This window comes from Paenibacillus sp. FSL K6-2859 (assembly GCF_038008265.1).
In the GTDB taxonomy this organism is placed as follows: domain Bacteria; phylum Bacillota; class Bacilli; order Paenibacillales; family Paenibacillaceae; genus Paenibacillus_AQ; species Paenibacillus_AQ nitricinens.
This window is the reverse complement of the sequence record NZ_JBBOYU010000001.1, coordinates 4,090,061-4,147,731: the sequence shown is the minus strand read 5'-3', so window position 1 is coordinate 4,147,731 and position 57,671 is coordinate 4,090,061. Positions and strand designations below refer to the sequence as shown.

55 protein-coding genes and 4 pseudogenes (2 of these 59 running past the window's edge) are annotated in these 57,671 nt (G+C 41.7%); 49 read left to right on the top strand and 10 right to left on the bottom strand.

Annotated elements, in window-relative coordinates; genetic code table 11:
- The 5 genes and pseudogenes from MHB64_RS18505 to MHB64_RS18485 all read left to right on the top strand — a co-directional run.
- On the top strand, positions 1-539 hold the 3' portion of the coding sequence (locus MHB64_RS18505; RefSeq protein ID WP_341135116.1) for an AraC family transcriptional regulator. Its footprint begins 334 nt before the window's first position; the window shows 539 of its 873 coding nt (coding positions 335-873); its start codon lies off the left edge, out of view; it ends in the stop codon at positions 537-539.
- A 262-nt stretch (positions 540-801) separates the two neighbouring features.
- On the top strand, positions 802-3,876 hold the full coding sequence (locus MHB64_RS18500; protein WP_341135115.1) for a BTAD domain-containing putative transcriptional regulator: 3,075 nt from the start codon (positions 802-804) through the stop codon (positions 3,874-3,876).
- A 171-nt stretch (positions 3,877-4,047) separates the two neighbouring features.
- Complete coding sequence (locus MHB64_RS18495; protein ID WP_341135114.1) at positions 4,048-9,282, top strand: InlB B-repeat-containing protein; 5,235 nt, start codon at positions 4,048-4,050, stop codon at positions 9,280-9,282.
- Positions 9,283-9,531: 249 nt separating this feature from the next.
- Positions 9,532-9,888 carry an NIPSNAP family protein gene (locus MHB64_RS18490; RefSeq protein ID WP_094873028.1) on the top strand — a complete coding sequence of 119 codons (357 nt, stop codon included), beginning with the start codon at positions 9,532-9,534 and terminating at the stop codon, positions 9,886-9,888.
- 249 nt (positions 9,889-10,137) lie between these two features.
- Positions 10,138-10,511 (top strand): annotated as a pseudogene (locus MHB64_RS18485) (peptide-methionine (S)-S-oxide reductase).
- An 85-nt stretch (positions 10,512-10,596) separates the two neighbouring features.
- Here the strand turns inward: MHB64_RS18485 and MHB64_RS18480 are convergent.
- Positions 10,597-10,920: a hypothetical protein gene (locus tag MHB64_RS18480; protein ID WP_341135113.1), complete on the bottom strand. Its 324-nt coding sequence runs from the start codon at positions 10,918-10,920 to the stop codon at positions 10,597-10,599.
- 288 nt (positions 10,921-11,208) lie between these two features.
- Here MHB64_RS18480 and MHB64_RS18475 point away from each other — a divergent pair, with 288 nt between their 5' ends.
- The 6 genes from MHB64_RS18475 to MHB64_RS18450 all read left to right on the top strand — a co-directional run bounded on the left by MHB64_RS18475 (position 11,209) and on the right by MHB64_RS18450 (position 15,731).
- Positions 11,209-11,745 (top strand): hypothetical protein, encoded by a 537-nt coding sequence (locus MHB64_RS18475; RefSeq protein ID WP_341135112.1) that lies wholly within the window; start codon positions 11,209-11,211, stop codon positions 11,743-11,745.
- 238 nt (positions 11,746-11,983) lie between these two features.
- Positions 11,984-12,439 carry a GNAT family N-acetyltransferase gene (locus tag MHB64_RS18470; protein ID WP_094873032.1) on the top strand — a complete coding sequence of 152 codons (456 nt, stop codon included), beginning with the start codon at positions 11,984-11,986 and terminating at the stop codon, positions 12,437-12,439.
- 249 nt (positions 12,440-12,688) lie between these two features.
- Entirely contained in the window at positions 12,689-13,138 is a 450-nt protein-coding gene (locus tag MHB64_RS18465; protein ID WP_341135111.1) for a DUF1569 domain-containing protein, read from the top strand.
- A gap of 217 nt (positions 13,139-13,355) precedes the next feature.
- Positions 13,356-13,877: a phosphotransferase-like protein gene (locus MHB64_RS18460; protein WP_341135110.1), complete on the top strand. Its 522-nt coding sequence runs from the start codon at positions 13,356-13,358 to the stop codon at positions 13,875-13,877.
- Positions 13,878-14,001: 124 nt separating this feature from the next.
- A complete protein-coding gene (locus MHB64_RS18455) occupies positions 14,002-14,859 on the top strand; it encodes a GNAT family N-acetyltransferase (RefSeq protein WP_341135109.1) in 858 nt (285 codons plus the stop codon).
- A gap of 71 nt (positions 14,860-14,930) precedes the next feature.
- A complete protein-coding gene (locus MHB64_RS18450; protein ID WP_280786363.1) occupies positions 14,931-15,731 on the top strand; it encodes an aminoglycoside 6-adenylyltransferase in 801 nt (266 codons plus the stop codon).
- A 679-nt stretch (positions 15,732-16,410) separates the two neighbouring features.
- On the opposite strand, the gene MHB64_RS18445 is transcribed toward MHB64_RS18450, so the two are convergent.
- The 3 genes and pseudogenes from MHB64_RS18445 to MHB64_RS33915 all read right to left on the bottom strand — a co-directional run.
- Positions 16,411-17,427 carry an aminoglycoside phosphotransferase family protein gene (locus tag MHB64_RS18445; RefSeq protein WP_341135108.1) on the bottom strand — a complete coding sequence of 339 codons (1,017 nt, stop codon included), beginning with the start codon at positions 17,425-17,427 and terminating at the stop codon, positions 16,411-16,413.
- Positions 17,424-18,497, bottom strand: coding sequence for a ribosome small subunit-dependent GTPase A (gene rsgA, locus MHB64_RS18440; RefSeq protein ID WP_341135107.1), 1,074 nt, complete (start codon positions 18,495-18,497; stop codon positions 17,424-17,426). The genes MHB64_RS18445 and rsgA overlap by 4 nt, the downstream gene beginning before the upstream one ends.
- Positions 18,498-19,147: 650 nt before the next feature.
- A pseudogene (locus tag MHB64_RS33915) lies at positions 19,148-19,900 on the bottom strand (IS110 family transposase); the annotation flags it as partial.
- A gap of 582 nt (positions 19,901-20,482) precedes the next feature.
- Here MHB64_RS33915 and MHB64_RS18430 point away from each other — a divergent pair.
- The 5 genes from MHB64_RS18430 (at position 20,483) to MHB64_RS18410 (ending at position 23,220) form a co-directional block, all read left to right on the top strand.
- Positions 20,483-20,740, top strand: a complete 258-nt coding sequence (locus MHB64_RS18430; protein ID WP_094878855.1) for a hypothetical protein — start codon at positions 20,483-20,485, stop codon at positions 20,738-20,740.
- A 67-nt stretch (positions 20,741-20,807) separates the two neighbouring features.
- Positions 20,808-21,161 (top strand): hypothetical protein, encoded by a 354-nt coding sequence (locus MHB64_RS18425; RefSeq protein ID WP_341135105.1) that lies wholly within the window; start codon positions 20,808-20,810, stop codon positions 21,159-21,161.
- 74 nt (positions 21,162-21,235) lie between these two features.
- Positions 21,236-21,598: a pentapeptide repeat-containing protein gene (locus MHB64_RS18420; RefSeq protein WP_341135104.1), complete on the top strand. Its 363-nt coding sequence runs from the start codon at positions 21,236-21,238 to the stop codon at positions 21,596-21,598.
- 164 nt (positions 21,599-21,762) lie between these two features.
- Entirely contained in the window at positions 21,763-22,212 is a 450-nt protein-coding gene (locus MHB64_RS18415; protein ID WP_094874695.1) for a hypothetical protein, read from the top strand.
- A gap of 93 nt (positions 22,213-22,305) precedes the next feature.
- A complete protein-coding gene (locus MHB64_RS18410; RefSeq protein WP_341135103.1) occupies positions 22,306-23,220 on the top strand; it encodes a phosphotransferase in 915 nt (304 codons plus the stop codon).
- A gap of 400 nt (positions 23,221-23,620) precedes the next feature.
- Here the strand turns inward: MHB64_RS18410 and MHB64_RS18405 are convergent, their stop codons facing one another.
- Positions 23,621-23,977, bottom strand: a complete 357-nt coding sequence (locus tag MHB64_RS18405) for a DUF3889 domain-containing protein (protein ID WP_341135102.1) — start codon at positions 23,975-23,977, stop codon at positions 23,621-23,623.
- Between the two features lie 195 nt (positions 23,978-24,172).
- Between MHB64_RS18405 and MHB64_RS18400 the strand changes: the two genes are divergently transcribed.
- The 3 genes from MHB64_RS18400 to MHB64_RS18390 all read left to right on the top strand — a co-directional run bounded on the left by MHB64_RS18400 (position 24,173) and on the right by MHB64_RS18390 (position 26,208).
- Positions 24,173-24,940: a nucleotidyltransferase domain-containing protein gene (locus tag MHB64_RS18400; RefSeq protein WP_094874698.1), complete on the top strand. Its 768-nt coding sequence runs from the start codon at positions 24,173-24,175 to the stop codon at positions 24,938-24,940.
- 257 nt (positions 24,941-25,197) lie between these two features.
- A complete protein-coding gene (locus MHB64_RS18395) occupies positions 25,198-25,599 on the top strand; it encodes a hypothetical protein (protein WP_341135101.1) in 402 nt (133 codons plus the stop codon).
- A gap of 354 nt (positions 25,600-25,953) precedes the next feature.
- Positions 25,954-26,208 (top strand): cold shock domain-containing protein, encoded by a 255-nt coding sequence (locus tag MHB64_RS18390; RefSeq protein WP_341135100.1) that lies wholly within the window; start codon positions 25,954-25,956, stop codon positions 26,206-26,208.
- A 157-nt stretch (positions 26,209-26,365) separates the two neighbouring features.
- On the opposite strand, the gene MHB64_RS18385 is transcribed toward MHB64_RS18390, so the two are convergent.
- A complete protein-coding gene (locus tag MHB64_RS18385; protein ID WP_094878851.1) occupies positions 26,366-27,178 on the bottom strand; it encodes a class I SAM-dependent methyltransferase in 813 nt (270 codons plus the stop codon).
- Positions 27,179-27,487: 309 nt separating this feature from the next.
- Here MHB64_RS18385 and MHB64_RS18380 point away from each other — a divergent pair, with 309 nt between their 5' ends.
- The 10 genes from MHB64_RS18380 to MHB64_RS18335 all read left to right on the top strand — a co-directional run bounded on the left by MHB64_RS18380 (position 27,488) and on the right by MHB64_RS18335 (position 34,791).
- Complete coding sequence (locus MHB64_RS18380; RefSeq protein ID WP_280786615.1) at positions 27,488-27,832, top strand: VOC family protein; 345 nt, start codon at positions 27,488-27,490, stop codon at positions 27,830-27,832.
- A 93-nt stretch (positions 27,833-27,925) separates the two neighbouring features.
- Positions 27,926-28,492, top strand: a complete 567-nt coding sequence (locus tag MHB64_RS18375; RefSeq protein WP_094878850.1) for a MarR family winged helix-turn-helix transcriptional regulator — start codon at positions 27,926-27,928, stop codon at positions 28,490-28,492.
- 108 nt (positions 28,493-28,600) lie between these two features.
- Positions 28,601-29,110: a hypothetical protein gene (locus MHB64_RS18370; RefSeq protein WP_341135099.1), complete on the top strand. Its 510-nt coding sequence runs from the start codon at positions 28,601-28,603 to the stop codon at positions 29,108-29,110.
- Positions 29,107-29,973, top strand: a complete 867-nt coding sequence (locus MHB64_RS18365) for an SDR family oxidoreductase (RefSeq protein WP_341135098.1) — start codon at positions 29,107-29,109, stop codon at positions 29,971-29,973. The genes MHB64_RS18370 and MHB64_RS18365 overlap by 4 nt, the downstream gene beginning before the upstream one ends.
- Positions 29,974-30,573: 600 nt before the next feature.
- Entirely contained in the window at positions 30,574-30,978 is a 405-nt protein-coding gene (locus MHB64_RS18360; RefSeq protein ID WP_094874801.1) for a GNAT family N-acetyltransferase, read from the top strand.
- A 62-nt stretch (positions 30,979-31,040) separates the two neighbouring features.
- The gene (locus MHB64_RS18355) at positions 31,041-31,223 is read left to right on the top strand and encodes a hypothetical protein (protein WP_341135097.1); all 183 of its coding nucleotides are present in this window, start codon (positions 31,041-31,043) and stop codon (positions 31,221-31,223) included.
- A 215-nt stretch (positions 31,224-31,438) separates the two neighbouring features.
- Entirely contained in the window at positions 31,439-32,101 is a 663-nt protein-coding gene (locus MHB64_RS18350) for a hypothetical protein (RefSeq protein ID WP_341135096.1), read from the top strand.
- A gap of 77 nt (positions 32,102-32,178) precedes the next feature.
- Positions 32,179-33,156: a phosphotransferase enzyme family protein gene (locus tag MHB64_RS18345; RefSeq protein ID WP_341135095.1), complete on the top strand. Its 978-nt coding sequence runs from the start codon at positions 32,179-32,181 to the stop codon at positions 33,154-33,156.
- A gap of 313 nt (positions 33,157-33,469) precedes the next feature.
- Positions 33,470-34,063 carry a phosphotransferase-like protein gene (locus tag MHB64_RS18340; RefSeq protein WP_341135094.1) on the top strand — a complete coding sequence of 198 codons (594 nt, stop codon included), beginning with the start codon at positions 33,470-33,472 and terminating at the stop codon, positions 34,061-34,063.
- Between the two features lie 221 nt (positions 34,064-34,284).
- Complete coding sequence (locus MHB64_RS18335) at positions 34,285-34,791, top strand: hypothetical protein (protein ID WP_341135093.1); 507 nt, start codon at positions 34,285-34,287, stop codon at positions 34,789-34,791.
- Between the two features lie 68 nt (positions 34,792-34,859).
- Here the strand turns inward: MHB64_RS18335 and MHB64_RS18330 are convergent.
- Positions 34,860-35,228 (bottom strand): annotated as a pseudogene (locus MHB64_RS18330) (transposase); the annotation flags it as partial.
- A gap of 749 nt (positions 35,229-35,977) precedes the next feature.
- Here MHB64_RS18330 and yidC point away from each other — a divergent pair.
- The 7 genes from yidC to MHB64_RS18295 all read left to right on the top strand — a co-directional run bounded on the left by yidC (position 35,978) and on the right by MHB64_RS18295 (position 41,508).
- The gene (gene yidC / locus MHB64_RS18325; RefSeq protein ID WP_341135092.1) at positions 35,978-36,820 is read left to right on the top strand and encodes a membrane protein insertase YidC; all 843 of its coding nucleotides are present in this window, start codon (positions 35,978-35,980) and stop codon (positions 36,818-36,820) included.
- A gap of 392 nt (positions 36,821-37,212) precedes the next feature.
- Positions 37,213-37,425 carry a hypothetical protein gene (locus tag MHB64_RS18320; RefSeq protein WP_341135091.1) on the top strand — a complete coding sequence of 71 codons (213 nt, stop codon included), beginning with the start codon at positions 37,213-37,215 and terminating at the stop codon, positions 37,423-37,425.
- A 223-nt stretch (positions 37,426-37,648) separates the two neighbouring features.
- Positions 37,649-38,395: a class I SAM-dependent DNA methyltransferase gene (locus MHB64_RS18315; protein WP_341135090.1), complete on the top strand. Its 747-nt coding sequence runs from the start codon at positions 37,649-37,651 to the stop codon at positions 38,393-38,395.
- 367 nt (positions 38,396-38,762) lie between these two features.
- Entirely contained in the window at positions 38,763-39,104 is a 342-nt protein-coding gene (locus MHB64_RS18310) for a GNAT family N-acetyltransferase (RefSeq protein WP_341135089.1), read from the top strand.
- Between the two features lie 2 nt (positions 39,105-39,106).
- Positions 39,107-40,174 carry a CHAP domain-containing protein gene (locus tag MHB64_RS18305; RefSeq protein ID WP_341135088.1) on the top strand — a complete coding sequence of 356 codons (1,068 nt, stop codon included), beginning with the start codon at positions 39,107-39,109 and terminating at the stop codon, positions 40,172-40,174.
- 120 nt (positions 40,175-40,294) lie between these two features.
- Positions 40,295-40,723, top strand: coding sequence for a 3-hydroxyacyl-ACP dehydratase FabZ (gene fabZ / locus MHB64_RS18300; RefSeq protein ID WP_094878948.1), 429 nt, complete (start codon positions 40,295-40,297; stop codon positions 40,721-40,723).
- Between the two features lie 488 nt (positions 40,724-41,211).
- The gene (locus MHB64_RS18295) at positions 41,212-41,508 is read left to right on the top strand and encodes a hypothetical protein (RefSeq protein WP_256990037.1); all 297 of its coding nucleotides are present in this window, start codon (positions 41,212-41,214) and stop codon (positions 41,506-41,508) included.
- A 219-nt stretch (positions 41,509-41,727) separates the two neighbouring features.
- Here the strand turns inward: MHB64_RS18295 and MHB64_RS18290 are convergent, their stop codons facing one another.
- Together MHB64_RS18290 and MHB64_RS18285 are read right to left on the bottom strand one after the other, a co-directional pair.
- On the bottom strand, positions 41,728-42,129 hold the full coding sequence (locus tag MHB64_RS18290) for a VOC family protein (protein ID WP_094874246.1): 402 nt from the start codon (positions 42,127-42,129) through the stop codon (positions 41,728-41,730).
- 143 nt (positions 42,130-42,272) lie between these two features.
- Positions 42,273-43,139, bottom strand: a complete 867-nt coding sequence (locus tag MHB64_RS18285) for a LysR family transcriptional regulator (RefSeq protein ID WP_280789023.1) — start codon at positions 43,137-43,139, stop codon at positions 42,273-42,275.
- A 181-nt stretch (positions 43,140-43,320) separates the two neighbouring features.
- Between MHB64_RS18285 and MHB64_RS18280 the strand changes: the two genes are divergently transcribed.
- The 7 genes and pseudogenes from MHB64_RS18280 to MHB64_RS18250 all read left to right on the top strand — a co-directional run bounded on the left by MHB64_RS18280 (position 43,321) and on the right by MHB64_RS18250 (position 48,092).
- Positions 43,321-44,508 carry an MFS transporter gene (locus MHB64_RS18280; protein ID WP_341135087.1) on the top strand — a complete coding sequence of 396 codons (1,188 nt, stop codon included), beginning with the start codon at positions 43,321-43,323 and terminating at the stop codon, positions 44,506-44,508.
- 76 nt (positions 44,509-44,584) lie between these two features.
- Positions 44,585-44,698 (top strand): annotated as a pseudogene (locus MHB64_RS18275) (glutathione peroxidase); the annotation flags it as partial.
- A 95-nt stretch (positions 44,699-44,793) separates the two neighbouring features.
- Positions 44,794-45,387 (top strand): chloramphenicol phosphotransferase CPT family protein, encoded by a 594-nt coding sequence (locus MHB64_RS18270; protein ID WP_341136098.1) that lies wholly within the window; start codon positions 44,794-44,796, stop codon positions 45,385-45,387.
- A gap of 119 nt (positions 45,388-45,506) precedes the next feature.
- A complete protein-coding gene (locus MHB64_RS18265; RefSeq protein WP_341135086.1) occupies positions 45,507-46,718 on the top strand; it encodes a WG repeat-containing protein in 1,212 nt (403 codons plus the stop codon).
- 414 nt (positions 46,719-47,132) lie between these two features.
- Complete coding sequence (locus tag MHB64_RS18260; protein WP_341136097.1) at positions 47,133-47,534, top strand: carbohydrate ABC transporter permease; 402 nt, start codon at positions 47,133-47,135, stop codon at positions 47,532-47,534.
- 1 nt (position 47,535) lies between these two features.
- Positions 47,536-47,736 (top strand): hypothetical protein, encoded by a 201-nt coding sequence (locus MHB64_RS18255; protein WP_280789026.1) that lies wholly within the window; start codon positions 47,536-47,538, stop codon positions 47,734-47,736.
- Positions 47,697-48,092: a hypothetical protein gene (locus MHB64_RS18250; protein WP_341135085.1), complete on the top strand. Its 396-nt coding sequence runs from the start codon at positions 47,697-47,699 to the stop codon at positions 48,090-48,092. The genes MHB64_RS18255 and MHB64_RS18250 overlap by 40 nt, the downstream gene beginning before the upstream one ends.
- A gap of 75 nt (positions 48,093-48,167) precedes the next feature.
- On the opposite strand, the gene MHB64_RS18245 is transcribed toward MHB64_RS18250, so the two are convergent.
- Entirely contained in the window at positions 48,168-49,082 is a 915-nt protein-coding gene (locus tag MHB64_RS18245) for an AraC family transcriptional regulator (RefSeq protein ID WP_094874252.1), read from the bottom strand.
- Positions 49,083-49,255: 173 nt separating this feature from the next.
- Here MHB64_RS18245 and MHB64_RS18240 point away from each other — a divergent pair, with 173 nt between their 5' ends.
- The 6 genes from MHB64_RS18240 to MHB64_RS18215 all read left to right on the top strand — a co-directional run.
- A complete protein-coding gene (locus MHB64_RS18240) occupies positions 49,256-51,367 on the top strand; it encodes a glycoside hydrolase family 52 protein (protein WP_341135084.1) in 2,112 nt (703 codons plus the stop codon).
- Between the two features lie 186 nt (positions 51,368-51,553).
- Positions 51,554-53,311 (top strand): methyl-accepting chemotaxis protein, encoded by a 1,758-nt coding sequence (locus tag MHB64_RS18235; protein ID WP_341135083.1) that lies wholly within the window; start codon positions 51,554-51,556, stop codon positions 53,309-53,311.
- A 186-nt stretch (positions 53,312-53,497) separates the two neighbouring features.
- Positions 53,498-54,352, top strand: a complete 855-nt coding sequence (locus tag MHB64_RS18230; RefSeq protein WP_179281755.1) for an AraC family transcriptional regulator — start codon at positions 53,498-53,500, stop codon at positions 54,350-54,352.
- A 137-nt stretch (positions 54,353-54,489) separates the two neighbouring features.
- Positions 54,490-55,380: a DUF6923 family protein gene (locus MHB64_RS18225; RefSeq protein ID WP_094874256.1), complete on the top strand. Its 891-nt coding sequence runs from the start codon at positions 54,490-54,492 to the stop codon at positions 55,378-55,380.
- Between the two features lie 33 nt (positions 55,381-55,413).
- A complete protein-coding gene (locus MHB64_RS18220) occupies positions 55,414-56,793 on the top strand; it encodes an ABC transporter substrate-binding protein (protein WP_341135082.1) in 1,380 nt (459 codons plus the stop codon).
- 85 nt (positions 56,794-56,878) lie between these two features.
- Positions 56,879-57,671, top strand: partial view of a carbohydrate ABC transporter permease gene (locus MHB64_RS18215; protein ID WP_445671615.1) — the 5' portion only. 116 nt of this gene lie beyond the right edge of the window; 793 of the gene's 909 nt are visible here — the first part of the coding sequence; its start codon is at positions 56,879-56,881; its stop codon lies off the right edge, out of view.

The window sequence follows — 57,671 nt, the reverse complement described above, 5'->3', positions numbered from 1 at the left end:
CCTATCCTCGAATGACCTTCCAATTAACTATTCAGGGAGGATGCGAAATGAATTATCGTATCGTTGAGAAAGAATCGTTCCGTATTGTAGGTATTATGAAAAAGGTGCCTATCCAATTTAATGGCGTGAGTTCAGAAATTGCATCGATGTGGAAAGGCTTAACCAGCCTAGACATCGACCAATTGAAAAAGCTCTCTAATGTTGAACCACAGGGGTTGATTTCAGCATCGACAAATTTTTCTGAAGGGCGAATGGAGGAGAAGGGAGAGCTTGACCTTTATATAGGTGCAGCTACATCCGAGGAGTGTCCTGAAAATTTTGCGAAATTAGAGGTTCCCGCATTGACCTGGGCCGTTTTCGAAGCTGTCGGACCGTTTCCCGATACTTTACAAAATGTCTGGGGGCGCATCTATTCGGAATGGTTCCCTTCCGCAAGTTATGAGGTAGCAAGGGGACCGGAAATATTATGGTATGAAGGCAAGGATGTATCTTCCCCCAATTTCAGGAGCGAGATTTGGATACCGGTTACGAAAAAATAGTATAGAGACTATGTTCATAAAATTAAGGACATACCGCAAAGGATGGCCTTAAAACTTGCCGGTACTGACAGAGCGGTGAACCGTATCACAAGTAGGGCGAATTATAACGGTCATTAATAACGAGTCAACCTTCTTCCCAATTGTCATCCCACGCAAATTCGGCTATGGGGCATGTGTTGTACAGCCGAAAGCACAGGAATTTACGACTTGAATGTCGAAGTTACTCCTAATTACTCATTTTTTGTCTTATGGAGGGCTTTCGATGATTACCGCAACTAAAATGCACATCCCTTATGTACGGCACACCTTGGTTGCTCGTACGGATCTGCTTCGTCTGCTTGATGAGGGTATGGACGCGAAGCTTATGCTCTTATTCGCTCCATCTGGTTATGGGAAAACGACGGCGCTAAGCGAATGGGCCAAACAAAGTGGCAAGCTTGTTGCATGGGTGTCACTGAGCAAGCAGGACGATGATTGGAGTACCTTCTGGAACATGGTCATCGTTTCGATCCAGAATCATATCGAGGACTTTGGCCTGACCATTTTGCCTTTGCTGGTGGAGGGGTCCTCTGCATCTTCCACATCGATGGAGTCGGCGATGAACGTGCTACTAAACGAGTTGAATCAACTGCCGGGTGAGCTGGTCGTCATGGTTGACGATTATCATCTGGCGACGATGCCAGCAATCCAGAATTCGATGAGCTATTTGCTTGAACACCTTCCAAACCACATTCATTTATATATCGCAAGTCGCAACGACCTCCCATTTCCGACAGCAAGATTATTTGCAAAAGGCGAGATGCGGCGGATTACGATCGAGCAATTGAGGTTCCGACCAGAAGAAGTAAACGATTTCTTCCGAGAGACGACGGAGTTGAAGCTGTCGACTGAGCAGCTCAATATGCTGTATGACCAAACCGAGGGTTGGATTTGCGGCTTGCGACTTGCGGCCATCTCACTGAAACGAAGCGGCAATGTGACTGAATCGATCCGTCAATTCAGCGGCCATCAGCAGCACATATCCGATTACTTGCTCGAGGAAGTCATTCGCGATCTGCCAGAGGCGATGCGCGATTTTTTGTTGCAAACTTCCGTGTTAAGCCAAATGAATTATGCATTGTGCGAGGCGGTGACCGGTCAAGCGAGAGGTCAGCAGCAGTTGGAACAACTGGAACAGCTTCAGCTATTCATCATTCCTATGGACGATCAACGCAACTGGTATCGCTATCACCATCTGCTGTCTGATTTCCTGCAGTCGATGCTTGCTCGAACATGGCCTGAGCTATGGATTCAGGCGAATGCGCGTGCCGCGCAATGGCACGAACATAACGGGTTTATTGTAGAAGCGGCGGAACATTATTTGGCGGGACGGCAGTATGAAGATGTAGCTCGCCTGATTGAAGCGCATCTGTACGAACTTCTTGGAGGCAAGAACACCGTCGTTGCTCGTTGGGTGATGCAAGTGCCTGAGCAATATGTAGCGAGCCGACCGCTTGTTGAACTTTTTTATTTGCTCGTGATGGTCGGCGTTCGGCAGTTTCATAACATTCCGGATCGAGCGGAACGGCTTCGTGTTCGTTACCAAGCTTTGAAGGATCATATAGATGCTGACGTATGGCGCATGACCATGGGGGACATCTATTATCTCTGCGGTACTGCTGCCTATGTGAAGAAAGACCTTCTGAGCACTGCTGACTATTTTATCCGTGGAGATACGTTTGCACTCGAACAAAGCTTATTTATTCAAGGAGGCAACAATAAGCATTATTCGGTCGAAGAGTTTGAAGACCATCTGGGCTACATTAACGATTACCATGGTGCAGCACAATTTTTCATTCGGATGATAGAGTATTGGAGAGATCGTGTTAACCATCCGTATGCGACACCGATGTATGCTTCCTATGCCAAGGTATTGTACGAGTGGAATCGGCTGGAGGAAGCGGAGGACTGGCTAAACCGCATTATGCATGTAGACGGATTCGCGCCGGTGTCTCGCAATCGGTATCAGCTCTTTGTGGCAGCTTCTAGAATTCAGCAAGCAAAGGGGAACTCACTAGAAGCAGCGACACTGCTAGAACAACTTAAGCTGATGATCGATTCACCCGATTATGAGATATTCATACGCAAAATCGAAGCGGAACAGGTGAGCTTAGCGGTGCGTCAAGGAGACATTGCGTCTGCTCAGCGATGGTTGGAGCACTGCGGGATGTCGCACTCGGACGAAGCAACGCTGGACCAAGTTTCCGAACAATTGGTGCTCGTTCGCGTGCTGGCTGCATGCGGACAATTCGAATCAGCGCTATCTCTCGCAGCAAGATTGTATCATCTGTTGACGAAGGAAGACCGTCTGCGGGACCGCATTCACATTCTGAATTTACAAAGCATGATGTTATATGGCGACAATCAAATGGAGCCAGCACTTGCGAAGCTGGCTGAAGCTTTGCGTCTCGCCAAACCTCAAGGGTTTATTCGCAGTTTCGTGGACGAAGGCTCGGCGATGGCAGAGCTGTTGTCTATTTATGTGCAGTCGTATGGAGACAAAGGTGCGGGATCGAAGGATGCATTAAGTTATGCGCGTCTCGTGCTGCAAGCGTTCCATGTTTATGACGCACATCCACGAGTTAATATCCGATGTTTCGGACGGTTGCGCGTAGAGACAGAGAATGGCTCTGTGGTCAAATGGCGGACTTCCAAAACTGAGGAATTGATGGCATTCCTCATTTACCATCGCGGCGAGGCAGTAAGTAGAGATCAAATTCTCGATCGTTTGTGGGGAGAGGTGGAGGTAGACCGGGCAGGGGCCCAGTTTAATACAACGACTCACTATTTGCGAAAAGCTTTAAGTCAAATCGGAATTGACGGTATCGTCCAGCATGTGGAAGGCGGTTATCGAATCGATATAAGCCAGTTGTACTGTGATCTCGATGAGTGGGATCGTTTGCTGGCCGCACAGGCGCAAATCGACGACTTAAAGCTGCGTGACTATGCCGGTGAGCTTGTCCAATTATACGGAGAGGGCTTTATGGCTGGCACTTCGTACGAATGGGCAGAGCCGACGCGAGTTCGCCTGGAAAGCGAGTACGTCGCAACCTTGCTTCGCCTTCATGAACGTGAGGAGAAGAAGGGGCAATATGATGCGGCTGCGGAACTGCTGCGGAAGGCGCTTGTACATGATCCGCTAAATGAGTCCATTCATGAACGGCTCATTCGCGTGCTGGTTATGGCGGATGACCGCATCTCGGCGATCAAGCAGTACGAGGTATTAAGAATGCTGCTTCTGACGGAGTTCGGGATTAAGCCGAAGGAAACGGTCAGGAGATTGCTGGATATAAATTGACGCATATTCCTCCATAAAGGGAGTGTCCCAAGGTTATGAAAAATAACGGAGGGATGCTCCCTTTTCACTAGCATTTGTTTAGGATTTGTTTAGACTGACTGTGATATGGTGAAGCAGAAATCGACATTATTCTGCGGAAAGTTTAGACAAATTGCGGGAGGGGAAACACGCTTGTATAAACGTATTATAAATTTATCGCTTTTGATTTGTATGCTCGTATCCTTAGTATCACCAGGGTTCGCGGCCGCTGAACGGAGTACTGACGCACCTGCAGCAGTACAAGAGCAAGGATCTCTAAACTCATCGAGTGCTCCGATAAATTCATTTCAAGATGTTAAAACGACGGACTGGTTCTATAATGCTGTGACGTATGTGAAACAAAACGGAATATTCGGCGGTACGGATAATGACAGCTTCTCGCCCAAAGGCACAATGACTCGTGCCATGTATGTAACTGCACTTGGGCGAATGGCAGGAGTGGACATCAGCCAATATTCAATTTCCTCCTTCTCAGATGTACAAGCAGGCACTTGGTATGCACCTTATGTGCAATGGGCAATTGAAAAAGGCATTACAAGCGGTATAGGTGACCATAATTTTTCGCCGAACGCTGCTATATCAAGAGAACAGATGGCAACGCTGACTTTGAGGTATTTTGAAAGCTATAAAATACCTTATCAGACGAACGCCAGCCTGACCTCTAAACCTAACGACATAGCCGATATTTCGCCTTGGGCGGTGGATGCGGTCGTAAAGCTTTGGCGGGCAGGCTTGCTTCATGGAGATGCAAGCGGTAATTCCAATCCAAAGTCAAATGCATCTCGCGCGGAAGCGGCTGTTTTCTTCATGCGAAACAACGAAGTTGTGAAGACATGGACTACCCAGAATCGAGTAGTTCCAACACCAACACCAACACCATCAACACCATCAACACCAACACCATCAACATCAACTCCCGACTCTGGCAGCGGTAATGGCGCTAACCCAGGCGACACGAACGCAGGTCCATATATTATTACTTTTGAAACAAACGGCGGTTCGGCCATTAACAGCCTTTCTCTCAAGCAAGGAGCGACGCTGAATAATCTTCCGGATCCAATGAAGTCAGGCTCTATTTTCGTTGGCTGGTATAAAGATAGCGCTTTGTCGGAGCCAGTATATACAGATGCTATCGTCAACAGAAATATGACGTTATACGCAAGATATGAAGAACCATTCGAAACTCAAACTATTCCTAGTGTAACCATGTTGGATCAGGACAAAAGCTTTACGATTGAAGTAATCGATGGTACAGGAAGCATGACAGCAGATAGAGTTAAAGCTGAAATGACCTTTGAAGCGCTAACTCATCCTGATTTTGCAACTCATGTGGGTATTCGAGTAAAGGGCTCCAATGGCGAATTTACAATAGGTGCAAATGGTGGTGCATTTGAAGAAGGCGGCACCTATCAGCTCAAGCTGAATAACGCCAATCTTTCTTTTACAGGCCAAGATAAATCCACTAGAACATACGTATTTACCATTGCTAAACAAGAAGTTCAGCATGTGACTCTGAATCCTGACTTGATTTATATTCCTTCTTCGGAAGTCACGAATATGACCCAGAATGGTAAGGCTGTTACCCCTGGTGCGATTCCTGTTATAGACTTGAATACCGGCGATGACGGAGTCGTTCAATCGGTGGGTAACGCTACAGAGGGTACATTCCAATATAATGGGAAACAGAATATACAAGTCGGCAATACCGTTGCTATTTATAACGGAGTTGCACCGAATCAGCGTAATCTGGCAACAAGCGTCGACGATGACGGTGAAGTGGTTTATGTAACGATTCGGGCGATCGACGGCAGCACATATACATACGAAACGGCAGACGCCAAAAAAGTTCTCTTTACGCCAGACGTCTTGCCGGTCAGCGATACAGCAGATATGGATGGGGATTTAAGCAATCACTCCATCACGGTAAGCGAGAATACGATGAACTATAGCGACAGCAAATATGCACAATTGGGTCTTACTGCAAGCACCGTTGTACAAGCAGGTGACTTCATCGCCTTCTACACAGGTGTATTCGGTGATGCTTCGTCCCAGCTTGCCGGCTATGCTCAAATTACCGGAGTCAGTTCTTCGGGAACTAACGAAGTCATTACTTATACAGATGTAACGCTAGAGCAAATAACGGCTTCGATGGATTACTATACACAGCAAAATATAGAAGGAAATCAGTTGCTGCAGAACACCGATGTAGCGGCTATGGAAGCTCAAATCGAGGAGCAAGCTCTGGAAAGCGGATTTGTGAATAAAGCTACGCAGTATTTAGCAGCTTTGGCAATCGATACGGATAGCTTCAAAGAACTAGATAGCGAATTCGATATGAAAAATTACTCTATTACGTATGCCAATGGCTCATCTGTTTCCGATCACAATGTTATGCGGTTGAACGGAAATAGAGTGCAAGTAGAAAATGTGAGTGTTAAAGCCGATATAGGTACAGAACTGCAACATTTTGCTGATATGTCCGGTTTAAGCGCTTCTCTTCAAGTGAGTTGCGATATTGTAGTTGAAGCAGGCGGCCAGCGCAACATTGTGATTCATTTGACCGGCACCTTCGAGCAAGAAGTACGAGTTTCGCTTTCTGCCGATGCCAATACCGATTGGGGACTATTTCTGGGGTTCATCCCTTATTTGAGAGAATACGAGGTTTCCCCAACCGTAGATGCCTATACCTATACAGCGATTAATTTCGACGCTGAAATCGGCACATTTGAGAAGGATGAAGAATGGAATTGGAATGATAAAAGCAAAGTACAGAACATCGCCAAACAAATAAAAGCTCTAATGGACGCAAAGGATGCTTTGGATGAAACTCTCAGTGGCGTAGATTCATTAGACAGCTCATTGCCGGCCTTATATCAGAATATGCTGAGTAACGAGACGGACTGGGTTGACCTCTTTGATGTAAATCTTGTTGATATCAAAATGCGTCTTTTGATGGGTGTCATTCAAGTAGAGTTTAAAGGGGATTTTGTTGTAAGCGCAAATGCGAATCTCTCTATCGGTAGTACGTTCAGTTATGAGAATGGGAAGAGATATATATTCAATGTGAAACTTTTTGCTAGAGAAGCGACGAACAAGACCGTAAGTCTGCTAGATGAGAAGTATCAATTTACATTCTACATCATGGGCACTTTGGGCTTTCGGGCAGGTCTTCGGCTGGAGTTGGCAGTAGGTCTATTCTCTACTGAGGCGAATAGCGTAGGTGTGCAAGCGGACGTTGGCGCTTACGCGAAGTTGTGGGGCTACTTCTATTACCAGCTGACCTATCTATCTTCTCAGGGCAAGACCTCCCATTATGCCGGAGCCATAGATCTGGAAGTCGGCGTGTACACGGAAGTCAAATTCAAGGCACAGCTGTTTAAGGGTACCTTCTCGTACGAGCCAACCCTGTATGAGGATGAATGGCCACTCTATACGGTAGGTTCCCGGCAGAACATTCTTGATTTTGCCTATTCACAGGGTGATGCGCCTAGAGTTAATCTGCACGGTCAGTCAACAAAATCGGCCATTTTACCGTATAGCATCTTTGATATGAGCACGATGGATCTGCAGACAGGCGAGGTTACGGAACAATCTTATGACAGATCCAAGGATTTCACGGTAAGCATATCCAACAAAAATTTCATATACGATGCTAAGACCAACCAAGTACTCTTACAGAACTATAATTACGATCCGACTGGCATGGATGCCACCATGACGATCACTTGGAGAAGGGCACCTTTAACTTTCGGTTCTGCTCCGATTGCGCGTACGATTCCATTACACTGGGACGATCTCAAGGATAGTTATAGTCTCTACTTGTACTCGCATGAAACGAATGATGGAAAGCTTACGCTATTAAAGACAATTAGCGGGAAGTACAATGATCCGATTCCGGTAGAGCCCGTTCCTACAAGAAAAGGATATAAATTCGATAATTGGTATAAGAATGATTCCGATGCTGGGCCAACTGTCCTACCGGGTAGAATGCCGTCTTACGACAGCATGTGGGTTGCAAGATGGACTCCGAAGACGGACACCCCTTATAAGGTGGAAGTTTACTTGCAAAATGTCTCCAATGATTCCTACACGCTTAGCGGCGAATTCACCTATAAGGGCACAACAGATTGGCCTGCAACCGCGCGGCCCCCTGCCTATGCAGGTTTTGCTACACCTGCCGAACAGTTCACTGCGGTTAAAGGCGACGGGAGCACTGTCGTAAAGTATTATTACGCTCGCAATGTGTACAAACTGACCTTTGATCCAGGCCATGGCAGAACGCCAATCACATCTTCGCTTAAGTTTGGTGCCCCTATTACTGCACCTATCGTGAACATGCCGGGCTATGTGTTTACTTCTTGGCGCGACACGAATCTGAGCGAGAACGTTCCTGCGTCAGCCAATGTTGTTGCGCCTACGATGCCGGCTATCGACACGACTTATAAAGGGAAATATAGCTTAGATTCACATGTGCCTATTACAGTGGAGTATTATCTTGGCGATACCACAGGTTCTAATTTCCAGCTAATGGAGGCAAAAACCAAGTATGGAACTGCATTTTTAGGATTCGATAGTAGAGATATAGGGACAATGGATGCGAGATGGATGTCACCCTACTCGAAACTCACAACAACGGTACCTTCGCCTTTATCGATTTACGTAGACCCAACCCTGGATCTTCGTATCAAGTTGTACTTCGTTCCTTATTTGTTTAACCTGACATTCGATGCCAATGGAGGCGTGGGCGGCACGGTATCACAGCTTGCATATGGGTCGCCGATAATTCCGCCTACGGTGACAAAGCCAGGCTATACGTTTGAAGGTTGGTCACAGTCCGTTCCAAGTACAATGCCCGGTAACGATCTGACCTTCACGGCCGTTTGGGAGGCCACGGGCTATCAGGTATTGTATTATCAGCAGAATCTGGACGATGACGGCTACACAGAAGTGGAAGCCGTTGCCGGCAGCGGTGGAATTGGATCAACAGCTACGGCAACTCCGAAGGATTATACCGGCTTTACCTATGACAGCAGCAATCCTAACAACGTTACCTCGGGTACGGTAACCGCTGACGGAACGCTCACCCTTAAGCTATATTACACACGTAACAGCTACACGTTATCATTCATTGATTCAGTGACGAGTACTAACTATTCGACAGCTCAAGTCAAGTATGGGGCGACGATCGTACCACCTGCTGATGTAACACCTTCAGACTTTTATCCCCCAGGCTTTGTACTAATAACTTGGGACCCGTTGGAAAATGATACGCCGTCGTTGGAGACGCCAGAAGGAGCAACCATGCCGGCACACGACGCGAGCTATAACGCAAGGTTTGGATTTCCGGGCGGTCAGATCGGACTATAGTTTTGGCGAGTTTCGGTCATTTGTACAAGCAGATCGAAATGAAACAGTGATAAGGATTATTGAAGGGCACCCGTTTAGGGTGCCTTTTGAATTCGCACTATAGATGTTATTGTCAAAAGATAATAAAGTATTAGACTGGTAACGTCCCATTACGCTAACGGGCAGGATAACGGAAAAAGATGGAATTTATGGATTGCTATTATTATAATAGAAGCTTAATAATACTTGATTATTGGAGATGATGGATGCGTGATTTATCGTAGAAAGACATACAAAATTGACCCTCAGATAGTACATGATTTTAATGAACATTTTAATCAAACACTCTTACCTGCACAGTTAAAATATGGTTCAAGATTAGTTGGCAGATGGTCAACCAAGGAAATAGACGGTGTGGTGGAGGTATTTGCTATTTGGGAATATGACAGTTACGAAGATTATGAGAAGATTGAATCACTAGTGAAAAGTGATGAAGAACACGTAAAGCGAGTGCAGGCTTGGTTCGATAAAATCGGGCGTGAGAACATAAGGAGATTTATAAAGGACAAGATAAAAGAGGAATTTATAGAAACGACAGTACCGAGAGAAAAAACTATTCTTACATAATGAATTACGTTGAGCTAACGGGAAACGTTAGTGGAATAGCGGTTGCTTCGGCAGCCGTTTTTTATTTGTTCAACTAACGGGCAGGTTAGTTAAACAGTGTTGTTTAATTTGTGTTCATCAATCGGTACATAATGTGGAATAAGAAAATTTGTCATTATTTTAATGTGTAGTAGACTTAGTAACTACAGTTTTTTCTTCCTATTTAGTTGGAATGAATTTTTTGTTTTTTAAACGAAGAGGAGAATCAATATGGAAGTAGTATATTTTGCAGGTGGATGTTTATGGGAAGTACAAGCTTTTATAAAAACTTTACCTGGAGTTAAGTTTACAGAAGCAGGAAGAGCTAATGGAACAAGTCATACACTTGAGGGTGATTATGATGGGTACGCTGAATCTGTAAAAACAGGATTTGATCCGACAGTTGTAACGATCAGGGAATTAATGGGGTATTTATTTGAAATCATTGATCCATACAGTTTGAATAAACAAGGACAGGACGTTGGCGAGAAATATAGAACAGGAGTATATAGTGAAAAGCTTGAACACTTAAAAGAGGCGAAGGCGTTTCTTAGCCAAATGATTATTGTCATATTCCAGAAGAAATATTAAGTAGGTATAAGTAAGGGAGAATATTAAGCTAACGAGACACGTTAGTGGAATAGCGATTGCTTCGGCAGCGTTTTTTTATTTGTTCAACTAACGGGCAGCTTAGTTCAAAGTTCGCGTGACAGTCAAACCTGCATCAGAAGCTTTTGCAGTGTGAGTCGTTGTGGTTAAAGTCGTATTATTAAAGTGATATGCAGTAGTTGTTCCGATATTCTTAAAGGAGGTCCAGCTTCCACCAGTATTCGAAAATTGTACATTTATCTGCTGTGCGGTACGAAAGTTTTCGGTGTTTGCAGTATTCTTGTCAAAACCTCGATTATTTCCTTTAAATGATGCAACGTAGGCGGGTAAACCATACTGTACTGGAGAATCTACTTTGTCATGAGGGATAAATGTTACCAATCGAATGTTAAAGTTAACTGCCATATTAATAAACTCCTTTTCTAAAATAAATTATTAGGCAAGGGGGTAAAATGAGAAGATCTGAGTACCCCTAATCAAACCTTCTATTCTTGCCTTCACTAAAATAAGAGTTTTAAAGGGTTAGAATACAACCGAGAAAATTTAATTTTTAAGCAAAGCACTCAACGCTCTTAGTCGTTTATATAGAACTAGATTGGGAACGGCATTAAGCTAAAGAGCAGGATAGTGCAACTTAGTTAGTAGGATTACGTTTATTAAAGGAAGATACTGGGGAGATAAAGGAGGTGTGTAATGAAGCGGAAAATTGCTATTTTACTTATGATGATTTCAATGTTCGTAAGTATCTTTTCTATTTGGTACTTCACACCTAAGCGGTACTCAGAGACAGTAAATGGTGTTTATTATCAACTAGGGACGGAAGGCATAATCGAGCGCATAAAAGTACATCTTGATGGGAAATTGCAAAATCATATAAATGGCAAAAAAACCTTTACAGGCGTTATTAATTTTGAAGGAAGTAAGGTTCCTCAAATTCCTAAAGATAGAACAGAATTAAAATTGCATTACGATGGTCATAATTTCACAACCATTTTCTCCGGTTTTCGAATCATAGATGATAAAGGTAGAATAGAGCCTAATATTTTCACTTACGGTTGGGTATATACTGATGATGAATTTTCTGGATTTACAATTAAAGTTATGGATGATAATGACCAGTGGTCCCCATCAAACGGACATATGATTACAGCACCAGCAAATGATAGGCAAGAAGCAATGAAAAGGTCTCAAGAGTTAATCAAGGAATTTGAAGAAGAAAGTAGAAATTGATTGAACTAACGGGATACGATAGTTGAAGAATGCACAATTTATTTTAAGAAGGAATTTAATAGAGAAAATGGTATAATTAAAAAGTCTAAAATTCATTGATATAATTTTAGGCAATAGTTGTTAGAGGAGGCGTTCATTATGAAAGATAAAAGAATTTATATTATTAATGACTTCAAGGGGATAACAACTAATTAACAAAGTTGTTTAGTGTTTCCCCGAATTTTGAAAGGGGAAAATTATGGTTAAAGAAAATGTAAAAATCGTAGAATTAAATGCAGAAAACTGGTACGACTGTTGTAAATTAGAGGTATCAACAGAACAAAAAGAATACATGGAACCTAATGCCATATCAATAGCTCAGTCAAAGTTTGAGCCTACTTTAAAGCCATACGCTATTTATTTTAAAGACATAGTGGTTGGTTTTTTAATGTACAATTCTGTTCAAGAAGAACTTGATGGTTATTGGGTTTATAGAATAATGGTGGATAAGAAATTCCAAGGCAAGGGTATAGGTAAAGCTGCAACTAAGTTAATGATCTCAGAGATGGTTAAATTATCGAATTCAAAAAAAATTGTTGTTGGTTATCATCCTGAAAATTTGGGAGCACATAATTTATACTCGAGTTTGGGATTTATTGATAATGGTGACAGGTTCGGTAAGGAAATGGCAGTTATTAAAAATATAACCGAGTGACAGATGGATAGTATTTCAAAAGGACCATTCTTTGGTCCTTTCTTATTGTGTATAGGATCACATTAGTAGAATAGCGGTTTATTATTTGTTCAAGTAATGGGCAGGATAGTGAGCAAAGGATAGATTGATGGAAAATGGTAAGTATTAGATTGACAGCATATTGTCGAGTTATGCGGATGCAATCATGAATATAATAGACAAGCTAGAAGATTCTAGATTATGAAGGATTAAATTTAATGGAGCGTGCCTATGAAAAATATATACAATGAATTGCATACAGCAGAAATACTGAACCGTATCGAGAATTTAAGTCCAAATTCAAAACCACAATGGGGAACAATGAATGTTGCTCAAATGTTGGCTCACTGCTCAGCATTTCAAGATATCGCATTGGGAAATTCCTTTCCCCCTAGATATTGGCTAGGAAGGTTAATAGGAAGGTTCGTGAATTCTATTTTCTATAATGACAAGCCGGTACCACACAATATGTCAACAATTCCGACCATACTTATTGTAGATGAAAGAGACTTTATGACAGAAAAAGAAAAACTGAAACAAAAGATTTTAACTTTCCAAAGAAACGGTCCGGAGAAATGTTCATCCCATCCGCATCCTTTTTTTGGCAAGTTTACTCCTGAGCAATGGGGTAAAGGGATTTATAAACATCTAGACCATCATTTAAGACAATTTGGTGCTTAGTATTTTTTCACAATGATTAATAATTGTTCAGTTTAGTGCAGTAACACTGCTTCGTTGTACTAACAGGACTCGATAGAGGAATAGCGGTTGCTTCGGCAGCCGTTTTTTATTTGTTCACTAACGGTAGTATAGTTCAATTATAGTTGTTTTTTATTTCCATATTTGAAGTTTGAATATTAAAATGGAACTAATTGAATTGATAAGGGGTATTAACAGGATGAACAAGGGTAGAATCGTATTTTTAAACGGTGTTACGAGTTCTGGAAAAACATCAATAGTAGATGCTTTACAGTTAAAATCACATGAATTTTTTTATGTTGTTGCCAATGACCTTTTTGAAGAAATGATAGGTGAACGTTATCTTCGTGAAGATTATTGGAAGTATTTAAGTGAAGCAATTATCATGATGTATCATACAGCCAAATTATTTTCTGACCTTGGTAAAAATGTGCTTATTGATGGCATTATGGTAGATAGACCTGAGTTGAAACCACATTATGAAAAAGTGAACAATATATTTTCCGGGTACCCATTATACATTGTTGATGTGTTTTGCCCTTTAGACATTTGCCGTCAAAGAAATATTGCACGAGAAAATAGAACCGAAGACCAGTCTGATTGGCAACACAAAATCATGGCAAAAGATATCCGGTATAATTGTAAAGTCAACACACATTTAAACACTTCCGAAGAATGCGCAGATTTGATTTTAAAAAGTATATTTGAAGATGAAGTTTGAATTATTATGTCCGAGGTGACACATTCCGGTAACGGGGAAGGTTAGTATGATAGCGGTTGCTTCGGCAGCCGTTTTTATTTGTTCAACTGTGTTCAGGTTAATTTAACAAGGAGCTTATTTAAAGATGAAATTTGAAGGGAGAGATGAAATGATAGAATTATCTAAAGAAAACTACGCTCACGTTCTGCCACTGTTGAAAAATCTTGCATATGAACCTGTGTTTGCATATTCCGTAATTGAGCGAAATCAATCTGGAAAAGTGTTCGTTGATCATAACGAAAATCCTACCTGCAGTCTTATTATCAATTCATATGGACAATATCTTTTGGTTAAGAGGGGCGACAATGAATGCTTCATGAGTGATGTAGTTGAATTTTTGCGGAATGATCAAAATCATTCAAAATACTACGATCTTTATGCTTCAACACCGGAACTACTGTTTCAAATTAGCGAAAGTTTAGCGGGAAAGACTGTATTATTGCACCGATCTTCTTTTACATTCCAGCTATCCAAATTCCAACATCTAAAAAAACTAAACGCATTGCCAGAACAATTTGTTATGAAACGGATGGATAAAGCGCTATTCGATAAATACAAGAATGAAATGGACGCTTCTTATGATTCGCTATGGAGTTCGGCACAACAATTTGCGGATCGAGGATTTGGTTACTGTCTTATGGTGAATGATGATTTTGCAAGTGTTTGTAATTCTTATTTTGTAGGTGGAGGGTATGCAGATATCGATATCGTAACCGTGGATGAATACCAGAATAAAGGGCTAGCAACACTCACGAGTGTAGCATTTATCGAACATTGCCTGAACCATAATCTAGTGCCGAATTATAATTGTGACGCTGGCAATGAACGATCGATACAGCTAGCGAAAAAGTTAGGGTTTGCAAAAAAATATGATTTTCCAATGTTATGGTGGCATCAGGATCAGAGTATAATTAGTGATTATTTGAAAAGATTCAATTATTAAACTTTCCAAAATGACAGAAGTGAACCCGTGATAAAACTATTATTAGATGAAAATACAGGGGAGGTTTAGCTATGACGATTAACCGTGAGACCATTCTAAACGCAATTGTATCAGACCTTGGAATTGAAGAATATATTTTAGCTATTTGGCTAGAGGGTTCAGATGGTACTAAAACTTTGGACGAGTATTCTGATATCGATTTGGTGTGCTATGCGAAAGAAGGCTACATAGATGCTGCATTCACCCGATTGGATGCCTGCATGCGTCAATTAGGAGAAGTAGATATTGCTTATGAAGAAACCGGTCGACCCACAAATAACCGCTACAAGGTTTACCACCTACAGGAGTCAGCAGATAGTCTCTTAGTTGACGTGACGATCCAAAGTGAGAGTGTCCCTGTTTTATTCATTAACGAAGACAAAACCGTCGTACCAGTTATATTGATAGATAAGACAGGTATCGTGAAGTATCAAAACGTTGATCATACGACTCACCATTCACAACTTCAATCACAATTGTTACATGCTCAGGGTATTTACAGTCAAAGGAACCGAGCTGTTAAATATACAAAACGCGGGCTTTTTCTAGAGTCGTTGATTTACTATCATAAGTATGTTGTGAATCCACTTGTAGATGTACTTCGGATAATCTATACACCATTCCAAGCTGACAGCTTCTTGGTTCATGCATCTCGGGATTTTCCTGTCGAAGTGGTACTAACCTTGGAAAAGCTATATGGTGTAAAAACCGTAGAAGATATAGTGGATCGCATCGAATTGACAGACAAGTTGTTTCGTAATGCCGTAGCAGAGGCTCATGTCATGCTATTACAATCTAAAGAAGGCGAAAGTTTAGCGGATACCAACCCATAAGCATTACATGGGCTATTGTGAGTGATCGCAGATATATAAGTACGGAAACGCTAGTATTATACTGATAGCTATAGGATTGCATTTATGTAGTATTATAGTTTCGGCCATACACATCGAACTTTTAAACAAACAAAGATCCAATTATAGATCATCCCTTCTTAGAAGATCCGTCGATAGACAAATCCCCAACCTCTATAACGATATGCTTGAAGGTGCCTTTCTTACGATTAATATGTTGAATGGTGAAAAGGGCAGTGGCTTATGGTGGGAACAAAGCGCGAATCCGTCTGGACGGAAAATCAATTAGACCTGTTCACCCTGTACACGATCAAGGAGCAGAGTATCTTGTTGTATGGTGAGTCCCATCTAGACAATATTCCATCGTACTCGAAGGAAGAGTTCATTAGTTTTTTTAGGAATATGCCAAGTGCATGCGGAAGTTTGGCAAGGGGAATAGTCTACATTCCATCGACTGGCTCCTATTAGCTTCTAAATTTATAGCTTGGTGGCAGGAAGGTGTCATCTTGTCTAAAAGCCATGCAGCAGATTGGGGGCTTTTACATCTTAATAGCGGATGGAAAGAGACTGTTTTTCCATTGTCGATTCACCGAATGAGAGTAATGAAAGAAACTCCGAAAACCCATTATATATAAGGGGTTTCGGAGTTCTTTTTTTAGAGTCAACCCTGCGTAGGGCTGGTCTTCATTTCATGGATTTTTTGGAGTGTATGAAGACACTTTGTTTTCTCGTCATCGTCCTCTGTGTGGAGATACCACTCTACAAGCCTGTACCCGAATATGAGAAGGATCATTTCGAAGACGCAATTATCGGCGATAGGGGATGCATCTGCATACTCCGAAAAACCTTTGTAATACGCAGGGATACATCGTTGGTAGTATTCGACCATGTGTTCGATATCCGCTTCATCCGCAATCAAGCTTGCGAGATCCTCACCCAGGTAGCCCCATCCGCATGTATCCCAGTCGATGAGCGCGATTTTCCCGTCGGCATAGATCAGGTTGGTCACCCAGAAGTCCCGGTGGCATAGCACTATGGGCAACTGCTCGATGCGGGCGAGTATCTCATCTGCGTGCTCATCGATGTCGATGAGCACTTGCCGCATGTGCTGCGGGAATTCACAGTCCTCCGAGCGTATATAATTGTAGACGACTGGCCACGACCGGTAATGCAAATACGTATTCTTCATGAGATCCGCATGGCTTAGGTTTGTCAGGCTCTGCAGCACAGCGGGCTTCTCCGCATACAGCTTGCCTTGATAACGGCCTAACTCCAGCGCGGCCTGTTCATACATGTCACCGGTTAAGTCTAAACCGGTTACGCCATCGATATATTCCACCCACAGCTGAAATTCATTTTCTTCGGCGTTCATCTCCGCATGGTAACATGTTGGCCAGCGGAAGGTATCCGAGAACGTCGTTCCCAAGTCAGACATATAGAGATCATATTCCCGGCGCCAGGAATTCGGATCGTTGTAACGTTCCCATTTCTTTTGAATTTTCAGCACGATATGGTACGGCATTTTTTCACCATCCGCTGTTTCGGCGATCCCGTTTACCAGGTGCACATTTCCTACAGTTCCACCCTGTAACGACATAGTTTGGAAGTCAGCCGAGTTAATATCCTTCTTGAACTGTCGGCTTAAGGCATAGATCAGCGTTTCAAATTTAATATTCATTTTTTCCATCCTCCATTTTTCTTCGTTTGCTTGCTTGACATAGCTATCGTTTTATTTCGAGCCCTCTTGTCGATGAGGTAGCTTGTTTTATCCTGGACATACTTGTGCTCATGCTGCTGGGCAACATAATACTCCCACCGTTCAAGCGGCAATGAGCCGTCGGCAAGCGCTGCGAGAACGGCACAGCCCGGCTCGCTCTGATGGCGGCAATCTGCGAACCGGCATTGCGGGAACCATTCCTCCACATCGGTAAAGCTTGCGCGTATGCCTTCGCCGGCATCAAAAAGCCCGAGCTCACGCATTCCCGGCGTATCGATGACCATCGTACCGGAGGGGAGCATGAATAGCTGACGGTGCGTTGTCGTATGCCGCCCCCGGCTATCAACCTCCCGGATCTCCTGAACTCTCATTACGTCCTGTTCTATCAATGCATTAAGCAGAGACGATTTACCGACGCCGGACATGCCGAGAAAGACGACTGTTTTACCAGGCATCAAGTAGTTAGCGAGTTCGTTCAGCCCCAGGCCGGTATGACTACTGATCGCATGGACTGGCACATCAGGGATACTTTGTGTAACTTCTGCGAGCGGGAGATTATAATCTTCAACGAGATCAGCCTTGGTCAGAATGACGACTGGCTGACTGCCGCTCTGCCTGACTTGTGTCAGGTACCGCATGATGCGGGTAACCTTGAAATCCCAATTCAGAGAAGAAAGAATGAACACATAGTCAAAGTTGGTTGCAACGACCTGTTCCCGTACGGTTTTGGCGTAACCTACGGCATGCCCTGAGTAATCTGCGCGTGAGAACTTGGAACGGCGGGGCAGTACAGTAACGATGAGCGAATCTCCGCTCTCGTTGTAGTGCAGCAAGACGAAATCACCGACGCACGGAAAATCTACGCGTGTTTCCACGTTGCGATAGAATGCTCCTTTGAGCACCGCCGTTACTTCGCCGCGCTCGGTCATGAGCGTGAAGCGCTCGCGCCGAAGCTCTGTCACCCTGCCGGGCAATAATCCGTCGGGAATTGCTTCTATTTCTGTATAGCCATAGGTTTTCAGATTCATCATAGTTTTTTTGTTAGCTCCTTTAATGTTGTTTTTGGACGCAAAAATGCCACGGACAAGCAGCCTCTAAAGAAGCTGCTGTCACGCGGCATCAGGACGCAAAAAAGACACGACCTTCATCGTATCCTGCAAACAGCAATATTCACGAAAGGTTACTTCGGATGGCATACCAAATAATAGGGAGCGTTTCCCCGCTTTTTTCGCGTATGCCTACTATTCAGTTTTAAGACCAAACCACCATATAAGTAGTTGCCATTAAAACACATCTCCCTTCGTGTCAGGAACTTGCTTATCGCTAAGCTTTCTATAAAATAACCTATTATGGAAAAAAAATCAATGCATGACAGCCCAGTTTGTCGGCCTGCTTCATCGAGTCTGCCGTTCATCAAGAACCCGCGAACATTAAAAGTCAGTGTGAACGCTTCCTCAAGCTGTTTGAAGGAAACGGCGATGGTATATCAAAGATCAGCGAAATTGCAGAAATCGACAAGATACTCATTGAATACTAATAATTCATCATTCGACTATACCAGCTAATAGCTTGTCAAGATTACCAGTAAAATGAACTTAATTCATGTGGTATAGTAAAAAATAGGCATGTCAAATAACCCTCCAATCCCTTTATTTTGGAAGGTAATACCAATATAAAATGGTCAGGCAATGCGGAAGGATTTTTTACTTTTAAGGACATAATGCCAATGAACCAGCTTATTTGCGCATGCAATTAAAGCTACTTTATGTGGCTTTCCTTCGCCTCTTTTGCGATCATAAAAATCTTTAAGTCGCAGATTACGAGAACGGATGAGTCCACACTGGACGGCCATAACTAGCGCATAACGAAGTTGCCGAGAACCACGTTTGGTAATTCGATTCCGTGTTGCCGTAAACTTTCCAGATGTGAATACACTCGGGTCAATGCCTGCAAAGGCTACTAGTTTCTTTGGATGATCAAAACGGTCGACTCCTCCAATTTCCGATAAAATGGTTGCAGCAATTTTAGGACCAATACCGGGAATCGACTGGATTAAATCATATTCTTCCATTTCTTCAGTGAGAGCATCTATGTTCTCTTCCAATCGAGATAGATGCTCTTGGTACTGAAGAATGAGCGAAATCAAAACTCTCAGGTTAACCATGTGACTAGAGTACATAGTCTGCAGAAAAGGATTTTGTTTTGCCGCGTTTAATAGACGCGTAACTCGCACACAGATCCAATTCTCTGACCGCCCTCGTCTTGAGGAAAGTAGTTCTGTGAATTTGGACTTTAGCATTTCTTCGTCCGATTGCAATACCAAATTTGAAGTTGGAAACTCATTTAAAAATCGAAGTGAAATGTTAGAATAGATGTCCCCGAAAACACCTTTGTACGTAGGGAAAACTTGAACAAGAACAGTTTGAAATTCGATTCACCTTCCTAATTTAGATTTACCGGCAGCCCCTGTGATTTCCTCTTGTCGCTCCATAGCATCACTTGTTATACGGGATCTCATGTCCCAACCAGCCTCAATCATGGTCATGACAAGTAGGGGTGAACATTATAGCGCTCGGGATCAAGTCCCACGGGCAGGTACGTTCGACCCGGCTACCTTAATTCTTAAAGCAAATGAAAAAAGGATCAACCAGAAAGAACTGGTTGATCTCATAATACGAACGGGTAGTTTAGTTCAAACCTATGCAATTAGTATTGTATAATTTTTACAGGAACTGAAAAAGAAAAATTGATAACCGTTGTTTATGACAAAACTTCACGAGATGACGAAATAGACGATGCCGTAATGGATTTATCTAAATTAGATGACGATGACATGATACGAGCCAGTGTAGGAGAATACAGAGATAGCTTTTAAAGAAGCATTTGCACTGATTAAATCCAAAGGAACTGATTGGTATACGAATTTTTCGGAATTATTCCCAACGAAAATAAAGTAAAATAAAAACCGAGATTAAACAACGAAGAATTTTAGTGAAAAGAACGGAGGGCTAAATTGTTGCTGTATCAAAAAATTCAGGACATGATTAAGGAGTGGAATCCCAACGAGATTCATCCACTATTGGACGATGAATACAATGATGAGGTCAAACAAATATACAACTTCATCAATGAAAACCAGAGAAAATGCGGAATTGGTGACCTTGGACAGTACATCTATGTTGTTTTCCAGAAATGCTGCGGGAACCTGTTTGAGAAATCGCAAGAAGAATGCGTTCAGATAGCCAATAAGATAGCCAATAAGATAATCAAATAGTACAGACCATCAACATGTTAAGCTAACGGGACACGATAGCTCAATAGAGATCAGGAGAAGGCTGTCGATGTGGATTACTGTGTTTTTAAAAGGAGATGAGGTTATGCAAGGCTTAAAAAAAGATGTTGTTATATTGCTTGAATCAATTGTTTTTTTGGCTATTGGCTTGTTACTTACTGTAAATGTAGCAAGTGAAATTTATGAGAGTTTTGGAATTGAATTTATAGGTAATGTTTGGGTTAATTGGTTCGGAGTTTCTTACTTTCTTTTTGTACTATACACGGTTATTACTGGACTATTTATTATGAAGAATACTATCTACTTTAAGCAACGTCTGAAATCAAAATTTTTTTGGTTTCTTTTTATTGGTTCAATTTACATAATCTCTATTCCATTTGTAAAAGGAGAAAACCCATTCTAATTGAACTAACGGGCAGGTTAATATGGAAGCCATGTAGAACTTTTACTGTATAAAGTTGGTATGGGGGAATATCAATGGAAAGAGAAGTTACGGAAGCCGAATTTTTAGATATGCTTCAAAATGGGCACAGACACTTTCACAAAATTTGCGTCGAAGCAGGTACTTATCATGAATTTGACTTTTCGGGTTTAATCTTCGATGAGTGTTTGTTTTCGGTTGACTTTGCGGGCTCTAATTTTGAAAACTCTACACTGATGAACTCTAATTTTAAAGCGTGTGATTTCTCCAATTGTGTTTTTAAAGGTGCAGTCTTGTTAGGTAATTCGCTCGATGGTTCGGAATTCAAAGGGGTGATTATAGAGGGTATTACCTTTTTAGAAAATACATATCATTCTATTATCCTTACAGAGCGACATCTAATTGACATGATAATATAAATAATCAATTCTTCAACTTGGGAAACTATAGTTCAATGATGAGATGGTGGCTCCGAGAGGAAGCCCTTTGTTCGGCTAACTGGCAGTATAGTGGAATATAGATTTGGGTTGTATAATCAAAACAGTATAACCATTTTTATCAAATGGATAAATAAGGAGAAAATATGAACACTGAAGATTACAAAGGTAATGATGATTTACAACTGTATGATTCAGTCATAAAGAAATTCGTTATTGACCACCAAAACAAGACCGTTGAGTTTTACTTTCTTAAGGTAATTGAGCGAGTAGACAGAAGTGAGCATAGCTTTACTTATAAAGTAAGGGAAGCAAGGCTGAAATTTTCAGGTGTGGTATATGCGAAACTACCATATTGGATGGAATTTGATGAATGGAGTGAATTTTACCGCTCCGCAGTTATCAAAACTTCAAGTATCCTACAAAGAGTTCCCGAACGAGCACAAAAACATAAAGAACTCCTACATATCTATTTGGGTATAGACAATGGTAATGAATATGCAGAACAAGATATAATCTGCGAAAGTTTTGCAATAGAATTGGAACCAGAAGAGTACATTTTGCATAATGATTTCGACTGGTTATATGTAGAATAATACTGATATGCAATCAACTAACGGGCAGTTATGCGTAACTTCCAGGGAATGTAAACATCTAAATAACGTAAGGAACGAGGAGGCAGACAATTCATGGGAGGAACGAATGTATGGGATGCGGAGTGGGAGGTTAACGAAGAGCAGGCACGGACGCTGATCGGCAGACAATTCCCTCAGCTGTCATCGAAGCAAGTGAAGCGATTGGGCTGGGGCTGGGACAATACGGTTTTTCTCATCGGTGACGAGTACGTGTTCCGGTTTCCAAGAAGAACGATTGCAGTTGGCTCGATTCGTATGGAAGGGAAGCTGCTGCCGAAGCTGGAGGCATATATGACCATCCCCTATCCGAAACCGTTGTTTTATGGCGAAGCAAGTGATGAATACCCGGCACCATTTCTTGGCTATGCCTACGTGCCAGGAGATTTCCCAGTCGGTTTGACGGAAGAACGCCGGGCTTTATCGGCAGAGACGCTGGCGAAATTTTTACGGAAATTGCATGAGTTTCCGGTGCAGGCGGCGCTGAAGTGCGGAGTTCAGCAAGATCATCGAAACTTGACGGACATAGCATCGCGCAAAGTGAAATTGGAGGGCTTTCTATCGAAGGTGGTTGAACACTTGTCGCCGGAGGAGTACGGTGTGATCGAAGCGTATATTAGCAGGCTTCAAAAGGACCGTGTCGAGGCGGTGAATGCACTGCTACATGGCGATCTTCATTTCAAAAATATGCTTGTGAATGAGAACGGGATCGTTTCCGGCATCATTGATTGGGGCGATCTGAGCGTAGGCCATCCGGCTTGCGATTTGAGCGTTGCTTATAGCTTTTTACCACCTTACGCTCGTGGCGTGTTTTTCGAAACGTACGGAGGAGCGGACGAGGAAACGAAGCTGCTGGCGCGGCTGATCGCGGTATACATCCCCATACTGATCTTAATGCAAGCGGTCGATGACAGGAATGAAGCGATTGCGGCAGAGGCGAAATCCAACATCATGCGGGCACTGTCGGATTAGGCTCATTATTTCGTTGCGGCTATGGGGCTATGCCTATCGGCACCATTTTGTCGTTTAAAGGCCACGATAAGGTACGATCCGCCTTCTCTGATGTCGCTTTATGTTGAGGAACACGAAATTCAACAGAGTAAGTCGTTGCGCTAAAGGGACACTATAGTGGAATAGCGGTTGCTTCGGCAGTCGTTTTTTATTTGTTCAACTAACGGGCAGTTTAGTTGAACAAGTTAAGTGGATGTTTTATATCACATATAACGCAAACTGCTCACTAGCGATTTCCACAAGAGTTCTTTTGAGGGTCCCAATATAAAAACCAACAGCTGTCTTAAAATGAAATATAAAAGCCTAGACCACTATTGGTTTATTGAACTAACTTTTCTCGTTATCGTGAGATTTATTAAATCTAGCGATTAGTTTCAGAAAACTGAATTGATTGAATTATTTCAGTTGACGGGTCAAATTGGATTGTTACAAAAACCCCAAACTCGTTACCTACTTTGTTTCTAATCCATAGTTTGAATTTCTCTTCAGACTTTTTTGGTGTTAGTTCAGTACGACCGATGTGCTTGTAATCGATTATGGCTGCGTTGTAATGTTTTTGTGTTTCCTCTACTGCAATTTTACCCCATTTTGCATATTCAGGCGCAGCCTCTATTGAAGCAGTGGGAAACATGAGCATAGCTAAAAACAATATCACTAATTTTTTCATAATAACCGCCCATTTGGAGAAGTTGTCAGTAATATCTCCTACTTTATCCAAATGTATTCATAATTAATTATTCCCGTTAGCTGATGCACAGTACGAAGATATTGTGTAACAAAAAGAAAGCGCGCTTGTTCAACTAACGGGCAGGATAGTTGAATGATTTCGCGAATAACTTAAGTCATGACGAATTTACGAAGTTCGCAAAAAAGACGTTAGCCGAAAGAAGTTCTTAGTTTAGGAGGAGTCTATATGATATTAGAAAAAGTTATAAATAGAATTGTAATACAAAGTGAATATAAGGATTTTGTTGATAAATATATAGATAATATACTTAGCGAATTTAAAGGTAAGATTCATAGCATTTATATGTGTGGCTCGATTCCAAAAGGAACTGCTAAACCTTTTAAGTCAGATGCAGACTTTACTATTGTATGTGTAAATCCCAAAGATATTGATTACGAAAGATTGTCAAATATTAAAGACGGGCTTTTGGAAGAATATCCAGTAGTAACTAAGATTGATACGATAATTTGCTCGATTGACGATGTATTAAGTAAACCAAATGAGTGGGGTTTTTGGGTAAAGATAATTTGTGTTTGCATATATGGTCATGACGTTGGTGAAAAAGTACCACCGATAATTATTTCTCCTGAATTCATTTTAGACTTAAATACAGAGACCAAGGAGGAAGTAGATCGTATACATAGTTTACTTTCTAATGCTAATGAGAACACAATGAAAACTAGATATATTAAAGGTTACTCTAAGAGATTAATTCGTGCATTATACTCTTTGGTTTTAGAAGATACAGGTGTATGGCAAGATGACATTATTAAGATGAAGAATGCCATATTAAACTATTGTGAGATTGACTCCGCTTTAGTTAATTATCTGTATGCTTGTTACTTGGATAGTAATGTACTTGTTGAAGAGTTTCTGGGAATTGCAGATGAAGTATATAGCTATTTTGAGAACGCATTAAATGCAATGGCTGCTTCCAGAACTTCCTTCGGCTAACACCATATTGACGCTCCGGGTAACTCTGAGAAGTGAGTGACCACATCCAGCCCCCTAAGCCCGTCGGGACGTCACTGCATTAGGTGTTCGGCAAGCCTCACAACTATAAGCAGCGACTCTAATTAAAACATAAGACTATTGAACTAACGGGGAACTTTAGTTGAATGATACACATTAAAGAGCAGCCGCTACGGTAGCCTGCTGTTTTCATTGAAGTAACGGGCAGGATAACTTGGACAAGTCACGGAGATTTGAATATGAAGATTGTTAAGGGATGTGTTATTAAAATGAGTCTACAATTGGTGCCATTAAATATTCCATCAGATTGGACTGTCGTATGGAATCATTTTTATGAAATTAATCCCGATGACTTTCATGACGACTCATTTCCTTATGTATGGGAGCTACATGAGGATATATTCTATTTTAGAAATGAAAAGACAGGTTTGATTTTGGATTTAGGATGGTATCCAGCTATGCGTTCAGAGGGTACGTGTACGTATACATTGAATTTAGTGAAAATAGGTGATGAAGAAACTGGACCCGAATATTGGGCTAACCCTATTTTGAAATATTGTTCCCGCAAAATTAACGACATAACAAATATAATTCATGAAGTTCTCAATAAAGAGCAATATGATTCGTCCGAAGCAAAGTAAATCATTAAGCTAGCGGAGAACGACAGTAGAATAGCGGCTGCTTCGGCAGCTGTTTTTTATTGTTCAAATAGCCAGCAGAATCCTTACAATTTGTGGGGCTATAGTGTTCCATTATTAGCATTAGGTTAAGTAATAATATTATGTAAAAAATTGGAACGATGTGGTAAAGTGGAATGATGGGAAAAGTACTCAAATTACAAGCTTCTTCTATAATATCTTTGTGCCAATCCTTGCGTTCCTCGGTATGATACTTTTCGTATATGGGTTTCCGAAAAAAATCAAATAAGATAACTTGTTCAACACGATGTGAGCACATTATGGATTGTACCATAAAGTTACAGAGGAGGTGCTTAGATGGCGGAAAGAAGATATGGAATTGTCAAATGGTACAAAGAAGATCAAGGCTACGGACGGATAATGCTAGACGGGCAGGAAGATAACCATGTTTTTGTACACTTCAGCGAAATACTACCAGACCCTATTAGGTTACCGGACGGCTTTCGGTTCCTTAAAGAGGGTCAAAAAGTTGCATTCGACCTATTCGAGTTTCCGGATATAGTTGATTCTCAGCGCAGGACAGCTAAGAATGTGCAAATATTAGAGGAATGAAGGAATCGAGACGCACTTGATGAATGTATGGACTTTCGGGAATCATAATTAAGCTAACAGGCGACGATAGTTCAATATAAACACGATAAGGCAGCCAATCAGTCAAGATGATAGGCTGCCTTTATTCAAATAACGGGCATTTATCTTCAACTACTAATTATAGTTTTCTTGCTTTAATTACGAAAGTTACAGGAAGCATCTTTGCTTTTTTCGCAAAATCGTCGTTATCGTTCCGGGATTGAATAAGTTCATCATCAGATTGCTCAATCATTTCCTCAATGATAAATCCCGCTTTTGAGAGCGCATTGACATAGGTTGATAGTTTACGGTCAGATAATGTTAGCGTACTTTCGTTAAGAGTTACCGAATACCAAGATTCATCGAAATAACATTTTTTAAAAACAAGCATATCATTTTCTGCAACAACACATTTGTGTATAGGGTGAGACCAACTGAAAATAAATACGCCGTCTACTTTTAGGTAAGATGCAATCCTGCTAAAAGTACCCTCAAGGTCGGTTGTCCAGCCTATAGCATAAATCGAATAAACAAAGTCAAAATAATCTTCAGGTAAGCCACATTTTTCTTCCATGGGTGAACAGATTAATTTTGCTGAAAGTCCGTGATCTGATAAGTATTCTCTTGTTTTTTCGATTTGGTTTTCTGATATATCTATACCCCATAGTTCAGATGCTTTACGTTCCCCGAGATATTGCAATGATTGACCGCTTCCACAGCCTATCTCTAGCATCTTTTTTCCTGAAATATCGCCAAAAAGTTGGCATTTTTCTTCTGAGACGAATGCTCCATATAAAGGAAGTGCGGTTGCTCCTAAAATATCATTTCCTTTTGTATCCCAAAATAAACTGTTAGTTTCATGAATAACATTCTTGTCCATATCGACCGAGATAGCGCTACCAACCTCCCCAGCGCCTATAATATTTGTTCTATAAACAGAATTCTTGTCCATGCAAGTACCATCCCCCAATATAAAAATATTAGCCTAAATATCCTGACTTTCGTACTATTAATTCCCAAATAATGTACCATTTTTCTATGAATACATCTACCTCAAATCTTCCATATAGCATCCATTTGATCTAGTAGACTCATTGCGCTAACCGGACACGATAGTGGAGTAGCGGTTGCTACGGTAGTAGTTTTTATTTGTTCAATTAGTGGGCAAGATAGTTGAAAAAGGAACTCAAATTTAAATCTCGAATATTTATTGAGAACGGATAGCTAAACAATTGATGACAGACAGGAGATAAATACGAGGATAAAAGGTTTCGGAGGAATTTTTTGGAGAACTAAGAATCTTGAAGTTATAAAAAAATGGTACAGTGAGGTCTTGAAGATTGAAATAGATCATTGGAATGGGACTGTGATAAAGCCCCAATCAGGAAATGAGACTATCTTTTCTTTCTTTACCGAGGATGACAGTTATTTTCCAACAGAACAACAAGTGATGTTAAATTTCCAAGTACATAATCTAGACGAGACTATTAAGCATCTTGAGCATATTGGTATACCACTTGCAAAGAAAAAAGAAATTAGTGAATTTGGAAAGTTTGTTTGGATTGAAGATCCTGAAGGTCGACTGATCGAGCTTTGGGAGAAATAAAGAGTTCTAACCAAATCCAACGGTATAACTCCAGAGTTGATGAGTTATAAAAAATGAGTTGACACAAAAGTAGTTAGGAACCATACTACACATATGAACAACAATAATAAAAAAGTAAGTGACATTGAGGCTATTCCCTCGCTTGTACAATCCAAGCGTCAGATTGATCGTTATAACCTAGACATAGACGCACAGGCTATACTCGTCGCGTCAAGGCTAATGGCAGCGGGAGCCATGCTTGGACACGCCTCGGAAATTCATTTCTCTAGATTTGGTTTATCAACAGGGCGTTATCGTTTATTGGCTGATCTTGAAGATAACGAAGGAGAAGAGTTGCCTTCGCAATTAGCGGAGCATTTAGGCGTTACACGTGCAACAGTGACTGGTCTTATCGATATTCTTGAACGAGATGGGCTAGTATCTCGGAGATCAAGCTCAGACGATGGGCGTCAGAAATCAGTCATTTTAACGGAAGAAGGAGCGAAAAAGCTACGCGAAATGGCACCTGAGCATTTCGCTCGGCTGGAAGCAATGGTGGGCTTACTCAATATCGAAGAGCGCAGCGTATTTCTTGACTTGCTAGACCGAGTTACACAAGGCATCTCAGCACTTACGGGTGAACTAGGCTCGAAACCAAAGGGAAACATCAGTAATGAGTAGAATGGGCTAGTGAAGCTAGCCTATTTTTATTCTTATATAGTTAGGTGCCTAATTATATCTCGCTGAACGTAATCGTTGGACTACTTCAAAGAAGAAAGGAGCAAGTAAATGAACCAGATGAAATACCCGAAGCGGACAGATGGTGTTTATGACATCAAGGCTGTCGGTTCCAAGAAAAAGACTTTTGTACTATGGCGTGAAGTTGTAATGGCCTATATGGCTCCCGCTATTATGGCAGGTATCGGGGGATTGGTTACTGCAGATAGGGGGCTTCAAATAGCGGCATTGACCACTATTGGTGGTGCATCAGCTTTGATGGCCTTGATGATTGGCCTTTTGTTGCGTAGCCGAGTGGGCCATTTGAAATGGGTCATCGGTGCACCTCACTTGGTTGTGGTAGGGGTATTCGCAATGGCCGGGTCCTCATTTGGACTATACGCTGCATGGGTGACATCTGTTTCTGTTGAAAGTATGATTCCGAGTAATCACATGGCCTGGGTAAATCGTGTCTGGATCGATTTCCCGTTGTCAGGATTCATAGCAAGCACGATAGTGACATGGCGGTGGCGACTTGCAGTCACAACTAATTTTTCATCTAAAAGGAGAAGTGAGAAATGATAGTTATTATGGGAGCAACAGGTACGATAGGTAGTGCACTTTTGGAACGTTTGGTTGATCTTGGCATACCTGTGAGGGCTCTAAGCAGAGAGCCAGAGAAGTTGCGCGATCAGATCGGAGAAAAAGGCCGATCGACTACCGAGGTCGCAAGGGTGGATGCTTCCGACCCCACATCGCTGCGCCGTGCGTTTAATGATGCTACCCAGCTCTTCCTTGCCATGTCCAACAGTCCAAGACAAATTGAATTGGAAAATTCAATCATTCAGATTGCCGTCGAATCTGGAATCAAACACATCGTAAAAATATCAAGTCCAGCCTTTGAGCAGAGCTCTCCAGTGGCCGTAGCGGGCTGGCATCAAGAAATTGAGAAAACGCTGAGAGAATCGGGTCTCACCCACACCGTATTGCGCCCCTATGCGTTCATGCAAAATTTAATGCGCTTTGCACCAACGATCACAACCCAAAATATTTTCTTCGGCTCCATGGGTGATTCACCATGTAACTTCATTGACTGTCGCGATATTGCAGACGTTGCTGCAGAAGTTCTGACCAACCACGAGGTATCAGGCCATATATATACTCTTACTGGTTCGGAGATTTTCAGTTATCCCCAGATTGCGAGTCGACTATCGGCCCTGCTTAATCGACCGATAAGTTACATCAACATGGAACCCCAAGTACTGCTCCGTAATCTTATCGAGCACGGGAATATGCCTCCTTGGCTCGCGAACCACGTTGTGGAAATTCAAACTATGTCTAGGATGGTGCCAGAAAGTCCAAATGACACTGTGAAGCGCTTGCTCGGCAGAGAGCCACGAACGCTAGACGCCTTTCTACATGAGTGTGTAGAGAATTTCCGGTAGAGGCTGAGTCCACCAATTCTGATATTTGTAACGTTAGCAGCATTTTATTCCGATTTTAGATAAGTCATTGAGCTTACGGAGAACGTTAGTGGAGGAGCTTCCTATAAGGTAGCTCTTCTTTTCTATTAAGCTAACGGGAGGTTAACGGGGATGGGACCTCAGCCGAAATAAAGGAAGACCCGATTAACGACATTCGAAGAATGGAGTAAGGAATTTACAAGTATTTAGACAAACCACTTAAAGCGTTGAGCGTATAGCTGTCAATTACGCTAACGGGAACGATAGCTCAAACACGACAGTCTGCCTTTTGTTCAACTAACGGGAAAATTAACGATATAAGCCTCTTATGCTTAAGTAAAAGAAGTATTCTCATGAATTCTCTAATGTAATTAAATGCAAATTCCACTTCAGTTAATCCATTTTCTATACATATTTTTAATAGTATATTGAGGTAAATAAAGTGATTGTTCATTTTGAGAAATCCGAAATTGCTTTGTCGGTTTTATTTTATGGCTTCGTAAGGATTGCAAAACCATCGAAATATGGGAGTTTAAAACAGATGTTGTGCCGTAGTTAGTTTTATGAAAGGAAGGTATAGGGGTGAGTATTTATTACGCTTCAAGCAAAGAGGATATCACTAAGGATGCACTCCAAGAGTTATTTCTTTCGGTAGAATGGGAGTCTGGCAAGTATCCAAACGAGCTTTTACAAGCAATCCGAGGGTCTCATTCACTTGTTACTGCTTGGGAAGGAGGAAAGCTTGTCGGTTTAATAAATGCTTTGTCAGATGGTGTTTTAACGGTATATTTTCATTATATGCTTATTAATCCGAGTTATCAGAGTATAGGTATAGGTAAGGAAATGATGAAGATAATGCTTGAAAGATATAAAGGATGTAAAACAAAAGTATTAATTTCATATCCTCATGCAGTGGATTTCTATAATAAATTTGGCTTTAATACAGAGGATGGAGCTACACCAATGTTTATCTCAGAGTTGATATGATTGAACTAAAGGGACACGCTATAGTCCGAGAACATTGAACGCCTACACTCTTCAGAACAAAAATGCTAATGACGGAACTAGGCGATACCGAGATAATGGAGATTACGTTGACTATACTGAAGGAATATTTGATGAAACAAGCAGATCGTTTGAAGCCAAGCAGTCTAGGGCATCGCATTCGACATACCTATGTGTGTAAACTCCTTGATAACGGTGCCTCATTGGATTTCATCAAGGTATGCTGAATCATGAGAAAGCCTCAAACGCGCAAATAAACGCACAACTCCGCGGCGAGAGCAAGAGAGAAATGTATCGACGATTTTTTAGCATATTATTGCGGTAAATCCCTTTTTAGAAATCTGCGGCTATTCAACTAATGGGCAGTTTAGCGCAGTGCCGAAGGCGAACACAATGGAGTATAATGGTAATAAAGACCATTGATCCCAAGAGGTGTGTTCTCATGCCAGAATATTCTCAAATCCAAACTTATATAATATGTGATCAATTCAATTTCCAAGACGTTATCAGGCTCTTTTCAGGAGTAATAAACTCGCTGGGACTTGATTCTAGATACTTTAATAGAGAACTGGAATGGGAAGTTTCAGAAAATGGTTTTATGTACATTGGTGGCGATGCTGAGCCTCAGTTGTACCAAAATAACGGGTTCCAACTCCATTTACGGCCATATGTACTAGGCTGGACACCTAAAGTTATTGAGGAATTAAAAGAATCATATCTGGAAATTAGTATCTTGTTTTGGACAGAAGAGATAGAACACAATTGGAGAATAGGACAAGTACGAAGCCAATATCAATCCTTGATTTGGCGGATTATGACTAAGTTCTCTGAGGAGTTTAGACAAACTGGAGTGTTTTTCACAAATGAAGCTATGGATGGAGCGCCTTGGGAGGCGTTAGTGTCAGGTCAGCAAGAGGGACTTTGGGCATTTGATGCTGCAATTTTACCTGAACACCTGTTTGATTCGTATAAGGATATTCCAAAAGATATTTTTATTTGTAAGGATAAAGAACTAGTATATGTTGCCCGAGAATCCGTATGGGGGACAGAACCTTGGTACAACAACGATTCAACTGACGCGTATAATATTTCCAAGGAGACTTGAAATGAAAAGAAAGATATCTCTTTTATACTTTATACCAAAATTGAATAAAAAAATCCTTCTTTTTTAAAGGAGTCCTTATGACGAACGAGAAAATTTTGGACTTACTAGGTAGATACGACGATATCCAACAACCTGAGATTATTTTTTTAAGGCATAACGAGAACAGAACATATCGTGTTAATGACAGAATGGGAAAATCATATTTACTTCGCATTCATGACCCTTTTATAGATGACATGAAAGGTCTGCAGCATACATACGACGGCATTCTTGGAGAATTGCAAATGCTTGAGGAGCTGGGAAGCTGGAGCATCAACGAAATACAGACTCCTATAAGAAACAAAGATGGTGAATTAATTACGATCGTCGAATACGAAGGTGAGCTTTTGAACTGCTCTGTCCTAACCTGGCTGGATGGAAGAGACATGATTAAGAATGATGTTAACAATCTTGAACTGGTAAAAAAACTGGGATTGCAATTAGCAGAGCTGCATACTTTTTTTCGGCAGTACAAATATTCAGATATAAAGATTCGTCCGAGTCAAGGCAGAGCCTATAATGAACGGATGATCCGTGTGATCCATTCGGGTGTGAAAAAGAATCTATTTACGTCTTCTGATGCCAATGTCATTGAACAAACGCTGCAATTGATTAACTTCCGGTTGGTTGACCATGGCGGGGAGGCTGGCCCTGACCTTATTCATGGGGACTTGTGTATGGGGAACATCATCATCACAACCGAAGGAGAGGCGCGCTTTATTGATTTTGGCTTTTTCGGAACCGGGTATGCCTTGCTTGATGTAGCCATGGGAGCTATGATGCTGCCATCCGATCGAAGAGATACTTTCCTTAAGGGATATTACGGAGAGCACGAAAATACAGCGAATGATCTACTGCAGCTGGAAGGTTTTATGCTGGTCGCTATTATCGGGTATTACGTCTTCCAGTTGGAGAATGAACATGTCCATGCCTGGATGCGTGAAAAAATGCCTAAATTATGCGCAGAGTATTGTCGTCCATTTCTTAATGGTGAAAGTATATTTTATAAAATATAAATAGGAACCTTTATCGGTGAATTAATGGGAAATGATAGTCAATTATCATCTTCTATTTAAAGGCCGTTTACAAGCAGTTGTTGAGCTGAAAATATAGCTGGCTATGTTTTCGGAAGTGACGCGTTTAAGCCTTCCTCACCCTTAGGGGTTTGGGGAAGTTTTTTGTTGTGAAGGAAAGGAATGACCTACATTGTGATGTCGCTGTTTATTATGATTTTGTGAAATCAGAGGCGGATGTTGAACGTAATACGATAGGCAGGATAGTTCAATTGCTTCTCGAATATTATCTGAGTTGGATAATTTTATAAAATTTATGAATATAACGTTATCTGAAAGATACGCAAAACTTATAGGTGAGGGTGATAGAAAGACTAGTATTTCTAATGAACTGATAAATCAGAAAGAGATTCTATTTCATCATTTATCAATAGATGTTTTTATCAAGGACTTTTTTAAACATAAATTTTCAGATATTGAACCTACAAGAGAAGTAGATGAGCATGTTATCGCACAAATAATGTTTGATTCCTTAGTCTCAATGTACTATACGACAGTTAAATTGTTTTCAAAAATGGGTTTGAATGTAATAGTAGATACCGCAATCGAAAATGACAAGTGGTTTAATGAGTGTCTTGATGTATTTTTTGATCAGCCTACATTATTTATAGGTATAATATGCTCGAAAGAAGAACTCATAAGAAGAGAGCAAATAAGAGGAGATAGAAAGATTGGATTAGCAGCTTCACAGTTCAATACAGTATATTCCATTGATGAATATGATCTCAAAGTAAATATAGAAAAGATGAATCCAATAGAGTGTGCCGAAAAGACATTAAGTTTTATTAAGTCCAATAAAGAATATCTCGCATTAAAAAAATTAAGTAAAAGAAATGTTTGTGTTTCCTAGATAGCTCGAGGGAATTCGGAATTAATCTAACGTGAGGCAATAGCTCAATAAACACGATAAGGCAGCCGTTCAGTTAACGCGATCAAGTACCTTTATTCAACTAACGGGCAGGCTACTTTAATAAGTAATGTTAAAACGAAGGACAGCAAAAGGGGAATCTGCGACTATTGCGAATAGATAATTAGTCAAACATTTCGCCGATCTAGGGAGCTTGAACAGGAATGAAAAAAATCCTCATTATTGGAATTGTTGCTAGCGGTAAAACGACATTCGCTAAACGATTATCCCAGAAATTCAGTCTACCCTGGTATGAACTTGATTCCATAGTCCATCATAATACAGCTACGGGACGGTACAAACGTTCCGCAGAAGAACAATTCGAAATTATAAAGGAGATCGATATTAAAGGAGCGTGGATATTCGAAGGAACAGATAGAGATTCCTATCAATGTTTGTATCAAATGGCAGATACGATCATATTCCTTGATACTCCATTGTGGAAGCGAAGGGTCAGAATCTTAACACGATTTATCAAGCAGAAACTTGGGATTGAAAAGTGTCACTATAAACCAGATATCATGATGTTGAAGATGATGTACAAATGGACGAGGGATTTTGAACAAAGTAGAAACAGTTTTGATGCCAAGTTGAATAGATACAATGAGAAAGTGATCAGGTTAAGAGATAATAACAATCTGGATCTTACAAAAGGGACACGACTAAGCTAATAGGCAGGATAGTTCAAGCGTTTCTCGAATATTTTATGAGATGGATGAAGAACGGATGAGTCCACATGGACGGCCATAACTAGCGCATAACGAAGTTGCCGAGAACCACGTTTGGTAATTCGATTTCGTGTTGCCGCAAACTCTCCGGATGCGAATACACTCGGGTCTATGCCTGCAAAGGCTACTAGTTTCTTTGGATGATCAAAACGGTCTACTTCTCCAATTTTCGATAAAATGGTTGTAGCAATTTTAGGACCAATACCGGGAATCGACTGAATTAAATCACATTTTTTCATTTCTTCAGCGAGAGCATCTATGTTCTTTTCCAATCGAGATAGATGCTCTTGGTACTGAAGAATGAGCGAAATCAAAACTCTCAGGTTAACCAAGTGACTAGAGTACATAGTCTGCTGAAAAGGATTTTGTTTTGCGCGTTTAATAGACGCTTAACTCGCACTCTCTTTGAAAGAGACTCGTATTGTCGCGTTGGATAACGCAGATTAAGCAGTTGAACACCTGTTTTTTAAAGGGCTCAAACTCTTCATTGTAGTACAACTCTCTCAATAGATAGGCATTAGCATGCTCCTCTAAGAACTATATGTTCGAATTTAAACGTTCCTTTGTACGGTTTACCACGCTGACCAATCATTGAATTCATTCAATGCACCTTCCTAATTTAGATTTACCGGTAGCCCCTATAATTTCCTCTTGTCGCTCCATAGCATCGCTTGTTATACGGGATCTCAGGTCCCAACCAGCCTCAATCATGGTCATGACAAGTAGGGGTGAACATTATAGCGTTCGGGATCAAGTCCCACGGGCAGGTTAGTGAAACCACACCGTTTTCTCTAACGTATAATCATTATTCAAATTTTTCCAACATGGCTCATGCGGAGGTGAACTTGACTGGAGCATTTTTATGACTTGGTTCAATTGGCATTTTCGATCGCTCTCATCTATTCCTTAGTGTCAATTCCATTCACCTATATTTCTTTACAAGAGATACACTGGGGTTATGAAATTGCTCCAGCCGTTTCAACTTGGTTTGTGTCTGTCAGACTGTCGCAACCGAGCAGCATTCAGCGGTGGATAGTACGTAACGCCAGACGAAGAGAAGCACCTGATGAAGACGACAATGGTCCTTCCCCACATTGATATTCCATACTTTCAATTAGGGAGGACAATGATGAAAAAGATTTTATTGCTTCAAAAATGGGCGAAGCCCATTCTCGTCATGTTGATTGGAGTTATTCCGATCATTGTGCTCAGCGGGTGTTCGACAGCATCCCAATCAAACTCGATTAATGCCGATTCATCAGGGATATTTAACCACTTTTTTATTTATCCATTTTCGATCTTGATCAAATTCTTTGCGAATACATTTCATGGAAACTACGGATTATCGATCGTGCTGATGACTTTCATCATCAGACTTGCGATCATGCCGCTCATGATGAATCAAACCAAGAAACAAATGGATATGAAAGAAAAGATGGTCGTCCTCCAGCCGGAGTTAACTGCACTTAAGGAGAAGTATAAGAACGACTTCAGTGCGGATGCAAAAAAACAAGAGCAAGTCGAGATGATGCAGCTCTATCAGAAGCATCAATTTAATCCCTTAAACATGGGGTGTTTACCGATGCTTCTCCAATGGCCGATCACCCTCGCATTTTACTACGCCATTCGTCGTACCCCAGAGATTGCAGCTGACAATTTTCTGTGGTTTAGCTTGGGGAAAACTGATATGATTTTGCCGCTTATTGCTGCTGCGGTGTATTACTTTCAATTCCGCGTGTCTCAATCCGTTTCAGCGCAGGTTCAGCAAAATTCAAATAACCAAATGGCTTTCATCGGATTGTTGTCACCTATCATGATGGGTGTGTTTTCTTTTCAGATGCCCGCCGCATTACCATTATATTGGGCGGTTGGCGGTATATTCATTATCGTGCAAACGACCATTCTCAATAAAATGTACACGAAGCCAAATGTATCGAGTAAAAACCGACCCACCGGTGTAGAAGATTTATAAATTTGAACAAGGTCATAAAACAATACTAAAAACAGAGCATCTGATGCGCGACCTCAGATGCTCTGTTTTTATGAGGCGGCTCGTTAACGGGGAACATAGTTCAATATAATGAAAAAAATGAAAGGGCCATCCCACAAAAGGATGGCCCTAAAACTTGCCGTTACAGACAGCGCGGAGAACCGTATCATAAAATAAATAACGGTTAAGCTATTGGGTAACGTTAGCTCAAATACAATTTGGCAGCCCGGTAATCAATGCGATCAGCTGCCTTTATTCAACTAACGGGTAGTTTAGATGAATTTAAATACCAATATGGAATGAGAAAACAAGTCATCTCCATATTGTGATCGACATACATATTATAACTGATCTTTCTAGTAGGGGGGCTCAGTTTGAGACTGCTGATTCTTGTGGTGGGTATAGTCTTACTTGCTTTACTTTGGACAAACCCTGATAGCTCCGATTTTGAAAAGTGTGTCCATAAGAAAGAACTGACAAATTTCCAAAGAAGCACTTCTTTAGAACCTGTTGGTTTTCGAAGTGAAAATTATTTGTTTTTCTTCTCAGTACACAAACTACTGATTGTAAGGCAACAGGCAGAATAAAGTAATGATTATCGACTTAAAGAGTAGTTATTTAAGGTGCGATAAAAATTGATTATAACTATGAATTACCAAACGGTTTATAAAAAAAACAGTAAAATAATGTTAAGCACGAATGTCGATAGGCTTTTTATTTTTTAGATTATCCTTTCTGCGTCTAACTAAGCACATGTTTTTCTTATGAAAATTATTTTTCTCCAATGTAACATTGAAATGAAAGAAGGGGATGGCGTTGATTGAACATAGCAATCTTGAAGAATATCTGGATCCGGTAAATTATGATCTTGAATTTGACGGTGAAATGGACAAATATCAGTTCTATCTTGAGCTTGCTAGATCGAGTCCTGGTGAAGTGTTAGAACTTGCTTGTGGTACAGGATTAACAACTATACCCCTGTCGAAAGCCGGTATAAAGATGACCGGTGTAGATATCTCTTCAGCGATGATTGCATATGCGCAGTTGAAGGCGGAAGGGTTGACTGCTACTTTTATGGAAGGCGATGCACGTACCTTTGAATCGGACAAGCGATTTTCAATGATTTATTTGACTGGCAATGCATTTCAGGCATTCTTACGTGATCAAGATCAAAACGATTTGCTTACTACCGTTCACAAACATTTACAAGCCCATGGAATCTTTGCATTCGAGACCCGTAATCCGGAGGGAACGGATTTATCTGATCAAGAGGAGACAGAATGGGGATCATTTATTGATAAGGATGGGAAAAACGTCAAGGTATCAGGTACACAAAGTTACGATGCTAGCCAGCATATCATGCATTGGGTCACGATGCGTGATTGGGGGGATAAACGAACGAATTCCCGAATTGCTTGTCGGTTCACAGATCAGGCTACGCTGCAATCTTTATTAACCCTTCACGGCTTTCGCGTCGAACATCATTATGCTGACTGGGATAAGACTCCGTTCTCTCCGTCATCTTCATCTATCATTAGCGTTTGTAGGAAATGTTAGGAGAGACGTAATGCATCGCAATAGGAAAAATCCCCTCGGTCGAGGGGATTTTTGGTGATCCTAAGTTTTAGCATGCCTTTCGCATTAATAAGCATTAATAACGATATATTTCCTCCGATGTCAGACTACAAGAACATGTTTAATCGACATTACACAATTCTGAGTACGTCGATTATCGTTTTTTATTAAGTGTGATGGGCTTAGTAGGGATAGACCATTGGAGAACCGCTTTGCAATCAACATTTACAATTCTCGGTTTTATTGCCCCAGTCATATTCGAATCTTGGGTAGTAGTGTAACGCTTATATGTGAATATTGTGGTAAAATGTTACAGTATTAAATGCCTAATTTGAAAGGTGAACTGCCGATGGAACAACTAATTATTGAACCCTATAAACCCGAAAGGGACGAAGCTTCAATCACAGCCATGTTGTGTAAAAATGAACAGTTTAATGTGTCTCAACAGAGTAACGAAATGCCCTCAGATGATATATTTGTTGCTCGTTACAACGACTTGACGGAAGGTTTTCTCTCTTTTGGTGGTTTTAAGAGAAGAGCGTTGACGACGATGTTTGTTAACGAAGAATACAGAAGAATGGGCATCGGTGGCACACTTTTGGAAAAGGCGGATAAAATACTTTTCCAAAACGTAGCAGTAGAACGTTCGATAGGTTTCTGTCCTGAGTTAGTTCAGGGATTGGGGAATTAATTATGATATGTGAGAAGAAATCTAAGCGACTTGAAATTGTTCGATCCTATGTTTATGAAAAGCAGAGCAACTTCAAAAATCAGAAAGCTTGGGCTCATCTTTCAGGAGTGTCTACCTTCGCTTCGATGCTCGCTATGAGAAGAGGACTAGATTCGGAAATCGCTGCGATCGCGGGGGTGCTACAAGATTTTTATTTCTATAAAACTGGAATAAATACCTTTCCTGGTCACAACAGTGCAGATGCGGTAAGACCTATAATACGCAGCACCCAAATCTTTACCGACGAAGAGATGTCAGTAATTCTTAGATCAATCTTTTATCAAGAAGATAGACATCGGGTTCATGGACCAGATGAGGAAGTTATTAAAGACGCTATTTTATTGCAGATGTACTTTCAAAATACAGGTAATAATATGCTTAAGACCGATATACATAGACTACAAAAAGTATTTATTGAATTAGGGATTCCGGAGGGAAATGTAGATACGGAATTTAACGTAGATGTGGAAGCATTAAATAGAGAAACTAAAGACAGGCGACTTATGCTGGCTGATTTTGCGGAAAAGCTCGCAGGGCAAAACATAATCGGGGTACCGGAAGATGAACGTTATCGGGAAATTTGCAAGTATTGGCCGGACTCTGATATCTATAAAGTACTAGAAGGTAATTGGTGTGCTGCATTTGTATACTACTGCTGTATGCAGGTTGGAATACTTCTTCCAATTAGATATCCTAACCGAATGTATCGGCTAGCTGGGGTTGGTGCGTGGTTGGATTGGGCTCTGCTGCCCGATACTAGATTTTTCTATGACGCTAAACAAGAAGAATTTAATCCGGCACGTGGTGATATTGTTATTTTTGATAAGCTACTCTCCGATCATTCTCACGATCATATCGGTATTGTTTTAGCTTGTGATGACAATGGAATTTTAATTGCTGAAGGCAATAAAGACAATAAAAACTACTCTAGTGTCTCATACAGGGATAGAGATCATTGTATACTCGGATATGTCCGAATAGATAACAGCTATCATTATCATTTTAATGGAGAGTATATACCCTGTTATTGATTTGGAGCAGTTATTACGCTAACGGATAGGTTAGTTTAACTAGAGTTACGTTGAGTTATTTTCGGGCTGGTTTAACTCAAAGGCGATAAAATGATATTAAACCGATTAGGAGGCAAATCCATGCTTGATATTGAAAGAATTAAAGAGATTATTCCTCATCGAAATCCATTTCTCTTGGTCGATAGAATATTGGAGATTAATGAGGGGAAGAGAGCTGTTGGAATTAAAAATGTAACCATTAATGAACCTTATTTTCTCGGTCATTTCCCTGACTATCCCGTAATGCCTGGAGTCTTAATTGTAGAAGCACTGGCACAGGTCGGTGGAATCGCAATGTCCAACGTTGAGAGCAACAATCATAAAATAGGCTTACTGACGGGTATTGATAGTTGTCGTTTTAAACGACAAGTAAAACCAGGAGACCAACTCCTTCTTGAATTTGAAGTAATTCGAATTAAGGGACAAATCGTCAAAGGAAAGGGAGTCGCCACAGTAAATAATGAATTGGTATGCGAATCTGAAATAATGTTTGCATTCAGTTCGATTTAGGTTTTTAAGGTAACAGGAAAGATAGTTGAACAATACACATTGATGAGCAGGTTACCTTTATAAACTAAGTAATGGATAAAATATAAATATAAGAGCTCTCTCTCAAATTATTAGAAAATATTATGGTTCGATGTCCTTATTCGGTCGTTTCAAGGGGAGGGAAGATACCGTGCTAGATACTCAGGATATTGCTATAGAAGCATTAACTTGTTATTCAATTACTTATCAATCAATAGCTCATATTGGCCAAAATGCAAACACCATCTATAAAGTGACAGATAAGGAAAGTAACTGCTATAGTTTGCGAATACATCTATAAAAAATGATTCGATGGAAAGTATTTGGTCTGATGAAAAAGTCATCCATTCAGAAATGATTTGGCTGGAATCATTAACAAATGATACAGATCTGGTGTTGCCATCACCTATAAAAAATAACATTGGTGAATACGTTACTAAGATAACGCAGATTTGATACCAAGTAATTTTGTGTTTCATGAACAAGAAGCTAGAGCTATTGATTTTGGAGCTTGTGGGTTCGGATATTATTTATTCGATTTAGGTTGGACACTTTCTTATATCCACCCAGCATTCAGAGACCAGTTGCTAGAATCTTACACACAACAATTCGACCTGCCTCATAACTATGTTCAACGTTTGGAAGGCTTCTTTGTAGCAGCCCAACTCGAAACAATGAATTTTTGGCTTGGGCTGCCTGAAGCTAATGAGTGGTTACCCAGTCACATTAGTAAATTAGCAAGACGGGAATTTAAGCGATGTAAATAAAGAAGAATTTCTTTTTAGTGGTACTCCTTACTGGGAGTAGTTTGTTCAATGATCAGGCATGTTAGTTCAAATATGCGTTTGGGCTAACCCAGGTGACTTGTATAAGTTTAACCCTCGAATTTTTCCTTCTAATCAACGATTTTGAATTGAATTACTGATATGAAATAGTGGGTAAAAAAAAACGCCGGTACCCTTAAGCTGGTGACCGGCGTTTTTATATTAGCGTTTCGGCATTCTACTCTCATCCATGTACAGCAGGTTCCAGCGGTGACCGTCCAGGTCGGCAAATCCTGCGCCGTACATCCAGCCGTCAATTTCACTCGGCTTGCCAAAGATGTTTCCTCCGGCAGACTCTGCTTTTTGAATAAAGGCATCTACTTCTTCTCTGCTTTTAGCGCCAATGGAAAATATTACTTCTGCGCTATGGGAAGTATCTGCGGTTTTAGAACCTGTGAATTTCTCGAACGCCGCATCCGGGAATAGCAGAATCGTTGTTTGGCCTATGTCAAGCTTGGCTCTCTCATTACCAACGCTCACTGCATGGAATCCAATCTCATTGAAAAAGGCAGTTGACCTCTCAACATCTTTAACTGGAAGGTTAATCCAGATCTCTTGTGACATGGCTGTTGCCTCCTGGAATATATTTTTACCCACTCCAACTATACTCTACTTCTGGCAGCAGAAGCGAATCTTACAAAAGAATTCGCAGTGACATTTCTGTCAAGCATTATGCGGTTTCCTTAGTAACTTCTCTCTATCGCAACTCACCCTTTATTGAAATACTCGATAGTTTTCTCAATAAATGCCTTGGCCGATTTTGTCAGGAAACGCTCGGACCGATGAATGATCTCAAAGTGACGGTATGGCGGATCGTCTGTAATTCGGATGCAGCGCAGAGTTGGTTCATTCATCGCTTGGATCAAACGATAAGGCAGCAATGTTCCTCCGACGTTGGCTTTAACCAAGCTAATAATGGAAGTAGCTGAACTGGTCTCCATGATCGTATTTAAACTGAATCCATATTTACGGCAATAGCCATCAACCAATTCTCTGCCTGTAAATCCTTCGGGGAACATCACGGTTTGGATATTACGCAGATCCTGGATTCCGATCGTGCTTCGTTCAGCCCAATCATGATTCTCGGAAACGACGAGTACATATTCTTCACTGCACAATGGAATGCGTACTAGCCGATCATCAGGAGCAGACGTGATCTCGATGCCGATGTCTACTTCATTATCCAGCACTTGATTCAAGACATAGATCGAGGAGACAACCTTCAGCTGTACCTTGGGAAATCGTGTATGAAAATTCACGAGCAATGGGGTGAGCCGGTAGTCCAGATCGGAAGGGAGAACACCAATCACCAACTTACCTCGTTGATCATTGCGGAATTCAGCTAACGCATCCTGGGTATTTTGTAAATGCCGAATCATCTGTACACAGTGCTCCAGGAACAGATTTCCTGCCTGGGTCATCACAATCTTTTTGCCGACTCGGTCAAATAAGGGAACAGCGAGTTCATCCTCCAACGCACGTATTTGTTGACTCAATGTAGGTTGTGAAATACCAAGTTTTTCAGCTGCTCGTGTAAAATGAAGCTCCTCACATACAGTAATGAAATTTTCCATCTGACGAATCTCCATATGAATACCCTCTAATCATTGGTTTTAGTAATCATTTTAATAGAAACTATAGTATTGTTCAATCATTCTAATGATTCTATACTTAATCATGCACCACCCAAAGATCAGTTATTAACAAATAGGATCATAGGTGAAATGCAACGATACTACCATGAGGTGATTCATAATGAAACTTTTTTATATTGTCTTGGCGCTTATCCTGGCTTCACTGAATTTACGACCACCCATTACATCCATTTCACCTCTAATGAGCACCTTACAGAATGATCTGGGTATAAGCGGGATTACCGCCAGTCTGTTAACCACACTTCCGGTATTATGCATGGGCATATTTGCTCCGTTCTCCGTAAGATTAAGCAGAAAGTGGGGAAATGAGGGCGCAATTGTTCTGGCTTTAATCCTCATTGGGTTAGGTACGGGACTCCGATGGTTTGTTGGAACAACTCCTTTAATGATGTTCACTTCTTTTCTGTCCGGTGTAGGAATTGCATTGGCAGGGCCGCTGTTGTCCAGCTTCATTAAGCAGTACTTCCCTGACCGGGTGGCAGCCATGGTGGGTATCTACTCTACAGCGATGGTGATGGGGGCTAGCATTAGTGTTGGACTATCGGTTCCGCTTCAGCATGCGCTGGGTGGATCGTGGAGGGGTTCGTTGGCTATATGGGCATTTCTCGCAGTCATTGCATTGCCAATCTGGTTGAAATTAGCCTGGTCTGCGCGCATAGATCGACAATCCGGTAAAATCTCGAGTGTACTTATTGCACCACTTCCAGTGAATAACAAGCGTGCCTGGGTGCTGACATTATTCTTCGGGCTGATGGCTGCGATCTTCTACTCGTTGACCGCTTGGCTTGCGCCAGCAATCCAAAGCCAGGGGTATAGTCAAGAGACGGCCGGAAACATCCAAACCTTATTTACATTGATATCGCTGCCCTCTACGTTGTTCATTCCCATGCTTGTACACCGTTACCAAAGACGTGTAATCTGGCTTGTCGGGTGTGCGTTATTAGAGTTGATGGGTGTCCTGATGCTGAACTTATCCTTTAGCCCCTGGCTCGCGGCGATTCCACTCGGTATTGGAGCGGGTGGACTGTTCCCGATTGCACTGATGTTGCCCATTGATGAAACAAGCAATGCTCAGGAAGCCAGTAGCTGGTCCGCAATGACCCAGTCAGGTGGCTACATTCTCGGAGCACTTGGTCCGCTAGCCATTGGCTGGCTCCACGATGCAACGGGCAGCTTCGTACAAGCTTTCTATGGTTTATCTGTAATCATTGTGCTTCAGATTATCGTTCAATTGGCTATAGGTAATAAAAAAAGTCCTCCAGCGAGTTATGATAAGCCCCAGAGCTGAGAGTTTGTTGAGGGAAATAAGTAGAGGAGATTCCTATATTATGTTATTTTTAATAATAATGCGGAGGAATGGTCTGATGTCTATTTATGATTTTCAAGCGAATTCAATTCATGGTGAGCCTGTTGAATTGTCAATTTATCGTGGTAAAGTTCTGCTTATTCTGAACACTGCCAGTAGATACAGCTATTCTCGCTAATTTTTATGAGTTGGATAATTTTATGAACTTTGTGATTATAACGTTATCTGAAAAATACGCAGAGATTATTTTTTGAAGGGATGATTAATTTGAAGCAGGGGATCTTAGTTTATCTAAATGGAACTTCAAGTTCTGGAAAGACCTCCATATCGACTGAACTGATAAATCAGAAAGAAATTCCTTTTTATCATTTATCAATTGATGATTTTTTTAATAATTACAATAATTTTATTAATAATAAATTTCCAGATGAACCTCCAAGAGAAATAGATCATCAAGTTGTCTCACAAATACTTGATGATTCCATATTCTCAGTGTACCATTCGACAATTAAACTGTTATCAGAAATGGGTTTTAATGTAGTAGTAGATACAGTAATCGACAATGACAAGAGATTTAATGCGTTTCTTGATCAATTTTTCGATCAGCCTACGTTATTTATAGGTGTAATATGCTCGAAAGAAGAACTCATAAGAAGAGAGCAAGCAAGAGGAGATAGAAAATTTGGACTGGCAGCTTCACAGTTTAGCAAAGTATATTGCTTTGATGAATATGACCTCGAAGTAAATACTGAAGAGATGAATCCAAAAGAATGTGCCGAAAAGATATTAAGTTTTATTAAGTCCAATCAGGAATACTCGGTATTTAAGAAATTAAGTGAAAAAAATGTTAGTGTTTCCTAGTAGGCGTATCCACCGATAAGTAGGTATTATCATATTTCACCAAATAGCAGCTCCTGTGTCCGTAAGACTGCGGAACAAAACTGCATTTTTCTGATCAGCAGTATGTTGGCGGGCGAAATGTGGGATTAAGCGAATGTCTTTGTGATTTATTCCCAATCACGCGCAACAAGCCCGGTACAAGCGTCGTCTATACTAAAGAATGGAAAATAGTCTCTGAGGAGCGTGGAGAACAGGTGCTTAAAAAGATGGCTCTTACCTTTCTATTTACGACGATGGTATTCACCACAAACGTGGCGGAGCAATCGCTGGCTGCCAGTGCGACCGTTATGCAGGCGCAGACAGGCGATCAACTGTATCCGATTGAAGTTAATGGAAAATACGGTTTCATCAACGGCAAAGGCAAGAAGGTCATCGAGGCGGTGTACGATGGATACGGATATTCAGGAGTATCCGGAGGAACGGTGTATGTCGAGAACCATGCGGCTAAAAAGCAATATTATTTCAGCTCGGCGGGCAGCAGGCTGTTCGAATACAAGCTGAGAGATGCCGGTATTCTTTATAATGACCGTGCGCTGTATACGACGCAGGTTCAGAACGCTGACGGAGCTACGGCGACACGGTACGGATATATAGACAGTCATGGCAAGGTGAGCGTACAGCCCATATACACCCGGGCGTTTAATTTCTCCGAAGGTTTGGCTCGGGTCAATGTGGGCAAAGCATCGGGGTACATCAACACCAAGGGCGAGCTGGTCATTCCGTACCGGTATAGCTCGACGTCCGATTTCTCCGAAGGTATGGCGACCGTAGTGCTTGCGTTCGGCGGCAAATACGGCTATATCGACACCACGGGCAAGCTCCGCGTTACGCCCCGGTATGATTACGCCACACCGTTTTCAAACGGGGCGGCAGTAGTTTACGTGAACGGCAAATACGGGTACATCGACAAAAACGGCAATTACCTGATAAAACCGCAGTTCAGCATGGCGCAGCCATTCTCGGAAGGACTGGCTTTTGTCGAGCGTAATGGAGTCACCTTCTACATCAATAAGAAGGGCACCAAAGTCATCCAGGGCTTTACAGCCGGAGGGTTGTTCAAGGGCGGCCTGGCTCCGGCCAGCCAGGGGCAGAGGTACGGCTATATCAATACATCCGGCCGCTTTGTGATCAAGTCGCAATTCTATTGGGCTGACGTTTTTAACGGCGAATTGGCGGTGATCAGCTTGCTCGATCAGAATTCACGCGAGGAAATCAGAGGGTACATGAACCGCAGCGGAGCGATCGTCTGGCCGCCGGCTTCCGAACTTCCGAACGGAGTGACAAAACTATAGTAAGGCAGAACAACCGAACTTCACGGATTGTATCGAAAAAAGAGCGCATTACAGCTAATGAAAGTTATCGAAACTAACAATATTAACTTGCGGCTAAATTCTAATGGCAAATGGATGATAGCGTCAATATTATTAAAAGAATAACAGATCCCTTAGATTAAGATAACGGGACATGTTAGTGGAATAACGGTTGCTTCGGCAACCGTTTTTTTTTGTTCAACTAACTGGCAATTTAGTTGAACAGAAAATGGTATAGTTTTCTTGTGGGAATTTGAAAGTTTGGGGTAATGTGGTTCAGCAACATCATTGGGACTTGGTGTTTCATTTTTAGGTTTAATAGTTTCATTAATTGCTTGTTTTAGGGGTGAACATAAAGCTTAAAAGACAAGTAAACAAACGAGACACGTTAGCTCAATAAACCTTCAGAAGTGTGTTTTATTTCCCTACATTGCTATCATTTATCTCGCTGGATTGCAAGGTATTCCGCAGGAATTGAATGAAGCGGCAACCATTGATGGAGCACGGGGCTGGCAACAGTTCCGACATATCACCTTTCCACTACTTGCGGGGGCGATGACTGTATGTATGGTACTGTCGATGATCAGCGCCTTGAAGATTTTTGATCAGATTGCGGTTATGACCGATGGCGGTCCGGGCTTTGAGGCGGAGACGTTAACTTATATTATTTATAAAGTTGGGTTTGGTGAATTAAGGCAAGGCTTTGGTACGGCGCTGGCCATGGTCTTGTTCTTAATCAAACTGATCATTACAGTCTTCCAAGTGAAAGTTCTCCAGAAGCGGGAGGTGCAGCTCTAAAATGACGATGCAGACACGCAGAAGAGTTGGGCAAATCGCACTTTTTATGGTTACCATAGTAGTGGCTATTCTATTTTTCTTCCCTATTTTCTTCAATTTGATGTCGGCCTTTAAGAGTAATGCAGGGATCATGAAGGATGCAATAGAACGTAGAAATACTAGTTGGACTCGATTTATGTTCGTATATTTTTGGCCGGAATGATGATTCCTTTTCAGGCGTATATAATTCCTTTGTTCAAAGAGCTTAGAATGCTAGGATTGTACGGTAGCCTTGCGGGACCCATTCTTATTTATGTAGCCGGTGCGGTAGGTTTCGGATGTCTGCTGTATACCAGTTTTGTCAAAGGAATACCTAGAGAAATTGAAGAAGCGGCATTACCTTCAGGACAGGCTAAGACGATGGTTATGGAAATTTACCGTTATATCGGAGAATTCTCTTCGCGTTGGGATATGATTTTTGCGGGAACAGCGATGTCGGTGGTACCTGTGTTGATTGTATTTATCGCTTTGCAGAAGTATTTTGTGAAGGGGATTGCGTCGGGAGCGACGAAGGGGTAATTCATAAGAGGGATGTATCCTGTAACCACTTAGTGGACAGCGGAATACATCCTATTTTCTTTGGCGTAACGATCTTTAGAGTGTACTCGGATTCGCAGTTAATCGGCGGTAACCCATCGGAGGCAGACCTGTCCATCGTTTGAACTGCTTGCTGAAATGGGACACATCACGGTACCCCAGTCGTTGAGCAACCGATTCGACAGATAGACTATTATCCATCAGCAGCAGTTTAGCGTGTCGAATGATTAAGCGGGATAAATACTGCCTTGGTGACATCCCATAGATTTGGTGAAAAGCACGATTGCAATGTGTTGTACTGTATCCAAGCTTTGCTGCAATATTCTCAATACCGCCACCTCTTTCGCCTGTGCTGGCAGCGGTGGAGACGGATTCCTGCAATAGTCCTTCAATGGCGTTAGCCAGGGCCACAGTATTTTCTGTAGCTTCTGTATCTGCTGGGAGAGGCATTTCCGATAGCACCCAACCGCTGAGTGCGGTCAGAAGCTGTAGGGAAGCATGCAAGGTGATCAGGCGATTTCTATGTGTATCCTTAGACTCTGACAAAATAGAAGAATTAATGATTACGTCTAGAGCTGAACGGATGGCGAGCAGTTCAGGCGTGTTTCCACTTAGACTAACAGCATCTGCTGTGAGTAAGGCCCGCCGTAAAATCAGATCATCGATATCAAAATGCAGGCAATAATATGTCATATCACGGTTAGCATTTGAACCTAGACTACTATGCTCCACACCGGGACGAATGAACAAAATATCACCGCTTTGTTGGATGAAAGACGTATTGCCAACAGTCATCTGCTGCTCCCCCTGAAGGACAACGTTAATCTCAAACATCGGGTGAGTGTGTACGGGATATTGCCAATCCGAATTCACTTTTCTCCAATGCGCGGCAAAGATATGGAAGGCTGCTTGAATGTCCGGAGACATTTGACCATCAATAGAATTATGGAAGGCGGGATCATTCGAGATCATTTCAATCCTCTTTTACAATAAAATTTGGCTTAATTATATCATAGGTTGTTATCGATGTTTGATTTGCCCAAATAATAGAAGGCTTTAGCCCTGTTGGACTTCCAGGAATATCGATAACATGGATATATAGCCCGGAGCTATCCGGGATCATGTTGGAGGGAGTGCATTTATTTATGGCACATAATAAATTCTTTAATGCTCATCATTCACCGATCGGTGCATTTGCGAGTTTTACTTTAGGATTTAAAGGAGCTAGTGGTGGTTTCGATTTGGAGATGGCCAAACCTCCTAGACAGAATATATTCATAGGATTAGAACGCACTGATGGGAAAGGGTATGACACACTGCCATTTCACGAGATGGGCGGAGATGACGAGAGCAAACGCTACGATATCGAGAATCCGGACCCCAATCCAGATAAGGAAAATATTCTGTTCCCTTTTCAAGAAGGTGAGATTTCTAGAGATTTTCAAGTAGCTACAGACAGCTGGAGTGCGGGGGATCTGTCCTTCCGAATTCTTTCGCCTGTTCGATCAGTGCCCGATCCTGAAACTGCGTCCGTGGAAGATTTGAAGGAAGTACTGCTGCCAGCAGTGCTGGTTGAGCTCGAAGTGGACAACACTGCATCAGCCGCTTCACGCCGTGCGTTCTTTGGTTTTCAGGGAACAGATGTGTATAGCGGAATGAGAAGACTGGATGATGTATCGACTGAAATTACAGGGGTTGGACAAGGAAGATTTATTGCGATTGCTGCCGAAAAAGGAACTGCAAAGTCCGCACTTCATTTCACGATGGAGGATATTCTAAGTGAGGAGCTTCAGGAGAATTGGACCTTTGGACTGGGCCGCGTGGGCGCATTGATCATGGATGTTCCAGCTGGAGTAAAAGAAACGTACCGGTTTGCGATTTGTTTTCACCGTTCGGGTTATGTTACCTCTGGTATGGATGCTTCCTATTACTATAATCGCTATTTTAACAATGTTGAGGCAGTAGCCGAATATGCATTAGCTAAATTCGATGTTCTTAAACAAGCAGCGGAGAAAGCTAACCAGATGTTTAATCATACAAACCTATCTGAAGATCAAACCTTTATGTTAGCGCATGCGATTCGTAGTTATTATGGTTCCACACAATTACTGGATAATAAGAATAAGCCATTCTGGATCGTCAACGAAGGCGAATACCGGATGATGAATACGTTTGATCTGACCGTGGATCAGTTATTCTACGAGCTGCGTCTGAATCCTTGGACGGTTCGTAATGAGCTGGATATGTTCGTAGAAAGATTCAGCTATGAAGATACGGTGCGTTTCCCTGGAGATGATACAGAGTATCCTGGTGGAATTAGCTTCACACATGATATGGGTGTAGCCAATGTAGTTTCACGTCCAAGCTATTCCTCTTATGAGTTATATGGCATTGATGGCTGCTTCTCTCATATGACACATGAACAATTGGTAAACTGGGTGCTGAGTGCGGCAACTTATCTTGAGCACACGGGTGATCGGAGCTGGATGGAACGTAATCTGAGTATCTTGGAGAAGTGCTTGGATAGTATGTTAAATCGGGATCATCCAGATCCTGAGCACAGAAACGGTGTTATGGCGCTAGATAGCTCACGTACGATGGGTGGAGCAGAGATTACTACCTATGACAGTCTGGATGTCTCTTTAGGTCAGGCGCGCAACAATATTTACTTGGCAGGAAAATGCTGGGCGGCTTACTTAGCTATGGAGAAAATATTTGCAGCGTATGATCGTGCGGAGCTGTCCAAAACAGCAGGGGTTCAAGCAGAGAAATGTGCCGCAACGATGGTGGCAAGCGTTACAGCAGATGGATATATCCCGGCTGTGATTGGAGAAGGTAATGACTCCAAGATCATTCCAGCTATTGAGGGTCTTGTATTTCCGTACTATACGGGTTGTAAGGAAGCTCTTGATCGCAATGGACGGTTCGCCGCATATATCGGTGCACTCGACAAGCATCTTCATGCGGTGTTGAAGCCGGGCATTTGTTTATTTGATGACGGTGGTTGGAAAATCTCATCTACCAGCAATAACAGCTGGCTTAGCAAAATCTATCTCTCGCAGTTCATAGCCCGCAACATTCTGGGACTGGAATGGGATGAACGCGGAGCGGCAGCAGATCGCGCTCACGCGGCATGGCTTACCCATCCAGAATTATCGATCTTCAGCTGGAGTGATCAAATTATTTCCGGGGAGATTACGGGCAGTAAATATTATCCCCGTGGAGTAACAGCGATATTGTGGTTGGATGAGAAGTAGGGAATTAGAGTTTCATTGAATAAATGGCAAACGGACCCCTTAATAGGGGAGCGTTTGCTTTTTTTTATTAAATTATGAATTTCTTTTTTTGATTTATATTCCCAAAACTAGTACTATAGTATTAATTTGTAATTAATTCTAATAGGATGCGGAGCGGTGTATATGGTAAAAGTTACACGTACAAGGATGCGACTAACAATTCGGAAAAAACTGCTCATGATGTCACTTACGCTACTAATTCTTCCCATCGGAATATTAGGAGCAGTTATTTATCAGATTTCAGTCAAAGAAACGAATCAGCTTATTGAGAGTAAATTGAGTTCAAGTGTAAACCTGGCTGTCGCCTTAATTGAGAATTTGGAAATCTCCGTCCAATCGGGTCAGTTGACTGAAGTGGAAGCACAGGAGCAAGTACGGACCTTACTACTTGGGAACAAAAATGAGGATGGTACTCGGCCCATTAATCAATCAATTGATTTGGGTCCAAACGGCTACTTCTTTATATTAGATAACAAAGGGGAACTGCTTGCTCATCCCAAACTTGAGGGAGACAATATTTGGGATAAACAAACCTCAAACGGTACTTTTTACATACAGGATTTGATTAAAGCAGCACAGAACGGTGGTGGAGCTACTTACTATAAATGGCCGCTACCTAAATCGGATGGTACTGGAAACGCAGTAGGAGAAGAAGCGTTGAAAATATCTTATGCTAAATTATCACCCTCTTGGGGCTGGGTCGTAGCAGCAGGCTCTTATATGCAGGACTATAATACCGGTCAACAAACTATACTAAAGGGAATTATTACTACATTGATTGTATGCGTTGTCATCGGAATCGCCGTAATATACATATTTGCACAACATATTTCAAGACCGATTGTACGCATAGCCCGTGAAGCTGAACGGATCGCTCAAGGGGATCTAAGCGGTAAAGCATTGACTGTAAGCAATCGGGATGAGATCGGACAGCTCGGTATCAGCTTCAATCAATTATCGGGTAACATTCGTCAGTTAGTTGGGAATTTAACCATAAGCTCGGAGTTATTAGCTTCTTCCTCCAAACAGTTGACTTCAACGTTAGGCGAGACCACAGCGGCACTTGTTCAGACTTCATCCTCAATGACTGAAGTGGCGAACAATAGTGAGAAACAAGCTACCTCAACACAAGAGACTTCACAGTCGATGGAGGAGATGGTAAAAGAGATTCAGCGAGTAGCCGAAGCCTCTACACATGCCTATCAGCTGTCCATGCAAACACTGGAAGAGGCTGATAAAGGAAATAGCCTTATCATTAATTCTTCCGAGCAAATGAACGCAGTAAGAAATACGGTTGATGATTTAGGGATCACCGTTACTAGTTTAAATGAGCAGTCTCAACAAATAGGCACCATTGTCAGCACCATTAAAGGAATATCTGAGCAAACGAACTTGCTGGCGCTTAATGCGGCAATTGAAGCTGCTAGATCAGGAGAGCAAGGCAGGGGATTTGCAGTGGTAGCCAGTGAAGTCCGTAAGCTGGCAGGACAAACAAGTGAAGCGGCTGAGCAGGTTTCAGTCATGGTTGAAGAAATTATTGCGAGTATTGGCCATGCCCATCATTCGATGAGTAAAGGTCAAAATGAAGTCGCAGCAGGGGTTCAAGCGATTGATGATACGGGTAAAGCATTTGAACGCATTTTTCAGGCCACCCGCACCATCGTAGATCAGGTGGAGCAATCCTCGACCGCCGCACAACAGATGTACACGGGCTCCGAACAAATATCTGCTGCAGTGATGGAGGTCGAGCAGGTTTCATTGCACTCAGCTTCGGCTGCACAGACTGTATCTGCTGCCGTAGAGGAGCAGCTTGCTTCTATGGAGGAAATTGCCGCATCTGCTCGCAAACTACAAGAGGGCTCGAATGAGATGCGTGCTTTAGTAAATCAGTTTAAATTGGAATAGATGTTCATACTTAGAGTTACAGAAATAAAATATGTAAAATATTTAAGAGGGGGATTAACCCCTCTTTTTTGCTGTTCTGACGTAAATAACCTTTTGAATACTAAGAGGAAATTAATATAGCTTTTACAGCTCATTGACGCGGAGCGTATACTGGCTTGCTATATTGAAGGGAAAAGGGGGATGAATATGAAAGAAATGGAAGAATCGTCCTTTGCAGCTACTCAGCCTGTCCTTGCAAGTGATACTTTTGGTTGGGATAAGCTTCAGGTTTCGCAATGGTATAGCCCGCAGCAAGCTTTCACCCCATCCTCGGAGTCAAAATATTTAATAGGCATTCACTGCACCGCATACTACGAAAATTACTACACTATTCATATTACCCCATGTAATGAGAGCCTTCTTTGCCCTTGGGGCAGAACCTCGCTCTATTTTTTGAAAATAGAAATTACGCCAGCGGTCCTCGAAGAGATTGCTCGTGAATCTGGTTATCTGAAGGAAGGCCATATCCAGTTGGACCGCAAATTTCATGTCAAGGATTCCAAGCTGCTGCAATTAGGGCTTTGGATGCTGGAGGAATTGCAGAATGGCGGTGCCAAAGGGAAAATATATAGCGACTCTTTATCCAATATGTTAATTATTCACTTGTTACAACACTATTCTTCAGTGATTCCCCAGCATTCGAACCGAAAAACGCCAGCCAATCAAGAAATATTTCAGGTCATTCAATTTATGCGTGAGCGTTTAGAAGATGAAATTCAACTGACTGATCTCGCTGGCATGGCTAATATGAGCCAGTCGCATTTTATTCGGATTTTCAAACAACAGACAGGATATACACCCCATAATTATTTAATTCGCCTGAGAATCGAACGCTCTAAATTTCTTATTCGTTCCGGAAAAATTGGTTTGAAGGAAATTGCATCTCAGGTTGGTTTTGCCGATCAAGGACATTTTACTAGATTATTCAAACGAGAAACCGGCCTAACCCCAAAGCTGTATGCGAATCAAAGCTCCTCCAAACCTAATCATATGATTTATTAATTTTATTATGCAAATGAGAGTTTTGTTCAAGGAAAGAAGTATTTTGTTCAATTAGAGAGCTGTTGCCAGCTCCTATAATAAGGTTGAAGTAAGGCGTACAAATGCCGAACTACAACCTTATTAGGAGGAGAGAAAACATGAGATTAAAGAGATTATTCAGTCTGATTTGCGCGGGGGTACTTACGACCAGTTCTTTATCTTTAGTAGCATCTGCCACACCAGTCGGACCGGATAACCTAGTAAGCACAGAGGTAGAAATCAGTGCAGAGTCAACTTCAGCTTCAGCTACAACTGCTGGAACTTGGCATGAAGTATCTAAGCAAACTTTCTGGTTACTTGATGCCTTGGAACGTGGACAAGGGGTGGCTACAGACGGGAATTCATGGATCTTTAATTCCTCGTATGGGCTCTTACGGACTGGGCTGGATGGCAAAACCGTAAAAGCACGAAATGAATTGGCTATTCCGCTGGAGATTGCCTCCCAAGGTGGAGACCATATCGGTGATATTTCCTACTATAACGGTAAAATATACGCTCCTATTGAAGACGGCAAAAACTATCAGCATCCTTACATCGCTCTCTATGATGTGAACACTTTGAAATATACGGGGACATCCTATGCTTTACCATTGAATCTGCATATTGGCGGTGTGCCTTGGGTAGCTGTTGATGCCGCTCGCGGTCAGGTCTACACAGCTCAGTGGTCTAATGCTAGCGTCTTGAATGTACTAAGTCTTGATGATATGCATGTAATCACAACCGTTCCACTTTCCCAAAGTATTGATCGAATTCAAGGTGCCGAAGTGTACAACGGTGTTCTGTATGCCTCTACGGATAACGCAACCCAAACGGTTTATCAGATTGATCCGGAGACTGGAAACGTATCTGTTGCCTTTGATCGCAATCTGCCAAGTGGTACTGAAGCCCAAGGAATTGCTGTATTGCCTACCGCTGATGGTGCACAGCTCCATATTCTTGATGTAGGCTCGAATCGCATTAGTGTGAACTTTCGCCATTACGCATTTTAATTTAAATCCAAGCGAAAAAAGGGGTTAACAGAAATGCTAAAGCAAACCAAAACTATTCTAACACTACTATCCGTTTCTATGCTGGCAGTTGCGGGCTGCGGACAATCTAAGAACAGTACGGCTGAAGCCAAAGAAAATAAAAATACTACTCAGGCAACAGCCATCGCTGCAACTTCAGAATCTACAGAGACTCCAGCCGCTGCTAAGCCGGTGGAGATTACCTTTTATTATCCGGTCAACGTGGGTGGCCCTCTCACTAAAGTAATTGATGGGATGGCTAGCACCTTCATGGAGCAGCATCCGGAGATTAAGGTGAATCCCGTGTACACAGGTAATTACGGTGACAATACCGTGAAAATTCAAGCGGGTGTGCAGGCCAAACAGCCACCTGATGTCGCGGTCATGATGTCAACAGAGCTTTACAGCATGCTCGATATGAATGCAATCATTCCGCTCGATGATTTTATTTCGAAGGACACGGATATTCAGATGGCTGATTTTTATCCCGCCTTTGTAGAGGATACACAGTCTGAAGGTAAAACGTACAGTCTGCCTTTTCAGCGGAGTACGATTGTTATGTATTACAACAAAGAAATGTTCAAAGCCGCAGGACTTGATCCAGAGAAACCACCCACTACATGGGATGAGCTTGTAACTTATGCTAAGAAGCTGAACAAAGACGGTCATACGGGGCTGGAAATTCCGGGAAATGATGATTCGTATTGGATGTTTCAAATGCTTGCACGACAAAATGCTACTGATCCGAAGCAAAACATAATGTCTTCCGACGGCAAAAAAGCGATGTTCGATACGCCAGAGAATGTGGAGGCATTACAATTTTGGTTAGATTTGTCCCATAAATATAAGGCGATGCCGGAAGGTGTTATTGATTGGGCAACCGTTCCAACGGATTTCATTCAAGGTAAAACAGCCATGATGATGCATACAAGCGGCAACTTAACCAACGTAAAAAATAATGCGAAATTCGAATTTGGTGTAGCGTTCCCTCCCGCACAAAAGCAATTTGGATCACCGACTGGTGGCGGTAACCTGTATATTTTCAAGGACACCTCTCCTGAAAAACAAGCGGCTGCTTGGGAATTCGCCAAATACATGACAGCTTCAGAACAAGCTGCCCTCTTTAGCAGCTCATCCGGTTATGTGGGCGTAAGAAAATCTGCCTACGATACAGATGCTATGAAGAAGTATACGGCAGATTTCCCGCAAGCATTGGTAGCGAGAGATCAATTGGAATATGCGTTCCGGGAATTGTCCACTCATAATCATGGTAAAGTATCGACGGCAATTACGAACCAGATACAAGCGGCATTGGCCGGAGAAATTGATGCAGCAGGTGCACTTAAAAAAGCTCAAGCAGAAGCAGATCAGGCACTGGCTCCCTTCAATAAGTAAGCTTTGAGGTATGGAATACGCCAGGACGGCTGGATAGCTTGTTCTGGCGTCATTACTTTTTTCATTAATCGTAGAAACCTTAATCATGGAAGGATTGAATGGTATGAATGCCGGATGGAGTGAGAGGCTTAGAAGAAACGGATTCGGCTGGGGACTTGTGTTGCCTTCGCTGCTCTTTCTTTGCTTGTTTACTTATTACCCTATGTTTAAATCGTTCTGGCTTAGCTTTTATGAGAAAAATTTGGCGACTCCTGAGCCTTTGTTCGTCGGTTTTGACAATTACGCTAATCTATTGCACGACAATGTCTTTTTGAAAGTGTTCAGTAACAATATATGGTTCGCCATTGGCACAGTACCCACTTCATTGGCTTTGGCTTTCTTGATGGCACTATTTGCCGACAAGGCGATAAAAGGGCGGGGACTGGCACGTCTTTCATTTTTCTATCCGAATATGATCCCGATGATCGCTGTGGCGAACATCTGGTTGTTTCTGTATACCCCTCATTTTGGGCTCTTTGCCAGACTGGCTTCATGGATCGCGGATCAGCCTGTGAATTTGCTGGGAACACCTGATACGGTGATGGGCGCATTAGTTATCATGATGATTTGGAAAGAAGCCGGATATTTCATGATTTTTTATTTAGCAGGAATGCAGCAGATTCCCAAGGATTTATATGAAGCGGCTGCAGTAAGCGGAGTCGGTACATTCAATTCCATCCGCAGAATAACAATTCCGCTCACGATGCCGACTACGTTGTTCGTGGCTGTTGTGGCGATCACGAATTCGTTTAAGCTGGTAGACCATCTCTGGATTATGACAAAGGGTGGTCCGAATAATTCTAGTAATCTGCTGCTTTACTATATCTACGAGTCGACCT

Coding starts and splice junctions, on each gene's coding strand:
- MHB64_RS18500 (WP_341135115.1), top strand. CDS start 802: ATGATTACCGCAACTAAAATGCACATCCCTTATGTACGGCACACCTTG.
- MHB64_RS18395 (WP_341135101.1), top strand. CDS start 25,198: ATGAAGATTGTTAAGGGATGTGTTATTAAAATGAGTCTACAATTGGTG.
- MHB64_RS18410 (WP_341135103.1), top strand. CDS start 22,306: ATGGGAGGAACGAATGTATGGGATGCGGAGTGGGAGGTTAACGAAGAG.
- MHB64_RS18475 (WP_341135112.1), top strand. CDS start 11,209: ATGAAGCGGAAAATTGCTATTTTACTTATGATGATTTCAATGTTCGTA.
- MHB64_RS18425 (WP_341135105.1), top strand. CDS start 20,808: ATGTGGATTACTGTGTTTTTAAAAGGAGATGAGGTTATGCAAGGCTTA.
- MHB64_RS18420 (WP_341135104.1), top strand. CDS start 21,236: ATGGAAAGAGAAGTTACGGAAGCCGAATTTTTAGATATGCTTCAAAAT.
- MHB64_RS18340 (WP_341135094.1), top strand. CDS start 33,470: ATGAATATAACGTTATCTGAAAGATACGCAAAACTTATAGGTGAGGGT.
- MHB64_RS18390 (WP_341135100.1), top strand. CDS start 25,954: ATGGCGGAAAGAAGATATGGAATTGTCAAATGGTACAAAGAAGATCAA.
- MHB64_RS18315 (WP_341135090.1), top strand. CDS start 37,649: ATGGCGTTGATTGAACATAGCAATCTTGAAGAATATCTGGATCCGGTA.
- MHB64_RS18400 (WP_094874698.1), top strand. CDS start 24,173: ATGATATTAGAAAAAGTTATAAATAGAATTGTAATACAAAGTGAATAT.
- MHB64_RS18255 (WP_280789026.1), top strand. CDS start 47,536: ATGACGATGCAGACACGCAGAAGAGTTGGGCAAATCGCACTTTTTATG.
- MHB64_RS18460 (WP_341135110.1), top strand. CDS start 13,356: ATGAACAAGGGTAGAATCGTATTTTTAAACGGTGTTACGAGTTCTGGA.
- MHB64_RS18450 (WP_280786363.1), top strand. CDS start 14,931: ATGACGATTAACCGTGAGACCATTCTAAACGCAATTGTATCAGACCTT.
- MHB64_RS18445 (WP_341135108.1), bottom strand. CDS start 17,427: ATGAATATTAAATTTGAAACGCTGATCTATGCCTTAAGCCGACAGTTC.
- MHB64_RS18240 (WP_341135084.1), top strand. CDS start 49,256: ATGGCACATAATAAATTCTTTAATGCTCATCATTCACCGATCGGTGCA.
- MHB64_RS18470 (WP_094873032.1), top strand. CDS start 11,984: ATGGTTAAAGAAAATGTAAAAATCGTAGAATTAAATGCAGAAAACTGG.
- MHB64_RS18385 (WP_094878851.1), bottom strand. CDS start 27,178: ATGGACAAGAATTCTGTTTATAGAACAAATATTATAGGCGCTGGGGAG.
- MHB64_RS18345 (WP_341135095.1), top strand. CDS start 32,179: ATGACGAACGAGAAAATTTTGGACTTACTAGGTAGATACGACGATATC.
- MHB64_RS18230 (WP_179281755.1), top strand. CDS start 53,498: ATGAAAGAAATGGAAGAATCGTCCTTTGCAGCTACTCAGCCTGTCCTT.
- MHB64_RS18280 (WP_341135087.1), top strand. CDS start 43,321: ATGAAACTTTTTTATATTGTCTTGGCGCTTATCCTGGCTTCACTGAAT.
- MHB64_RS18370 (WP_341135099.1), top strand. CDS start 28,601: ATGAACCAGATGAAATACCCGAAGCGGACAGATGGTGTTTATGACATC.
- MHB64_RS18365 (WP_341135098.1), top strand. CDS start 29,107: ATGATAGTTATTATGGGAGCAACAGGTACGATAGGTAGTGCACTTTTG.
- fabZ (WP_094878948.1), top strand. CDS start 40,295: ATGCTTGATATTGAAAGAATTAAAGAGATTATTCCTCATCGAAATCCA.
- rsgA (WP_341135107.1), bottom strand. CDS start 18,497: ATGATGAATCTGAAAACCTATGGCTATACAGAAATAGAAGCAATTCCC.
- MHB64_RS18225 (WP_094874256.1), top strand. CDS start 54,490: ATGAGATTAAAGAGATTATTCAGTCTGATTTGCGCGGGGGTACTTACG.
- MHB64_RS18220 (WP_341135082.1), top strand. CDS start 55,414: ATGCTAAAGCAAACCAAAACTATTCTAACACTACTATCCGTTTCTATG.
- MHB64_RS18310 (WP_341135089.1), top strand. CDS start 38,763: ATGGAACAACTAATTATTGAACCCTATAAACCCGAAAGGGACGAAGCT.
- MHB64_RS18245 (WP_094874252.1), bottom strand. CDS start 49,082: ATGATCTCGAATGATCCCGCCTTCCATAATTCTATTGATGGTCAAATG.
- MHB64_RS18290 (WP_094874246.1), bottom strand. CDS start 42,129: ATGTCACAAGAGATCTGGATTAACCTTCCAGTTAAAGATGTTGAGAGG.
- MHB64_RS18375 (WP_094878850.1), top strand. CDS start 27,926: ATGAACAACAATAATAAAAAAGTAAGTGACATTGAGGCTATTCCCTCG.
- yidC (WP_341135092.1), top strand. CDS start 35,978: ATGAAAAAGATTTTATTGCTTCAAAAATGGGCGAAGCCCATTCTCGTC.
- MHB64_RS18455 (WP_341135109.1), top strand. CDS start 14,002: ATGAAATTTGAAGGGAGAGATGAAATGATAGAATTATCTAAAGAAAAC.
- MHB64_RS18465 (WP_341135111.1), top strand. CDS start 12,689: ATGAAAAATATATACAATGAATTGCATACAGCAGAAATACTGAACCGT.
- MHB64_RS18285 (WP_280789023.1), bottom strand. CDS start 43,139: ATGGAAAATTTCATTACTGTATGTGAGGAGCTTCATTTTACACGAGCA.
- MHB64_RS18235 (WP_341135083.1), top strand. CDS start 51,554: ATGCGACTAACAATTCGGAAAAAACTGCTCATGATGTCACTTACGCTA.
- MHB64_RS18355 (WP_341135097.1), top strand. CDS start 31,041: ATGCTAATGACGGAACTAGGCGATACCGAGATAATGGAGATTACGTTG.
- MHB64_RS18305 (WP_341135088.1), top strand. CDS start 39,107: ATGATATGTGAGAAGAAATCTAAGCGACTTGAAATTGTTCGATCCTAT.
- MHB64_RS18415 (WP_094874695.1), top strand. CDS start 21,763: ATGAACACTGAAGATTACAAAGGTAATGATGATTTACAACTGTATGAT.
- MHB64_RS18480 (WP_341135113.1), bottom strand. CDS start 10,920: ATGGCAGTTAACTTTAACATTCGATTGGTAACATTTATCCCTCATGAC.
- MHB64_RS18335 (WP_341135093.1), top strand. CDS start 34,285: ATGAAAAAAATCCTCATTATTGGAATTGTTGCTAGCGGTAAAACGACA.
- MHB64_RS18350 (WP_341135096.1), top strand. CDS start 31,439: ATGCCAGAATATTCTCAAATCCAAACTTATATAATATGTGATCAATTC.